Source organism: Streptomyces sp. XH2 (assembly GCF_049725035.1).
GTDB lineage: Bacteria > Actinomycetota > Actinomycetes > Streptomycetales > Streptomycetaceae > Streptomyces > Streptomyces roseoverticillatus.
Genome location: NZ_JBMMMZ010000001.1, coordinates 1 through 57671 on the forward strand (window position 1 = coordinate 1; position 57671 = coordinate 57671).

The 57671-nt window shown below is 68.5% G+C and carries 44 protein-coding genes, 1 tRNA gene and 3 pseudogenes (1 of these 48 running past the window's edge); 23 read left to right on the forward strand and 25 right to left on the reverse strand.

Annotation, left to right across the window (positions count from 1 at the left end; all coding sequences use genetic code 11):
* The first annotated feature begins 485 nt into the window (after positions 1-485).
* Positions 486-3011 (forward strand): Helicase associated domain protein, encoded by a 2526-nt coding sequence (locus ACOTKD_RS00005; RefSeq protein ID WP_424886699.1) that lies wholly within the window; start codon positions 486-488, stop codon positions 3009-3011.
* A gap of 390 nt (positions 3012-3401) precedes the next feature.
* Here the strand turns inward: ACOTKD_RS00005 and ACOTKD_RS00010 are convergent.
* From ACOTKD_RS00010 to ACOTKD_RS00020, 3 genes are all read right to left on the reverse strand, one after another.
* Positions 3402-3475: transfer RNA gene (locus ACOTKD_RS00010), tRNA-Met, on the reverse strand.
* A gap of 606 nt (positions 3476-4081) precedes the next feature.
* Positions 4082-5347, reverse strand: a complete 1266-nt coding sequence (locus tag ACOTKD_RS00015; protein WP_424886700.1) for a hypothetical protein — start codon at positions 5345-5347, stop codon at positions 4082-4084.
* Between the two features lie 220 nt (positions 5348-5567).
* Positions 5568-6476, reverse strand: coding sequence for a LysR family transcriptional regulator (locus ACOTKD_RS00020; protein ID WP_424886702.1), 909 nt, complete (start codon positions 6474-6476; stop codon positions 5568-5570).
* 683 nt (positions 6477-7159) lie between these two features.
* Here ACOTKD_RS00020 and ACOTKD_RS00025 point away from each other — a divergent pair.
* Positions 7160-8599: an amino acid permease gene (locus tag ACOTKD_RS00025; protein ID WP_424886703.1), complete on the forward strand. Its 1440-nt coding sequence runs from the start codon at positions 7160-7162 to the stop codon at positions 8597-8599.
* Between the two features lie 45 nt (positions 8600-8644).
* On the opposite strand, the gene ACOTKD_RS00030 is transcribed toward ACOTKD_RS00025, so the two are convergent.
* Together ACOTKD_RS00030 and ACOTKD_RS00035 are read right to left on the reverse strand one after the other, a co-directional pair.
* Positions 8645-9145, reverse strand: a complete 501-nt coding sequence (locus ACOTKD_RS00030; RefSeq protein ID WP_424886704.1) for a universal stress protein — start codon at positions 9143-9145, stop codon at positions 8645-8647.
* A 4-nt stretch (positions 9146-9149) separates the two neighbouring features.
* Entirely contained in the window at positions 9150-10406 is a 1257-nt protein-coding gene (locus tag ACOTKD_RS00035; protein ID WP_424887338.1) for an SLC13 family permease, read from the reverse strand.
* Positions 10407-10604: 198 nt separating this feature from the next.
* On the opposite strand from ACOTKD_RS00035, the gene ACOTKD_RS00040 reads away from it, so the two are divergent.
* A complete protein-coding gene (locus tag ACOTKD_RS00040; RefSeq protein ID WP_424886705.1) occupies positions 10605-10748 on the forward strand; it encodes a hypothetical protein in 144 nt (47 codons plus the stop codon).
* 746 nt (positions 10749-11494) lie between these two features.
* Positions 11495-12031: pseudogene (locus tag ACOTKD_RS00045) on the forward strand (IS5 family transposase); the annotation flags it as partial.
* A gap of 6 nt (positions 12032-12037) precedes the next feature.
* On the opposite strand, the gene ACOTKD_RS00050 reads toward ACOTKD_RS00045, so the two are convergent.
* The 3 genes from ACOTKD_RS00050 to ACOTKD_RS00060 form a co-directional block, all read right to left on the reverse strand.
* On the reverse strand, positions 12038-13096 hold the full coding sequence (locus ACOTKD_RS00050) for an alpha/beta hydrolase (protein ID WP_424886706.1): 1059 nt from the start codon (positions 13094-13096) through the stop codon (positions 12038-12040).
* Between the two features lie 474 nt (positions 13097-13570).
* Complete coding sequence (locus ACOTKD_RS00055) at positions 13571-13810, reverse strand: hypothetical protein (RefSeq protein WP_424887339.1); 240 nt, start codon at positions 13808-13810, stop codon at positions 13571-13573.
* Between the two features lie 95 nt (positions 13811-13905).
* Complete coding sequence (locus ACOTKD_RS00060) at positions 13906-14115, reverse strand: hypothetical protein (protein ID WP_424886707.1); 210 nt, start codon at positions 14113-14115, stop codon at positions 13906-13908.
* A 328-nt stretch (positions 14116-14443) separates the two neighbouring features.
* Here ACOTKD_RS00060 and ACOTKD_RS00065 point away from each other — a divergent pair, with 328 nt between their 5' ends.
* The gene (locus ACOTKD_RS00065; protein ID WP_424886708.1) at positions 14444-15064 is read left to right on the forward strand and encodes a TetR/AcrR family transcriptional regulator; all 621 of its coding nucleotides are present in this window, start codon (positions 14444-14446) and stop codon (positions 15062-15064) included.
* A gap of 41 nt (positions 15065-15105) precedes the next feature.
* Here the strand turns inward: ACOTKD_RS00065 and ACOTKD_RS00070 are convergent, their stop codons facing one another.
* From ACOTKD_RS00070 to ACOTKD_RS00080, 3 genes are all read right to left on the reverse strand, one after another.
* Complete coding sequence (locus tag ACOTKD_RS00070) at positions 15106-15906, reverse strand: SDR family NAD(P)-dependent oxidoreductase (RefSeq protein WP_424886709.1); 801 nt, start codon at positions 15904-15906, stop codon at positions 15106-15108.
* 486 nt (positions 15907-16392) lie between these two features.
* Positions 16393-16770: a hypothetical protein gene (locus tag ACOTKD_RS00075; RefSeq protein ID WP_424886710.1), complete on the reverse strand. Its 378-nt coding sequence runs from the start codon at positions 16768-16770 to the stop codon at positions 16393-16395.
* Positions 16771-17082: 312 nt separating this feature from the next.
* A complete protein-coding gene (locus ACOTKD_RS00080) occupies positions 17083-17502 on the reverse strand; it encodes a hypothetical protein (protein ID WP_424886711.1) in 420 nt (139 codons plus the stop codon).
* Positions 17503-18707: 1205 nt separating this feature from the next.
* On the opposite strand from ACOTKD_RS00080, the gene ACOTKD_RS00085 reads away from it, so the two are divergent.
* Positions 18708-18839: a hypothetical protein gene (locus ACOTKD_RS00085; RefSeq protein ID WP_424886712.1), complete on the forward strand. Its 132-nt coding sequence runs from the start codon at positions 18708-18710 to the stop codon at positions 18837-18839.
* Positions 18840-18843: 4 nt separating this feature from the next.
* Here the strand turns inward: ACOTKD_RS00085 and ACOTKD_RS00090 are convergent.
* Both ACOTKD_RS00090 and ACOTKD_RS00095 read right to left on the reverse strand, forming a co-directional pair.
* A pseudogene (locus ACOTKD_RS00090) lies at positions 18844-19484 on the reverse strand (IS5 family transposase); the annotation flags it as partial.
* 206 nt (positions 19485-19690) lie between these two features.
* Entirely contained in the window at positions 19691-20968 is a 1278-nt protein-coding gene (locus tag ACOTKD_RS00095; RefSeq protein WP_424886714.1) for a hypothetical protein, read from the reverse strand.
* Positions 20969-22134: 1166 nt separating this feature from the next.
* Here ACOTKD_RS00095 and ACOTKD_RS00100 point away from each other — a divergent pair.
* A complete protein-coding gene (locus ACOTKD_RS00100) occupies positions 22135-22998 on the forward strand; it encodes a DUF4158 domain-containing protein (protein ID WP_424886715.1) in 864 nt (287 codons plus the stop codon).
* Positions 22999-23560: 562 nt separating this feature from the next.
* Here ACOTKD_RS00100 and ACOTKD_RS00105 read toward each other — a convergent pair.
* Together ACOTKD_RS00105 and ACOTKD_RS00110 are read right to left on the reverse strand one after the other, a co-directional pair.
* Positions 23561-24442 carry an IS5 family transposase gene (locus tag ACOTKD_RS00105; RefSeq protein WP_424887340.1) on the reverse strand — a complete coding sequence of 294 codons (882 nt, stop codon included), beginning with the start codon at positions 24440-24442 and terminating at the stop codon, positions 23561-23563.
* Between the two features lie 95 nt (positions 24443-24537).
* Complete coding sequence (locus ACOTKD_RS00110; RefSeq protein WP_424886716.1) at positions 24538-25902, reverse strand: hypothetical protein; 1365 nt, start codon at positions 25900-25902, stop codon at positions 24538-24540.
* A 227-nt stretch (positions 25903-26129) separates the two neighbouring features.
* On the opposite strand from ACOTKD_RS00110, the gene ACOTKD_RS00115 reads away from it, so the two are divergent.
* Both ACOTKD_RS00115 and istB read left to right on the forward strand, forming a co-directional pair.
* On the forward strand, positions 26130-26897 hold the full coding sequence (locus ACOTKD_RS00115; RefSeq protein WP_424886717.1) for a Mu transposase domain-containing protein: 768 nt from the start codon (positions 26130-26132) through the stop codon (positions 26895-26897).
* On the forward strand, positions 26894-27706 hold the full coding sequence (gene istB, locus ACOTKD_RS00120; protein ID WP_424886718.1) for an IS21-like element helper ATPase IstB: 813 nt from the start codon (positions 26894-26896) through the stop codon (positions 27704-27706). The genes ACOTKD_RS00115 and istB overlap by 4 nt, the downstream gene beginning before the upstream one ends.
* Positions 27707-28195: 489 nt before the next feature.
* Here the strand turns inward: istB and ACOTKD_RS00125 are convergent, their stop codons facing one another.
* The 3 genes from ACOTKD_RS00125 to ACOTKD_RS00135 all read right to left on the reverse strand — a co-directional run bounded on the left by ACOTKD_RS00125 (position 28196) and on the right by ACOTKD_RS00135 (position 31759).
* Positions 28196-28444, reverse strand: a complete 249-nt coding sequence (locus ACOTKD_RS00125; RefSeq protein ID WP_424886719.1) for a hypothetical protein — start codon at positions 28442-28444, stop codon at positions 28196-28198.
* A gap of 195 nt (positions 28445-28639) precedes the next feature.
* Positions 28640-30475, reverse strand: a complete 1836-nt coding sequence (locus tag ACOTKD_RS00130) for a TniQ family protein (protein ID WP_424886720.1) — start codon at positions 30473-30475, stop codon at positions 28640-28642.
* A gap of 6 nt (positions 30476-30481) precedes the next feature.
* A complete protein-coding gene (locus tag ACOTKD_RS00135) occupies positions 30482-31759 on the reverse strand; it encodes an AAA family ATPase (protein ID WP_424886721.1) in 1278 nt (425 codons plus the stop codon).
* A gap of 496 nt (positions 31760-32255) precedes the next feature.
* Here ACOTKD_RS00135 and ACOTKD_RS00140 point away from each other — a divergent pair, with 496 nt between their 5' ends.
* Complete coding sequence (locus ACOTKD_RS00140; protein WP_424886722.1) at positions 32256-32774, forward strand: hypothetical protein; 519 nt, start codon at positions 32256-32258, stop codon at positions 32772-32774.
* A gap of 1226 nt (positions 32775-34000) precedes the next feature.
* Here ACOTKD_RS00140 and ACOTKD_RS00145 read toward each other — a convergent pair.
* Positions 34001-34705, reverse strand: a complete 705-nt coding sequence (locus ACOTKD_RS00145; protein ID WP_424886723.1) for a TnsA-like heteromeric transposase endonuclease subunit — start codon at positions 34703-34705, stop codon at positions 34001-34003.
* 333 nt (positions 34706-35038) lie between these two features.
* Between ACOTKD_RS00145 and ACOTKD_RS00150 the strand changes: the two genes are divergently transcribed.
* The gene (locus tag ACOTKD_RS00150) at positions 35039-35404 is read left to right on the forward strand and encodes a hypothetical protein (protein WP_424886724.1); all 366 of its coding nucleotides are present in this window, start codon (positions 35039-35041) and stop codon (positions 35402-35404) included.
* A 2221-nt stretch (positions 35405-37625) separates the two neighbouring features.
* Here the strand turns inward: ACOTKD_RS00150 and ACOTKD_RS00155 are convergent.
* Entirely contained in the window at positions 37626-38528 is a 903-nt protein-coding gene (locus ACOTKD_RS00155) for a hypothetical protein (protein ID WP_424886725.1), read from the reverse strand.
* Between the two features lie 1845 nt (positions 38529-40373).
* On the opposite strand from ACOTKD_RS00155, the pseudogene ACOTKD_RS00160 reads away from it, so the two are divergent.
* Positions 40374-41153: pseudogene (locus tag ACOTKD_RS00160) on the forward strand (transposase).
* A gap of 385 nt (positions 41154-41538) precedes the next feature.
* Here the strand turns inward: ACOTKD_RS00160 and ACOTKD_RS00165 are convergent.
* Together ACOTKD_RS00165 and ACOTKD_RS00170 are read right to left on the reverse strand one after the other, a co-directional pair.
* Positions 41539-42258 carry a toxin-antitoxin system YwqK family antitoxin gene (locus ACOTKD_RS00165; protein WP_424886726.1) on the reverse strand — a complete coding sequence of 240 codons (720 nt, stop codon included), beginning with the start codon at positions 42256-42258 and terminating at the stop codon, positions 41539-41541.
* A 401-nt stretch (positions 42259-42659) separates the two neighbouring features.
* Complete coding sequence (locus ACOTKD_RS00170; protein ID WP_424886727.1) at positions 42660-43154, reverse strand: hypothetical protein; 495 nt, start codon at positions 43152-43154, stop codon at positions 42660-42662.
* Positions 43155-43485: 331 nt separating this feature from the next.
* On the opposite strand from ACOTKD_RS00170, the gene ACOTKD_RS00175 reads away from it, so the two are divergent.
* The gene (locus ACOTKD_RS00175) at positions 43486-43689 is read left to right on the forward strand and encodes a hypothetical protein (RefSeq protein ID WP_424886728.1); all 204 of its coding nucleotides are present in this window, start codon (positions 43486-43488) and stop codon (positions 43687-43689) included.
* A 29-nt stretch (positions 43690-43718) separates the two neighbouring features.
* On the forward strand, positions 43719-43976 hold the full coding sequence (locus tag ACOTKD_RS00180) for a hypothetical protein (protein ID WP_424886729.1): 258 nt from the start codon (positions 43719-43721) through the stop codon (positions 43974-43976).
* Positions 43977-45167: 1191 nt separating this feature from the next.
* On the opposite strand, the gene ACOTKD_RS00185 is transcribed toward ACOTKD_RS00180, so the two are convergent.
* Positions 45168-45872, reverse strand: a complete 705-nt coding sequence (locus ACOTKD_RS00185; RefSeq protein WP_424887341.1) for a type I-E CRISPR-associated protein Cas6/Cse3/CasE — start codon at positions 45870-45872, stop codon at positions 45168-45170.
* 2 nt (positions 45873-45874) lie between these two features.
* On the opposite strand from ACOTKD_RS00185, the gene ACOTKD_RS00190 reads away from it, so the two are divergent.
* Together ACOTKD_RS00190 and ACOTKD_RS00195 are read left to right on the forward strand one after the other, a co-directional pair.
* Positions 45875-46129, forward strand: a complete 255-nt coding sequence (locus ACOTKD_RS00190; protein WP_424886730.1) for a type I-E CRISPR-associated protein Cas6/Cse3/CasE — start codon at positions 45875-45877, stop codon at positions 46127-46129.
* 70 nt (positions 46130-46199) lie between these two features.
* Positions 46200-46415 carry a type I-E CRISPR-associated protein Cas6/Cse3/CasE gene (locus ACOTKD_RS00195; protein ID WP_424887342.1) on the forward strand — a complete coding sequence of 72 codons (216 nt, stop codon included), beginning with the start codon at positions 46200-46202 and terminating at the stop codon, positions 46413-46415.
* Positions 46416-46853: 438 nt separating this feature from the next.
* On the opposite strand, the gene ACOTKD_RS00200 is transcribed toward ACOTKD_RS00195, so the two are convergent.
* Both ACOTKD_RS00200 and ACOTKD_RS00205 read right to left on the reverse strand, forming a co-directional pair.
* Positions 46854-47180, reverse strand: coding sequence for a hypothetical protein (locus ACOTKD_RS00200; RefSeq protein WP_424886731.1), 327 nt, complete (start codon positions 47178-47180; stop codon positions 46854-46856).
* Positions 47181-47245: 65 nt separating this feature from the next.
* Positions 47246-49369 (reverse strand): hypothetical protein, encoded by a 2124-nt coding sequence (locus ACOTKD_RS00205; RefSeq protein ID WP_424886732.1) that lies wholly within the window; start codon positions 49367-49369, stop codon positions 47246-47248.
* A gap of 1815 nt (positions 49370-51184) precedes the next feature.
* On the opposite strand from ACOTKD_RS00205, the gene ACOTKD_RS00210 reads away from it, so the two are divergent.
* The 7 genes from ACOTKD_RS00210 to cas2e all read left to right on the forward strand — a co-directional run.
* On the forward strand, positions 51185-51361 hold the full coding sequence (locus ACOTKD_RS00210) for a hypothetical protein (protein ID WP_424886733.1): 177 nt from the start codon (positions 51185-51187) through the stop codon (positions 51359-51361).
* A gap of 694 nt (positions 51362-52055) precedes the next feature.
* Entirely contained in the window at positions 52056-53654 is a 1599-nt protein-coding gene (locus ACOTKD_RS00215) for a type I-E CRISPR-associated protein Cse1/CasA (RefSeq protein WP_424886734.1), read from the forward strand.
* Positions 53647-54231: a type I-E CRISPR-associated protein Cse2/CasB gene (gene casB, locus ACOTKD_RS00220; protein ID WP_424886735.1), complete on the forward strand. Its 585-nt coding sequence runs from the start codon at positions 53647-53649 to the stop codon at positions 54229-54231. Before ACOTKD_RS00215 ends, casB begins: the two co-directional genes overlap by 8 nt.
* Complete coding sequence (locus tag ACOTKD_RS00225; protein ID WP_424886736.1) at positions 54228-55592, forward strand: type I-E CRISPR-associated protein Cas7/Cse4/CasC; 1365 nt, start codon at positions 54228-54230, stop codon at positions 55590-55592. Before casB ends, ACOTKD_RS00225 begins: the two co-directional genes overlap by 4 nt.
* Positions 55589-56464 carry a type I-E CRISPR-associated protein Cas5/CasD gene (gene cas5e, locus ACOTKD_RS00230; protein WP_424886737.1) on the forward strand — a complete coding sequence of 292 codons (876 nt, stop codon included), beginning with the start codon at positions 55589-55591 and terminating at the stop codon, positions 56462-56464. Before ACOTKD_RS00225 ends, cas5e begins: the two co-directional genes overlap by 4 nt.
* 2 nt (positions 56465-56466) lie before the next feature.
* Positions 56467-57210, forward strand: a complete 744-nt coding sequence (gene cas6e / locus ACOTKD_RS00235) for a type I-E CRISPR-associated protein Cas6/Cse3/CasE (RefSeq protein ID WP_424886738.1) — start codon at positions 56467-56469, stop codon at positions 57208-57210.
* A gap of 221 nt (positions 57211-57431) precedes the next feature.
* Positions 57432-57671 carry the 5' portion of a type I-E CRISPR-associated endoribonuclease Cas2e gene (cas2e, locus tag ACOTKD_RS00240; protein WP_424886739.1) on the forward strand. 132 nt of this gene lie beyond the right edge of the window, so only the first 240 of its 372 coding nucleotides appear in the window; the start codon lies at positions 57432-57434; its stop codon lies off the right edge, out of view.

A 57671-nucleotide genomic window follows, 5' to 3' on the forward strand; every position in this document is an offset into this window, starting at 1 on the left:
GAAACATCCCCGCACGCCGTGCGGGACTCGGGACTTCGTCCCGAGAATCCGGGCCACTCCGTGGCCCGGGAGGCCAACTCCGTTGGCCTCGGGCTCGGATCGCTCCGCGATCCGGCCTGGCGGAACACGCTCCGCGTGTTCCTTGGGCTGGCTAGGAGGAAGGGGGGTTGGCTCTGCCTTGGGTGACGGGGATTCAGTGGGCCACTGTCGGACTGTGATTGAGTCAAGCACAGACAGAAAGTGCCGGGTAATCTTCACCACGAGGACCCCAGGGTAGCGGAATCAAACGGACCGGAACACCTCAAACAAGCAGCATGCGTCATCCTGATAGTCCCGCTAATTTATGGAGAGACAAGCCACCCCCGCTACGGAACCCGGATCCCCAGACGGGATACCTAGCACGGCCCAAAAAACCGTTCACGAAGGGGACAGGAAGTCAATTATCCGGCCCTGGTTTCCGGAATAACCGGATTCCAGGGGACCCGATGAAGCGTCAGGCGCGAGCGAGGAAGGGAAACTTCATGCCGGGGAAAGGATTGTTTCCGCATCAGGTGGAGGCGGTCGATGCCGTTCTTTGCGCTCTACAGACACCCACTGGTGGACACATGCCGGCCGAGGGGTTGCGGACCCAACTCATCGCCGCGACCGGCTCGGGCAAAACGCTGATCGCCACCGAGACCGCCCAAAAACTGTCTGCGGGGCGGGTATTGGTCCTGGTGCCGACTCTGGATCTGCTGACACAGACCGCGGCCGCATGGCGGGAAGGCGGCCGCACCGGGACGATGATCGGGGTCTGCCGGCTTCGGGCCGAGGAATCCGACGGCATGCCCTGCACGACGGACCCGGCGGAGCTCGTGGCGTGGGCGCGGGGACTGGAGCGGGTGACGGTGTTTGCCACCTACGCCGCTGTGGGCCTCGGCATTCTCCAGCGCGCACACGCTCAGGGCCTGGGCGTGTGGGACCTGATGGTCGTGGACGAGGCGCACCGGACCAGCGGGGACGCGGGGAAGCCGTGGGCGGCCGTGCACGACCAGGCCAAGATCCCGGCGGCCCGGCGGCTCTACATGACCGCCACAGCGCGCGTCTGGGAAGCGGCCGGGGGTGGTCGTGACGGGGAGCCGCGACTAATCGCAAGCATGGACCCCGGCTCCCCCGTCTTCGGGCCTGTGGCGTTCAAGCTGACCTTGTCCGAGGCTGTCAGCCGCGGACTGGTCGCCCCGTACCAGGTGGTGTGCGTGGACATCACCGATCCCGAGCTCCACGACGCGCACCAGGTGGCCGGCCCCGGCTCGGACGTCGTGCGAGGGGCCCGGCTGGCGGCGTTGCAGGCCGGTGTGCTGACAGCGGCGGCGCAGGAGGGGTTGCGGAAGGTGCTGACGTTCCACAGCAAGGTCAGCGAGGCCGAGGCCATGGCCAACGGAGTCGTCGGCGGCGCGAGGCGGCTGTGGGAGGATGATCCGCAGCGGTTCCCGGTGCCGGAGCGGGTGTGGGCGGACTGGCTGTACGGTGAGCACTCCCCCGGCCACCGGCGAGCCGTGCTGGCCGAGTTCGCCTCCGACGTCCTCGAGAGCGAGGACGAGCTGCGGCCGGCCGCGCTGCGCGTGCTCAGCTCCGTGAAAGTTCTGGGCGAAGGGGTCGATACAGCGAATTGTGATTCCGTCGCCTTTTGTGATGCGCGGGGGTCGATGATCGATATCGTGCAAATGGTCGGCCGCGCACTGCGTATCAAGCCCGGTGAGGGGAAAGTCGCGTCACTGATCGTTCCGGTATTCCTCGCGCCAGGTGAAACCCCGGACGAAATGCTGACCTCTCCCGCCTACGGAACCCTGGCGAAGATCCTCGCAGCGCTCCGCGCACACGACACCGACACCATCGAAGCCCTCGCCGACCCACGGCGGCGCAGCGGCAGTTACCAGCCCGAGGGGGAGGCCGGGGTCGGCGAAGGAGGCGAGGAGCAGCTGGAGGGTGAGCGAGGGCCGAGTGCGCCCGCTCGGGAGCTGCTGAAGTTCAGCACGCCCAGAGACCCGGTGCAGCTGGCCCGGTTTGTGAAGCTGCGGGTGATCGAGCCGGAGAACGCCTTCTGGAGGCGCGGGGTCGAAGCGTGCGTGCGGTATGTGAAGGAGACCGGCGTCGTGCAGTTGCGGGTGCCGTACGACTTCGTCACCCCGGACGACTGGTCGCCTGCCGGGTTTCCGCTGGGAACGTGGCTGGCCGATCAGCGACGCTTCAACAAGGCCGGACGTCTGGCTCCGGCTCGCGTCACGGAGCTCGACGGGTTCGGGATGGTGTGGTCGCACCAGGACGTCGCGTTCGGGGAAGGGCTCACCGCTGCACGGGCCTGGGCTGAGGAGCATGGGCACTTCCTGCCGCCCGCCACCGCTGTCTGGAACGGCTACCCCATCGGGACCTGGGCCAAGAACATGCGCACCGCGGCCCGGCTCGCAGACATCATCGCCGCACGCCGCCAGGCCGGCCTGCTTGTTGGGTCCGGTACCAAAGCCCTGACCCAGGCGCGGCGGGAGGCGCTGGAGGAGATCGACCCTGGGTGGTGCCCGGTATGGGATACCGGATGGCAGCGCTGCTTCCGCCTCGCCCAGGCCCACGTCCAGGGCGGCGGGACGGTGCCGGCGGTTGCGGGTGAGGTGATCGTGCAGGGTGAGGACCTCGGACGCTGGGCCCAGGCATGCCGCCTCGGCTGGGACAGCCTCATGCCGGTCCAGCAGTGGATGCTCGAGAACGTTCTGGGCCTCACGCCGGCCGGGGAAGACGAGCGGCCCGTGAAACGCACGCAGGAAGACAAGTGGGCGCTCAATCTCCGCGCGGCACGGCAGTTCCACGCCCGTGAAGGCCACCTCAACGTCCCCAGAAAACACGTCGAACAGCTTGAGGACACAGCTAGCCAGGTAGTGGAAGTGAAGCTCGGCACCTGGACCGATAACGTACGAAAGCGAGCCGCGAAGCTGAGCGGACAACGCCGCAGCGACCTCGACGCTTTGGGGATGCGCTGGTAGGGCCGGGTCGGCGGACATGGTCTCGGCAGAAAGACAGCAGGGGCTGGGTCCGTATGGTTCCAGCCCTTCGGCCAGTTGCCAGGGACCGATAGGTGTCCGCAGCCCTGTGAGCGGCGCGGGCCCGGCTCGATATCTGGTCGACCGCGCCGATGCCCCTGCTCTCCCTCTTTTCCCGCCACCAGCGAAACACATACCAAGATCACCAAATTGCCTTTGAAACACAGACGCCGGGGCGCAGCGGTGCCTTCGAATCAGCCAGGCCTGTCTTCACTCCGGTCTCTTGGTGCAGACTGCCCAGGCTCCAGGACCAGGCCGGCGGCGTGGCCCCGACGGGGGCGGCCAGGAATGCGGGAGGGACCGGATCCTGTCGGGTCCGGTCCCTCTCAGTAGTAGCGGGGACAGGATTTGAACCTGTGGCCTCTGGGTTATGAGCCCAGCGAGCTACCGAGCTGCTCCACCCCGCGTCGGTGATCCCCACAGTACGCCACTACAGACGATGCCGGAGACCATTTCCCGGCCGAGCCCGGTGGCTGGGTGTGTCCGGCAGCAGGAAACCGTGGACAGGGGGCATGCCGTAGGCGTTCGAACCGTCGAGGACGGCGTCGTGAAGGCCGTCCGTCTCCTCTTGCGGTCCTGGCAGTGGCCGTCCAAGCAGCCGGTCGCGCCACCCGCGCCATGGTGTTCATGTTGTGCGGCAGCCGCGACGAGGCCAAGGTACGGGGCAGGTGCGTACTCAGCCCCGAGTCCGGTGCGCACCTGCTCGGACTGCGCGCCAGCCGGGGCGGCCAGTGCGCGACCCGCGTAAGGGTGGCCCTCGCCGTCGTAGGCCTCGTATGTGTCGTCCTGGAGTATCTGGTTGCCCGGTTGTCCGCGGGTCCTGCCGGGCGCGAGCGGCATGATGCTCCGGAACTGCCTCGTCGAGCAGGTGAGGCAGGTGATGCTCGCAGCCGCGGTGGTGGTGGGCGCGGCTGCGTACGGCGCTGGTACGTCTGGGGCCCCTGGGAGGGGCAGGTGGGCCGCCCTGGCAGGTGGGGTGTGGGGAGGCTGTGCCGTCTTGGCCGCCCGGTGGTTCAGGGTGCGGGTGTGGTGGTTATCTGTTCGTCGGTCAGGCGGGCCCGCCAGTTGCTGACGTGGGCGTCGGGCATGGATGCCAGGCGGGCGATTTCCCCGTCGCTGCGGCCGTCGGACCAGGCGAGGATCCGTGTCACGGTGCGGTTGCGTGCGGCGCGGGAGTCTTTGAGTATGTTCTCGAGGCGTTCGACTTCCTCGGCTTCGCAGACGAGTTGCTGGTCGACGGCCAAGCGTTCCTCGGCGCGCAGCCGGTGCATGTAGGCGTTCAGGCCCGTCAGGGCTAGGCCCTCCTCGTGTGCGGCGTTCTGGAATCTTTCGGCCAGAGCTGCCAGTACGCAGTCGGGGACGTCGGCGAGGGTGGCTCCGGGGGGCTTGGCCGCCTCCCAGGCGTGCCGGCCGGCCTCCGTTGTCTCCAGCCAGGTACGGGCGTTTGTCGGGGTGCGGTCGCCGCATGCCTGGGCTCGGTAGGTGTACAGGGCGGCGCGGTGGCCGTAGAAGGTGAAGCCGTCCTCGATCTGCTGGTCGGTGGCGCGGCACATCCGCCCCGGTACTCCTCCGTAGCCGCTCTCTGGAGAGTAGTCGGCGTAGGCGTCGAGTTCCGCGTCCGTGGCCAGGCCCCAGGAGGGGTCGCACAGGTCGGGGTTCATGGAGAGGAACGTGCCGACTTCGATGCGCCACTTCGGGGTCGGTGTCGTGCGTGGTGCGGGCCACAGGAGCTCGCCGGAGGGGGCCTGGGTGTGGGTTGCGGCCTGCTCGATGTCGTCCCAGGCGGTGGCGGCCTCGGCCGACCACTCCAGTTCGTCTTGTGGCCCGATCCGGTGGACGGAGTCCACGAGGCGCTGTACGGCGGGCAGGATGCGCAGCGCGAGGGTGTGCAGTTCTTCGGCGGTGAAGAATCGCCAGGAGCAGCCGCGTCGTTCGTCGTGGGTGAGGTGGCCGAGGAGGTGCACCATGACTGCGGGGGCGGGGATGGTGCCGTCGCCGAGTGCCCTGCGGGGTGGGCCGGGGAGCTGGCTGCTGAGGTCTTCGTGCGGGGTCCGCCAGTCGGTGTCGCCGAACCAGACGGCGCCGTTGCGTGCGTCTACTGCCAGCCACTGGTGGTAGCCGGCTCCGGGGCCGTAGCGCTGTTCCTGCTGTGCGGCGTGCTCGTCGTGCCATACGTATTCGGCCGGGGGCGGGTTCAGTTCTGCGGCCATGAAGCCGTCCTCGGGGCGGTAGCCGGTGAGGATGCGGGCGGTTCTCGGTGTGCTGTTGGCTGCGGTCATGAGGGGTTTCCTCTCGGTGGAACGTCGACCGCCGCAAACGTAGTGGGCCCGGCACTCGATAGTTTAACTTTCAGCCATTGTGGCTGATAGTCGGAGGTGCCGGAAACGCTGGCGCCACGGTGCGGTCTACGCGCGTGCAGCCGCCGTCAAGTTGGCTGCTTTCACACGGTCTCCACAATCCGTTCGCATCCGGCTGCCGCCCCCGGCCGCACGGTGGACCTCAGGAGAGCGCGGACAGTGCCTGCGCGGCGAGCATCCGCTCCAGGTCCAGGACGGCGCGCGGGGCGTGCCGGGTGTCGATGCGGACGGCGTAGATGAAGCGCGTCAACTGCGGCTCGGCCAGGGGACGGGCCACGACCCGGGCGTTGCCGCGGCCCAGTGCCAGTCGCGGCATGACGGCAACGCACAGGCCCGCGGCCACGAAACCCAGGACCGTGTTGAAGTCGTCCCCCTCGTATTGCAGGCGGGCCTGGAAACCCGGCGTCTGGGCCATCTGGGACAGCAGTTCCAGGCGCAGAGCGGCCTCCGGAGCCGCAATCCACGTTTCGGCCGCGAGGCTGGCCAGGTCGATGACCTCCCTGCCGGCCAGGCGGTGGTGTTCCGGGACCACGGCCACCACCGGATCCCGTGCGACCAGCGTCCGGCGCAGCATCCGGGGCGGCGGGTCGGGGATGAAGTCGTAGTCGTAGCTGAGGGCCAGGTCCATGTCCCCCCGCTTGAGCCGGTGGTAGCCGGCCTCGGGTTCCAGTTGGCAGAGGCTGACCTGCACGTGGGGGTAGGCCGTGTGGAGTTGGGCCAGCGCTTGCGGAACGATGCTGGTGGCGGCGGAGGCGAAGGCGCCGAGCCGGATCCGGCCGGCCGTGCCCGCGCGCATGGCGTCGAGTTCCGCCAATGCCGTCGCCAGCGCGTTGCGGACGCTCTGTTCGGCGCCGAGAAGGACTTCGCCGGCCGGGGTGGCGCGCACGGGGCGGCGCTCGAGCACCCTGAGGCCCGCGCGGCGTTCGAGTTCGGCGATCTGCTGGGAGACGGCGGGCGCGCTGTAGCCGAGTTCGCGTGCGGCGGCGCTGAAAGAGCCGTGCCGCACGACGGCTTCGAGGGTGGCGAGCAGGCGGGGGTCGAGTCCGTGCACGGAGTTAAGGCTCACTTATCTGTTGCGAAGATGTGTTTTCTTGTGATTGCGGTGGAACGCCAGCAGGATTCTTGCTCGCGGCAAGAAAAACGCAAGTCCGTGCTTCTGGGGCGTGGTTGCCGTTCCTCTGCCGGTGGGGGTGCCCTCCGCCGGTTGCCCCGTCCGCCTCCTGCCGCAGCCTGCCGTGGCCGGGGACGTCCGGCGGGCGGGTGTGGATCCGGCCGTCGGCGATCACCTCTCATGCCCCGGAAGGAAGTGGTATGCCCCTACGCCGGTTGTCCTCAGGCGGCGGTTGGCCGCGCCGTTCCGCTGCCGCCGGCCTCCCTCGCGGCACACCCGTTCCCGGAGTGTGCCGGGGTGTGCGGCCGGTGAGCGCGCACGCGGGCGGCACCCTCCTGAAGCGCCTGCCCGGCGGGGTGGGCCATCACGGCCACAGCCCCCCGCGCCTTCGGCGGCCAGGCCGCCCATGGCCTGCCGGAGTGCGCCGGCACGCCGGGATCCCGCCTCGCCGGGGGTGCCGCGCCGCACCCCGGTGGACCTGGACCATCCGGGCCATCCGGGCCGTCTGCTCGGCAGGACGGAGCAGGAGACCGGCACGCCACGCACCGGCATGCCGGCCGGCCCTCACCGACATCGTGCGCCCTTAAGTGCACGGCCACCACCATGGAAGGCAGATCCGAGGCGTGAGCGAGCAGTTCCTCCAAGACGACAAGCGCCCCACGGCCCGTCACGTCGACGCCGGGGACACCGGCTACAGCAAGACCTTGAAACCCCGGCACATCAAGATGATCGCCATCGGAGGGGCGATCGGCACCGGGCTCTTCCTCGGCGCGGGCGGTCGCCTCGCCGAGGCGGGGCCCTCACTGTTCGTCGCCTACGCCGTCTGCGGCGTCTTCGCCTTCCTCGTCGTGCGTGCGCTCGGCGAGCTCGTCCTGTACCGGCCGTCCTCCGGTGCCTTCGTCTCGTACGCCCGGGAGTTCCTCGGGGAGAAGGGCGCCTACACCGCCGGCTGGATGTACTTCCTCAACTGGGCGACCACCGGCATCGCCGACATCACCGCCGTCGCCACGTACACCCACTACTGGCGCCTGTTCTCCGATGTCCCGCAGTGGGTGATCGCGCTCGTGGCCCTGGCCGTGGTCCTCACCGTCAACCTCATCTCCGTGCGGATCTTCGGCGAACTGGAGTTCTGGTTCGCGATCGTCAAGGTCGGCGCGCTGGTGGTCTTCATGGGGATCGGGATCTTCCTCCTGGCCACTGGGCACCCCGTCGACGGCGCCGTCCCCGGCCCGGCCCTGATCAGCGGCAACGGCGGGATCTTCCCCAACGGCCTGCTGCCCGTGCTGCTGATCATCCAGGGCGTCGTCTTCGCCTACGCCTCCGTCGAACTGGTCGGAGTCACAGCCGGTGAGACCGACAAGCCCGAGGAGATCATGCCGAAGGCGATCAACTCGATCATGTGGCGCGTCGGCCTCTTCTACGTCGGCTCGGTCGTCCTGCTGTCGATGCTGATGCCGTGGAGCAGCTACAGCGCCGGCCAGAGCCCGTTCGTGACCGTGCTCTCGCGCATCGGCGTCCCGGCGGCCGGCGACGTGATGAACCTGGTCGTGCTCACCGCGGCCATGTCCTCGCTCAACTCCGGCCTCTACTCCACCGGCCGTATCCTGCGCTCCATGGCCGTGGGCGGCTCCGCACCGCGCTTCACCGCCCGGCTGAGCCGCACCCACGTGCCCTACGGCGGCATCCTGCTCACCAGCGGCATGTGCGTCCTGGGCGTCGGGCTCAACTTCGTCGTTCCGGCGGATGCGTTCGAGATCGTGCTCAACCTCGCCGCCCTCGGCATCCTCGCCACCTGGGGCATGATCATGGTCTGCCACCTCCTCTTCTGGCGGAAGACCCGAGGCGGCGCACTGACCCGCCCCTCCTACCGCCTGCCCGGCTCCCCGTGGACCGAACTCGTCACGCTGGCCTTCCTCGTCTGCGTCCTGGTCCTCATGTACGCCGACGGAGGGGCCGCGCGCGCCACCGTGCTGTGCGTGCCGCTGATCGCCGCGGCGCTGGTCGCCGGCTGGTACGCGGTTCGCGGTCGCGTGGCGGGCGCCGCCGGCGAGAGCGAGGGGTGAGCCGGCCACCGGCCTACCGGCCCGCGACGTGCGCGGGTCGCGGCATCAGCGGTGGTGCGGAGGGTGCGGTGGCGGTGGCGGGATGGTGGCCGTGCCTGGTGGCGTCTGCGGCCAGACCAGCAGGACCGGGCAGGGGGCGTGGTCGACGATGAAGCGGCTGGTGGGGCCGAGGCTGCGGGGGCCGAGGTGGGTGCGGTCGCCGTCGCGGGCGAGGATGAGCAGGCCGGCACGCTCGGCGGCGGCCACGACCTCGCGTTCGACGCGACCGGAGCGTTCCCGCCGGGTGCACGGGCGCCCCAGCCGCGCGGCCGCGTCGGCCAGGAGCCGTTCGCCCGCATCGTGGGCCAGGTGCTCCACCCGTGTGCCGGGGTCGCGGTCGGGGCGTGCCCGTCCCAGCAGACCGGCGTAGGCGCCGTGCGCCACGCCGGGCGCTCCGGGGCCGCTGACGTGGAGCAGCACTGTCTCGGCGTCCGCGGGTGTGTGGGCGCGCGCTGCGTCGATGCAGGCGGGCCAGGTGCCCTCGACGATCCAGACGATGACACTCACGCGTTCAGCCTCCGATCGTGTGGAGTGACACCCACAGTGCCACCACCGCCGGCAGCAGGGCGGCAGGCGTGGCGAGCAGGCCGAGCCGGGTGAACTCGCCCAGTTCCACGTCGGTGTCGTGTTCGCGCACGATACGCCGCCACAGCAGCGTGGCCAGGGACCCGGCGTAGGTGAGGTTCGGGCCGATGTTCACCCCGAGGAGCACGGCCAGGACGGCGCCCGGTCCGGTGGGGGCGGCCAGCGGCAGCAGCACCAGGACGGCGGGCAGGTTGTTGATGACGTTCGCCAGGACGGCCGCCAGCGCCGCGATGACCAGGAGGGACACCAGGCCGGTGCCCCCCGGGACCACGCGGCCCAGGGCGCCTGCCAGGCCGTTGTCGACCACCGCCCGGACCACGATGCCCAGTGCCAGCACGAAGACGCAGAACGGCAGGGCTGCAGCCCGCACGAGCGCGCGGGGGCCGGTGCGCCGCCGGGCCAGGGCGCGGGCCGCCAGGACGGCCGCGCCCGCGGCCGCCGCCCAGGCCGGGTCGATACCGAGCGTCGAGGCCAGCACGAAACCCGCCAGCGTGCCCGCCACCGTGAACAGGGCGAAAAGCGGAAACTCAGGGGGCTCGACGGCGGGCGGGGCGTCGGCGCCCGCGTCCAGGTCGGTGGCGAAGAAGCGGCGGATCACCACGTACTCCGCCCCGATGGCGACCAGCCACGGCAGCGCCATCAGCGCGGCGAACCGGGTGAAGGACAGGCCGCTGGCGGCGAACGCCAGCAGGTTGGTCAGGTTGGACACCGGCAGCAGCAGCGAGGCGGTGTTCGACAGGTGGGTGCAGGCGTAGACGTGCGGCTTGGCACGGGCGCCCAGCCGGGCGGCGGTGGCGAAGACCACCGGGGTCAGCAGGACCACCGTGGCGTCCAGGCTGAGGACCGCAGTGATGAGGGAGGCCATCACAAAGACGATGCCCAGCAGGCGGCGGGGGCGGCCGGCCGCACGGCGCGCCGTCCAGGCGCCGCAGGCGTGGAAGAGGCCCTCGTCGTCGCACAGCTGGGCCAGGACCAGGACGGCCGCGAGAAAGCCGATCACCGGGCCCAGCCGGGCGGCCTCGGCCACGGCATGGTCGAGGGAGATCGCTCCGGTGGCGATGACCACTGCGGCGGCGGGGACCGCCACGACCGCCTCCGGCCAGCCCCAGGGCCTGATCACCGCGCAGGCCAGCACGGCGAGGAGCAGGACGACGGACAGTGCTTCTGCGAGAGAGGCGTTCAGGGTCGGAACCTTTCAGGTGCGGCCCCCGGGCACGAGGGGGAGGAGTTCGGTGTACAGCTTCACCCACTTCCCTGCGTGCCCGGTCGCTCCGCTCAGGGCCGACGCCGCGGGGTGTCCCCGGCCCTTTCCGCCGCAGTGGGCGGCGAAGAAGCCTCTGACCGGCGGGAAACCGAAAGGCGCCTTCGATCACAGCTCGGCATGGTGCCCGGCAACATCAGGAAACGGGCCGACAAGCTCACCAAGCAGCAACAGGCCGACAAGCTCACCGAGCAGCGCCGGGCGGACCTGGACACGCTCGGCATGCGCTGGTCGGCCACCACAGCGGCCAGAAGCAAGAAGTGACACCGCTGGTGATCGCGATACGCAGAATCACCGAAGAGCCCGTCCGGCGTACACGGATCCGGTGTGCTGGGGGGGCAGCACACCGGTACTTCTTCCGGGGAGCGATGATGACCGGCATCCGAATGAGCCCTGACGTACGGGCCGCGCTGAGGCCGGACGAGGTCGCCAAAGCCGGTGCCGTCACCCTCAACAACACGATCTGCCCTGGCTGTGAGAAGAAGGCCCACCCCACCGGGCCGGCCAACATCGTCGTACGGATCGCGGGGCTCGGGCGGTCCACGGGGCCGGGTCGCACATGTACGGTACGCGCACGCCCGCTGCCATGCCTCGGCCGTCGTGGAGATCCCCGGGGATGGCGATGCGGATGACCGCCGCCACCGCCGCCGAACACGGCCGCTCCGTGCTGCCCACCCTCACAGTCAGGCAGGGACCATCCCCCGCACGCGCGGGAAACAGCAGGACGTCGCCGACGGTGAGGTCGAGATCGTAGATCCATCCCCGCGCGCGGGGAGCAGAGGTCCCTCAGCGTCTTGCGCACTCCGGGATTGGGATCATCCCCGTGTGCGCGGGGAGCACTGCATGGCTCACCGTCGGGCAGCGTTCTCCTCGGGACCATCCCCGCAGGCACGGGAAGCGCTGGTCCTGCCCGTGGGTTTGCTTGATCAATGTCGATGAGAAGTGGGTTCTGGCACAGGTCTTAGGGAGCTGGCGCGGAGAGTCATCGTGGTGTTCGTAATCCTGGCGGACTGAACGCGGCAGCGAAACTGGACTGGTCCCGCTGCGTGATCGACTCCAGCCAGGTCAGAGCCCTAAAAGAGGGGATCGCGACGGGCCCGTCGCCGGTCGGCCGCGGCCGGGCCGGCTCCAAGCACCACCTGATCACCGACGGCCACGGCACCCCGCTCGCCGTCATCCTCACCGGCGCCAACCGCAACGATGTCACCCAGCTGCTGCCCCTGCTCAAGGCGATCCCGCCCGTACGCGGACGCGTCGGCCGTCCCCGCCGGAAGCCGGACCCGCTCTTCGCCGACCGGGGATACGACCACGACATCTACCGCAACCAGGTACCCAAACGAGGGATCGTGCCCGCCATCGCCCGACGCGACACACGCCACGGCACACCACTGGGCACCTACCAGTGGGTCGTCGAGCGCAGTTTCGCCTGGCTGCACGACTTCAAACGCCTCCGCATCCGCTGGGAACGACGAGCCGGCATCCACGAAGCCTTCCTCCGCCTCGCCTGCTGCCTCAACCCCCTCAGACAGATCAACTCATTCCGTTAGGCGTTGTTAGCCACAGGCCTTGGCGGGCGGCGTGACCGGTTCGGGCCCCGCTCCGACGAACGTGTCGGCCCAGTCCCGTACCGCCCGCTGGTACGGGACGGTATTGGTAGCCAGATTCAGGTCGTGGCCCGCCCCAGGCTGGACGTACGTGTGCAGGCAGGCCGCAGATCCGAAGTACGGGCCCTCCTGGGCCTTGAGTGCCACCGCGCTGGCACAGTTGCCGCCCAGGGAGTCGCAGAAGAATCGGTCCTGGTCGCCGACGGCGAGCAGGACCGGGTGCTGGATCTGACGGGAGTACGGCAGGAGTCCGGCCACGCCGAGACCGTCGGCCGCCTCGACCGGGCTGAACACGTCCTTGGTGGCCTCATCCGTGGCGAGCACCGCCGGGTCGGTGGTCGCGGGGGCGTAGAAGTCGGTGCCCCGGGTGCCGGGCCTTGTGGTCAGGTACCCCGGGTCATAGGTTTTTCCGGCGAATGCCGGGTCCAGGGCCGCAGGGTAGAAGGACGAGGTGAAGATGTCCACGACCTTCTGGGCGACGATCCGGTGGGTGATGCCTGTGAGCACCACCGCGTCCGCGTCGTTGTAGGTGCCTGCTTCGATGACGCTGATCAGCGAGCCGAGCGAATGGCCGCCGAGGGTGACCTTGCGGAAGGCTGTGCCGCCGATCCGGCCACCGCGCAGGGCCTGGATCACCTGGTGCACGGCCCCGGCCTGGACGGACGCGGTGACCAGGGCGCTGGGCGGGCGTGAGCTCGCGCCGGTTCCGAGCCGGTCCACGACGAAGGTGGCGTAGCCGGCACCATTCATGGCCTGGCGGAAGTTGTATCTCTCGGGTTGGTACGGGAAGTCCCAGTAGGTGTGGTTGTACGTCGCGCCGGGCACCAGCACCATCACCGTGTCGGACGTACCACCCTCGGGCACGCACAGGGTGCCGTGCATCGTCGCCGACACGACACCGGTGACGGGGATGTCAGCGCCCTGGCACGAGGCCGACGCTGCCCGCGCTGCCCCGCCGCTGGGCACACACACCGCCAGCAGCGCGGCCAGCCCGAGAACACACCACACTCGCACATAGTTTCTCAATCTGGTCACATGCGCCTCCGCATTCCGTAGTACGGCGGTCAAGGTCTGCCGACCTGAGCCGAAGACAGAAACATGCAGGCCACAGCCCTGCCCCCTACCATCCCGAGGGCCCCAGCAGCCATCGGGAGGAGCGCTCCCGCGCGTGCGGGCCCGCCGGGCGATAAGCAACACTGCGCCCGTAGTACGCGGTTGAACAGAGCAGGCGAGGGGTTGTGCAGAGGGGCGCGCCCGGCGCGCACGGTGAGTGCGTAGCGCGTTCGGGGAACCGGAACAGGAAGTGTTTTTAACGGTTGTGTCACGCGCCCCAATTGAGCCGCGTGACACAACCGTTAAAGACACGCGCAGGGTCGACTGCGAATGGATGCGGCGACTCGGACGGATCACGCTCGTCTCCTACGGGCGAGTTCCATTCGGCACGTCCAAGGCGGCGGCGGTCCGATCGCGGCCGCGCCGATCTCACGTCGCGTTGCAGACCGTGCTGCCCTTGCGGTCCTCGGCCTGTTGGGGCGATGCCGTGTCGGCCAGTTGGTCCCGGCGCCCGTGGCCGTTCGGCGAGGTCAGCGGGTAGAACTGGCGGGTCCAGTGTCGTAGCGGTCCGATCCGGCCGTCGTACTTGGTCAGGCGCGGCGGGTCCTGGTACCTCATGTGGTTCCACACGGGACAGTCGAAGCTGAGATCGCGCCATGCGGCCCGCAGGAAGAGTTATGCCGCCAGCCGGGCCAGGGGCGCGGTCAGGGCCGTCCACAGTCGGGCGGGCAGCCAGCGCGGGTGGGGCATCGCGCAGCTGAACGTCACCGTGACCCGGCAGCGCCACGGTGCCATGAGGGTGGTGAAGGCCCATCCGCGGCGCGGATGCCGGTCTTGGGGATCTCCGCCTTGAACCACACCATGCCGACGCCGACGAGGTCGGCGCCGCTCTCGGCTCCGAGTTTCCCCGCGACGGGCAGGTCGACCAGTTCGACACGGAGGTGGGCGTGGGCGAACGGCCCCTGGAATTCCATCTGGGCCAGCGGGGTGGAAGTGGACTCCTACGGCAAGTTTCCGGCGTGCTCCGGTTGGCCTCCCTGGACGGCGACCCTCTGAGCTGGGAGTCCGGGGCCGGGCTGACATGAGTGGCCCCTTTTCCCGTATCCGACTCCTGCTGGGCTGGTTGAGTCAACGCGAGTGTGAGCATTGCGCCGGAATCATCCAGGTCAATCCGGAATCACTCTGATCAGCTGCGCGGGACGGAGGTTGAGGCGGACGAGGTGAAAGTGGGGATTTCAGCGCGCTGATCGCGGCTCCACCGTCCCGTCATCCGTGCATCGGCGTCCCCGTATGCTCCTGACCATGAGCACTGCACATCCTGCCCGTAGGCGCGACGCCGCCGCGACGCGCGAGGCGATCCTGGCCGCCGCGGTCGTGGAGTTCACCGAGCACGGGTACGCCGGGGCCGGGGTGCGCCAGATCGCCGAGCGGGCGGGTGTGACGGCGATGATGATCAACCGCTACTTCGGCTCGAAGGAGGGCCTGTTCACACAGGCCGTCGCTCGTTCCTTCGCACCGCCGGCCATCGTCGGCGACGAACGTACCGGCTTGGCGGGTGCCATCGCCCACACGCTCACCGAGCGCACCGCGTCCGGCGCCGAGCGGCTCGACCCGTTTCTGCTGTTGTTGCGTTCGGCGCCGGATCCGGAGGCGGCGGGCATCGTCCGGCAGGGCGTGGAAACCAACGTAGGCGCACGTTTGGCGGGGTTGCTCGACGGATCGGACGCCGAGGTGCGCGCGCAGCTCGCCCTCGCGCTGGTGGCCGGAACGTGGCTGCTGCGCGGCGTCGTCGGTACCACCGCGCTCGTCACGGCCGATGACGCCCGCCTCACCGCCCTCCTCACCGACATGCTCGAACCGGTCATCCGCGAGGCGGGCGGCACGTCTGTGCCCGGAACCGGTCTCGACGGCGCCGACGGGTAGCCCCCCCCCCGTCGGCACGCGGGATAGCGGAGTCTGTGCGCTCAGAAGGCGGAGCGGATGAGTCCGCCGTCGACGCGGATGGTGGCTCCGCTGATGTACTGGGCGTAGTCACTGCAGAGGTAGGCGACGGCTGCGGCGATCTCCTCCGGTTCGCCGAAGCGTTCCTGGTCGTTGGGGAGGAGAGCCTGGACGGCGTGGGGCTGGATCTCGTCCCAGGTCCGGCCCCAGCCACGGGCGGGCGCGATGCTGGTGACGAGGTCCTTGGTGGCCTCGACGAGGATCACCCCGGGGGAAACGACGTTGGAGGTGACGCCGGTGCCCTTGAGTTCGCGGGCGAGGGAGACAGCGAGGTTATGCCGGGCGGCCAAGGTGGCGTTGTACTGGGGGTGGGTGTTCATCGGCTGGGAGGCGAGCCCGCCGCCGATGGTGACGACACGACCCCAGCCGCGTTCGCGCATGGCAGGGACCAGATGCTGGATCATGCGGACGCCTGAGACGACGTTGACGTTGTAGGTATCGCGCCACTCGTCGGGAGTGGCTTCGGCCCAGGACAGGTCCCGGTAGAAACCGGCGTTGTTGACGAGGATGTCGACGGGGCCGTCCGCAGTGGCGGCGCGGGCGACGTCGGCGGCGGCGCGGTCATCAGCGAGGTCACCGACGACCGCGCCGGCCGTCCCGCCGGCCTCCCGGATCTCCTGCGCGACCTTCTCCGTACGGTCCTTGTCCCGGCCGTGGACCACGACCGCGGCACCTTCGGCTGCCAGCAGCTTCGCCGTGTCCTTGCCCAGCCCCGCGCTCGAACCTGTGACGAGCGCGCGCTTACCGGTCAGGTTGAGGTTCATCTCGTGTTCCCTCTCAGGGCCGCATCGCGGCCCGCACTCTGTGGTGATGCGAGGTATCCGACACGTAAGTATACGACTGTAGACTTACTGGTGTGTCTGGACCCGCCCGCCGAGCGCGCCAAAGTGAGCGCGAACGAAAACGGCTACCGAACTTCCTGGTCGGGGGTAACGTCACGATGAGGCGGGGATCAGTCCGGTCTGCGCGATCGGCCCATCGCGCCGGGGCCGGAGGAAGGCTCAGCCGACGTGAGCGCGGCGCGGCTGGAGGCCTTGCCCACGGCCGTGCTCAAGGCCGCGGCCGTCCACCAGCTTGATCGTGTGATGACCTTCCATCACCGCGTCGCGGACGTCCGCGCATTCGCCCAGACGGTGACGATGTCGAAGGCGCCGTCGGTGAAGGACATGTTGTTGGCGCCGAAGCGTGCAGGGCGGTCACGCGACTGGCGGCGGTCTGACAGATCGCCTCCAGGCTGGTGTCGATGCCAGTCAGCCGGCCGGTGTGCCCATGGTGGTCGAGGTCGTGAAGCGAGTTCCCAGTGCCGCGTCGGATGTCGAGGAGGTCGGCGTCCGAGAGCACGTGGAGGTGGTCTCGGACAGCGGCTTCTTGCCCGCGTCCGGGATCCGGTCACGCAGCACGATCTCCACCGCGATCAGGGAGTGCATGACCGCCACGGTGGAGAACTCGTAGCAGTAGTACGACTGACGCAGCAGCTCGCAGGCCGTACGCAGGACCCTCGCCGTTGCCTCGGGAACGCCGGCGGACGCGACCAGGTCCTCAACGAGGTCGTGCATGCCGGCGTAGCTGTCGACGAAGAGGCGGGCGCGTTCATCCGGGACCGGGAACGGAAGCCGCTGCGTGCTCATCCCCGCAGTCTCCCAGCGGCACGCCCCGACAGCGGCTTTTCCCCGGCCGTCGCACGGCGTACCGGGGCGGAGACTCCCCCCCCTTCCGGAATAGGCGGTATGTCGCAGGTAGCGAGCCCGGTCCAGGAGTTTCGGGGCGCGGTGTGACCGTGCGCCGCAGTTGGCCCCGCTGGACACCTCCGATGCACAACCGCAGCCCGGTTGCTCAGAACAGGGAGTCCCAGAAGACCGTTTCCGGGTTGGGTTCCTCCGGGTGGAGCATGCAGCGCTTGCAGCGCAGGAGTCCAGGTTCATTGGTTCCAGAGGCGACGCTCATCCACGGTAGGTCCTCCATGGCGTGTGCGCGTTCGTCGTCGGCGAAGGCGTCGACGGCCTGGCGGAGTTCCTCGGGGGCTGGGTCGTCGGTGAGGCAGAGCCATCCGATCGCCGCCGCCGTGCGAGATAGCGGTTCTCGGGCTGTGAGATGACCTGGCGGACAGCCTGGCGGTCGGTCAGCTGGGAGACCTCGGCCTGTCCCACATTCTGCGCGAGCTCCTTCTCGATCGACAGACTCGGGAACCGGAAGTCGATCTGGCCCAGCACGTATGCGTAGGAGGAAATAGCAGGCTTGCATCCGCCGTCCTCATGCACCGAATCCGTTTCGGCGGCCCGTACTTCTCCTCGGTCGCAGCCGCAGCCGCAATCCGCTGGGGTGTGCGACGGATACGGGGCGGACCCGGCTACCGGTTCCATGTGATCGGGCTCCTCAGACGGAGGGTCCGCCACCAGTTCGGGGTTTTTCCTCTTCCATCAATGACTCCTTGAACGAGAAAACATGAGAAAGGCGAATGCGCGAAAGCGTGGGAGCGCTGAGCTGAGCGGAAAACCGCCGGCACTTCATGCGCACACATCAGGGCGTCAGCGCCTTCGTCGCGTCGTCAGCACCACCCGACGGTTGAGTGCGGCCGCGCGCCGGTTGCAACCTCCGCAGGGCTTGATTCCCATCGCGTACGTCACGCGCTTGACGGCGTCCCCGAGTCCGATCTCCTCGTCCGGGACGAACCCGGGGATTCGCACCCGGCGCTGCCGGACCCCAGTACCCCGGGCGGGACCGTCCCGCGCATCGCCATCTTCCTCACTCCCGCTCCCGCTCCCGCTCCCGGGACGGAACCTGGCTATCAGCGCACGGCTGGCTGCCCGGGGGACTTCACCCGGGAGCCGCGGCCGTCCGCTTACCTTCCATCTTGCGTCGACTCGGCGCCGACGGCACCTCGGGACGATCAGAGACCGACCGGGCGGTCGGGTTTTGATCGTCCCGAGGTGCCGGTCCGGCAGACGAGGGCCGGGAGTCCGGACGGACCCGGCGAGCGTACGGTGGAAGGAGAGCACCGAATACACTCCGGCGCACCGAACCACTAGGGCGGCGCTCGGGGACGCGGGCGCGAGGCGCCTGCGGTCGATGGTCAGGGCGCCTGTACCGCTTCCGAACCCAGACCACGCAGAGGGGAGATCCACCATGGCCATCCCTGGATTCCACGCTGAGGTGTCCCTCCACCAGCGCTTCGACCCGTACGCTCAGGGCCCGCGAGTCGGCGACCGCGGTCACCGGATCGTGCCTGCCTGGACCGAAGAGGAGCGGCAACATCTGATCTATTGCGACCAGCGGTATAAAACCTGCGAGGACGGATGTGCGCCGATAATGGACTATTCGTACGATCAGTGGCGGTCCTGCCACGATGACTGCAACCAGGAGCTGGACAACTGCCTAGGTCCGTAGGCCGACTGACAGCGAGTGAAGCGGTGAGAATGGGACCACTTCCGGATCGGGGTTCAAAGCGGTCAACAAGCTGCTGGCGGCTCCAGCGTTGTCAAGTACGTTGTCTCCGGCGGGGCCCAGTGTGACGCTCGCTTGCCACAGACTCCGCGTCTGAGTCCTATGGGTCGGTACAGTCGCGTGCATGCTGAAGCCAGTGCTGCGTGTAGCTGAAGCGGGCGGTCGTACCGTGGACGATCCGACCAAACAGGTTCTGCACGACCTGCTGTCTGAGATGCGGGAGGCGTTGCCGTGGACCCCGATGCCTTTTCAGTGAAGGATTACAGCCACTCGTTGATCGCCGCGACCAGGACTGTCGCCTCGTAGCGGACAGCGAGCTTGTCGTACCGCGTGGCGACAGCGCGGTTCCTCTTGAGGCGGTTGATCCCACACTCGACCGCGTGGCGCTCGCGGTAGTCGGCCGGGTCGAAGCGCGGCGGCCGGCCGCCGCGGGAACCGAGCCTTCGGCGGTTGCGGCCTGGTCGGCCTTGTCCGGGATGGTGCAGCGAATCCCGCGGCGGCGCAGGTAGCCGCGGTTCCTGCGGGAGGCGTACGCCTTGTCGGCCCGCACTCGGTTGGGGCGGACGCGTGGCCGTCCCGGACCGATGCGGGGCACGCGGATCTTGTCCAACACGGGTTCGAACTGCGGCGAGTCACCGCGCTGCCCGGCCGTGATCACGATCGACATGGGTTTCTGACCCTGCTCGACGGCCAGGTGCAACTTGGTGGTGAACCCGCCGCGTGAGCGACCCAGTCCGTGATCCTCGGGTTCGGTGAACACACCGCCTGGCGGTTCCTTCTGCAGGTCACCCTGCCTGCGGGGCCCAGCCGCATGCTGATGAGCACGACAGACCGTGGAGTCGACGCTCAGGTCCCACGTGATCCTCCCCTTCGCGTCGGCCAAGGATTGCAGCCAGGTGAGGACCTGAGAAGCTGTGTCTGAGGCCTGCATGACAACGCCTGTGCAGGGTTGCTGAACCCCAGTCGGGTTTCGAGGAGGAGGGGCAACCCGTCCCCACGGTCATGTGCCGACCGTGGTGAGCACGTGCAGGCGTGCGCCATTCATGGCTGAGGGGCTCCTCGTCGCGAGGAGCCCCTCAGCGGAGCGGGTCGGCCGCCCGGGGTGGGTCAGCTGAGGTAGCGGGCGGCGGCGAAGTTCAGCTGGGCCGGGGTGCCGGTGGTCGCACCGCCGACCACGACGATGTTTCCGCTGCTTTGCAGGCCCACAGCGCGCCCTCCGTCACCGCCGTTGGCGAAGGTGGTGCGGACCCACCCGCCGCCTGCGGCTCCGAAGCTGGTGTCGGGTGCTCCGCTGGAGGTGAGGCGGTAGACGCCGAAGCTGCCCGCGACGGGGTCGAGGAAGCTGGAGATGGCGCTGGCTTCGCCGATGAAACCGGCAGTGACGATCCTGTCGCTGCTGTCGATGACGATGCCCCGTACGCCGTCGGCAAGGGAGGTGGGGTTGATCTGGGTCTTGCCGCTGGTGCCAAAAGTGGTGTCGAGGGCACCGCTGGTGGTGTAGCGGGCCCATCCCGCCTTGACATCGCCACCGAGCCCGAAGGCGTCGGTGGAGTCGGTGTCGCCGCCGATGACGATCTTTCCGGTGCTCTGCAGGCCGATGGCGAAGGCGAGGTCGTTGAGGCTGTTGAAGTCGGTGTCGGTGAAGCCGCCGCCGCTGCCGGTGCCGAAGGTGGTGTCCAGGGAGCCGGTGGAGGTGAACTGGGCGAGCAGGAAGTCGTCTTGGGTGGTGGTACCGGTGGCGTCGAATCCGGCCACGAGGAACTTGCCCGAGGACAGCAGGGCGAGCGCGAAGAGGTGGCCCGAGGCGCCGATGGCCACGGCTTCCTTGCCTGCGCCCCCGGCGAACGTGGTGTCGAGACTGCCGTTGCTGTTGAGGCGGATCAGGCCCGGGTTGGCGCCCCCGATCCCCGCACCGAGGATCTTGCCTGAGGAATCGATGACCAGAGCGCGTACCGCGTTGCCGAGGGTGGGGTCGATGCGGTAGGTGACGGTGCCAGGGACGCTGCCGGTGGGATTGAACGTGGTGTCGAGTGCGCCGCTGGAGGTGAGGCGGGCGAACGCGATGGCGCCGGCCGGTTCGGATCCGACGAATCCGCCGACGACGATGTTTCCGCTGGAGTCGATGGCCACCGCGCGGGCGACGTCTTCCTGGGCGGTGAAGGGGATGGTGACCAGACCGCTGCTGCCGAAGCTCGGGTCGAGGGCGCCGTCTTTCTTCAGTCGGGCGATTCCCCAGTCGCCGGTGCTGGCGTCGCCGACGCGGCCGGCGAGAACGAGTTTGTCGTTGGACTGGATGGCGAGTGCGTTGGCGATGGAGGTCCGGCCGAAATTCACCGTGGTTGTTCCGGATGTGCCGAATGTGGTGTCGAGATCACCGGCGGTCATGGTTCACCTCGCGGAGGAGTGTTCCGAGTCGCTGATGAGCTTCCTTGTCGTGACCGTGGTCTGAGAGTGCGCCCGCTGGCGAAAGACCGCACCCCAGGGTGCGACGGCGCGCGTATGTGTCCGAGTGCGCTCGGGTGCGTGCGACGGCTCGCGGGATGTGTTCGCGCACGACGCGAGTGACGGGTGAAGCGGAGGGGCGAGGCGGTGGTTTTGGAGTCGCGCACGGCAATGCCGCTGGCGGGGAGGGCCGCCCTGTGTCTGCGGCTTGCAGGACAAGGTGAAGGCATCGGGTGAGTTCCGATTTCTGAAACCTGTGCTGGCCAGGGGCTCGTCGTATCGGGCGGGTCCGCCCGATGTGAGGGGTGGGCGGAAGCCGGTGCCGTTCGTACGGTGCTCGTATGGGCAGGGACAAAGTGCCCCGGCTGCGGCTGGCCGTGGTCAGGGATGATGACGCCGGGCCGCGGTTGTGCCGTGGGTGCGGGGGTCCGCTGATGCCGGCGGCAAAGACGGCGGCGGTGTTCTGCTCATCCGTGTGCCGGTCACGGCACTGGCGCCGGATGCGGCGGGCACGGGCGAGGACCGAGGCGGTCCAGGCCGGTGTGACGTCCAGTTGCCCGGAGTGCGGGACGTCCTGGACGGTTGGTGTCGAGCGTCCCGTCTCGGCAACATACTGCTCTCCCGCCTGCCGCAAACGGGCCTGGCACAGGCGACACACGCAACAGCGTGACGGGATGTGAGACCGCGCATCCGCGCCATGGGCCCGCTCCACGCGCCGGGCACACACGCCCTTTCCGACCGGCGGAAGCCGCCGGATGGTGCGAAGTGACGGGCTGCCAGGGCAAGTTGGTGGCATCGAGGGTGCCGCACCCGGGCCCGCCGGGGGTGGTGTCCGGATGCCCGAGATGATCGGGAGCGTGTCCCGGGAACGCTACGACGAGCTGGTCAGTCTGGGGCGGGACTGGGTCGCCGCGATGAGCGGTGCCCAGTGGCGTCTGGGGGAGGCGGCCCTGGAGATCTTTACCGACCGCAGATAGTGCTGCCCGTGATGTCCGTCTGGGCCTGTGACGTGGGCGTCACGGGCTCGTTTACCGACCGGGTCCAGGACGTCAGCCATGTCCTGGAGTCGGTGCGGAGGACGAGTGGTACGGCACGTGGTCATCGGGGACTTGAGAGTCCAGCAGATCGACCGGAAGGACGGGCGACGGTCGTGGACGATCGTGTGGCCCGAAGGCACTGTTCATAAGGAGGCGGACCGGTTCCTTCGCGAGTACGAGGGCTCGGGCACCCAGCGGACGTACGCGTATCTGCTGGTGGACCATCTGCGCTGGCTGGAGCGTGAGTGCTTCGCCTTCGACGCGGTGGTGCTGCGGGATTTGGAGCGGTACATGGGCCTCGTCGGCGCGGAGGTCCGGCTGCCGCTCGGCGAGCCGTGGCGTCTGGGCAAGCGCCCGTACGGGCAGGCGGCGTTGTCAACGGCGGCGGCCTGCCTGAAGGGCTTCTACCTTCAGCTGGCGTCGCTGGGCGTCAACGCGGACCTGGGCTCGGCCCTGAACATCTCCCGGCTGCCAACCCGGGCCGACCGCGACCGCGCTCTGCTCGGGCACGTCACCCGCTCTCTGCCTGCGAACCCGCTCGCCGTGCCATGGAAGGTCGTGGAGTACCTCGCGGCTCAGCTCGGCATCGAGGACACGTCGTGCGTGAAGCGGTATCCGGAGCGCCGCAGGACTCCGTACGAGCACGCGGAGGAGATCCAGGAGCGGTTCAAGTACCGCGACTTCACCGATCCGACGTGGGGCCGGGCCTTCCGCGGCTTCCTGTACGGACGGGCGTGGACGCATGCGGAGGGGCCGGTGGCCCTGTTCAACCACGCGGTCACCTGGCTGCGGAAGAACCGCCACCGGATATGCGGGCCGGAGGCGTCAATTCGGAGCAGCCCACGCTTGGCGGGCTACTCAGCCTCTCGCCGCAGACGGGGAAACGGGGCCCGTCCAGCCACCCGCGACCTACCTTACGGCTGGTGTCTGAGCTAGGCCGTGTCCGATGGGTCTGCTGCCTGGTTCCAGGTCGTGATCTGATCAGTGAGCCCCTTTCATCCTCTGTTCCTTGCAAGTCAGAGGCTTGACTCCTGACTGGGTATCAGGGCTCTGACGTGGGGTGATGCCGAGGCCCCTTCAGGAACTCCGGCAACGTCATCACCCTCCCGGGACAGGATGAAAGAGGTTCAGTGATCCCGGTGGACGGCTGGCTGAGTATTGGGCCGCCGTAACTGAGTGATCGTTTCTGTGCCCCCCGTAGGGGTGACAGTGCTGGCATCGCCCGTGTCTTGGGGGATGGTCAGATCGTATGCAGTTCCCAACGCACTTCACAGGAAGGAAAGTCCATGCGTCGACTCTCTGTAGTTGCCGTCAGCGTGGCTGCGCTGTTCACCCTGGGGATGCCTTCTGCCAACGCCGCCCCCTCGGCCCTCACTCGGTGGGCGATATCCTTGGGTTTGCGGGCACAACAGTCTTTCACTACGGCTACATCGTCAAAGACATTCTCGACATTGCCTCGGGAAAGGATTTGATGAGTCATTAGAGGCCGTCTGGCGGGTCAGGAACGGAGCCAGAGATGTAGGGCGGCAACGGTCACGGTGCCGTGAAAGACGTACGCCCTCTTGTCAAAGCGCGTGGCCACGGCCCGAAAGACCTTCAACCGGTTGATCAGCCGCTCGACCTCGTTCCTGCGGGCATAGCGTGCCGCGTCGAAACTGGCGGGTCTGCCGCCTCTGCTGCCACGGTTCTGACGGTGGGCCCGCTGGTCGCGGCGCTCGGGGATGGTGTGCTTGATCTGCCGACGCCGCAGGTATCGGCGGTTGCGGCGGGAGCTGTATGCTTTGTCGCCGCTCAAATGGTCCGGCCGGGTGCGCGGGTGTCCGCCGGCGGGGCGGGGAACGCGGATCCGGTCCAGGACTGGAATTATCTGTGGTGCATCGCCCCACTGGCCGGGGGTGATCAACAGGGCCAGTGGCCGTAGTCCGCCTTCACCGGCCAGGTGGATTTTCGTGCTCAGCCCGCCGCGGGAGCGGCCGAGGGCTTCATCGGGGCAATGCAGGGCGGGTCTGGTGCGTTTGCCGGGTTTCCGTGGCGCCTGCTTACGGGCACCTGCGGCATGCTGGTGAGCGCGGCACACCGTAGAGTCCACGCTCACCATGGACCAGTCGATGAGCCCCTCTGCGTCGGCGTCGGCCTGGACTGCCCGCAGGATCCTGTCCCACGTGCCGTCCGCTGACCAGCGGCGATGCCTGTCGTGCACCGTCTTCCACTTTCCGAACCGCGTCGGGAGATCCCGCCACGGGATGCCGGTTCGCTGCCGGAACAGAATCCCGTTGATTACCTGACGGTGGTTCCTCCAACGCCCACCTCGGCCGACGTTTTTCGGCAAGTGAGACCTCAGTCGGGCCCATTCCTCATTTGATAAGTCACCCCGCCCCATGCAGACCAGAACGATCACACCGCACGGCAGTCACGCGACCCGTCGGACAGGCTCTAGGACTCCTGGGCCCTTTTCGGCGAGTACTACTGGGACCCCTACTGATGCAGGCCGGTGTTGCCGGGTGTTTGGTGGAGTCCCGGGCCGACGAGAGCGTGCCGACCGAAGTTGATCACCCCGTTGTTCTGACCGGGTAGTCCGCGGATGTTCATGCCTGCGAAGCCTCTCTCGGTCAGGTAGACCCCCCAGACCAGGCTGATGTGGTGCATCTGGCCGTCTCCGGCCGGAAATGGTTCTGTGGCGGGGATGACGCGTTGCTGCAGTACGCCGGCGCCTGAGCAGGCCGCCGCTGTCACGGCCTCTGACCAGTCTTGGTCGGTCATGGTCCAGCCGCAGTACACCCCGGTGCCGCGGTGCTGGTGGGCGGCCTTGAGCACCAGATCATGACGGTGGTGCCGGGCGTAGTCGATGAGGTCGGGCAAGCGGCCCTGCGCTTGGGCTGGTGTGGCCCCCAGCAGCCACGTCGGGGGCAGCAGCCGGTCCACGGCGCGTTGCTCGCCGGGTGTCAGAGCGGCGCGGGCGGCGCGCTGTGACAACAGTGCGAGTGTGTTCTTACCGTCCAGCACCGCGTCGTGCAGTCCCGTGTAGATCTGCACCTTTCCGTCGCGGCAGGCCTGCACCAGCGGCTCGGCCAGTTCCGGTTTCGACAACACATCGCCGACGGTGAACATCCGCACGACGATGTCCACCCGGCGCCGCCCCAGATACACCCCGTCCCGGTGTACTCGCAGCTGGCCGATGTGGCATATCTGGGTGTCCAGGCCGCCCCGGGCCAGTGCGCGGGCCCACAGCCGCAGGTCCGGCTCGGCATGAGGCATCGATGTCGGCCATTCCGCCAGCGCCACGACCGGCTGCTCGGCTCCCGGACGCCCGGCGTCGGCCAGAGACAGCAGACCGGGCACGATCTGCTGCAACGGTTCGGCGAAGGCAAGGCTGTGCTCGGTCATGAAGCGCGCCAGGAAGGCATCGCCGAGCATGATGTGCCCCAGTTCCCCTGCGGCGGCCCCTGCGGTGGCGCCGCCGAAGTTGAACTCGAGCAGCCGAAACCGGTCACCGTCGTGGTACAGGTCCGCCCGGGCCCGGAAAACAGCGGATGGTGCAGGGCCGGGGGCTGCCAGGTGCCGCAGGGCCGCAGGGATCTGGAGCTCCCGACAATAAGCCCTCCAGTCACCACCGCTCAGCCTCTGCGGCAGCGATACCAGCGCCCCGTGGAGGGCCTGGAGGTCAAGGAGCAGATCGGCCAGCTGCGCCGCATCAAGGAACACCGGCCGGGACAAGGCCCCGCTATCACCCAGCGCGCTCGACAGCAGCCGGCCTGCCTCGCCCGCCGCGGCCACCCGCGCCGACCCTGGCACACCAGCCGCCAGGCGGGCCAAGTACTCGCGGGTCAGATGGTTGGTCACGGGGACGATGATGCCCGAGAGCATAGGCGCCCCACCAGATGGGCGATCCCGGCCCAGCGCATGCTGCAGCGAGTACGAGAACCGCGTCAGCGCCCTCGGCCAGTGACCACACCGCCAGCCCCGCTGCGGCTACCCTGATTCACCCTCTGACCTGGACCGCAGCCGCTTAGCGTTGCTTTTTCGGCGAGTACTACTGGGGCCCCTACTCGCGATGGATCAGCGCCCGCATGCTCCCGTCGCGGAACGCGGCCGACCTGATCGCCGGGCACTGGCGGCTGCTGACCGAGCTCGGAGCCGTCCCGAAGGCCCTGGTCTGGGACAACGAGGGCGCCGTCGGGTCCTGGAGGTCGGGCGGCCCGCAGCTGACCGAGGACTTCGCCGCGTTCGCCAGCCTGCTGGGAATCAGGATGATTTTGTGCAAGCCCCGTGACCCCGAGGCCAAGGGACTGGTTGAAAGGGCGAACGGGTACTTGGAGACCTCGTTCCTTCCCGGCCGGGTCTTCACCTCGCCGGCGGACTTCAACGTCCAGCTCGCCGACTGGCTCACCAAGGCCAACCGGCGCCTCCACCGGACCTTGCAGGCCAGGCCCGCAGACCGGCTCGACGCCGACAAGTCCCGGATGCTCGGCATCCCGCCGATCTCACCGCCCGGCTGGTGGAAGACCAGCCTCAGGCTGCCGCGTGACCACTACGTCCGCCTCGACACCTGCGACTACTCCGTCCACCCGCTCGCCGTCGGCCGGCGGGTTGAGGTGACCGCCGACCTCGACCAGGTCCTCGTCACCTGTGACGGCACCGAAGTCGCCCGTCACACCCGCTGCTGGGCCAAACACCAGACCATCACCGACCCCACCCACGCGGCCGCAGCCGTCGCTGCCCGCACCACCATCAAGCCCGAGCCCGCCGAGAAGCTCGAAGTCGAGATGCGCTCGCTGGACACCTACGACCGCATCTTCGGCGTCATCGACGGCGGCCTCGGACAAGGAGTCGCATGACCACGACAAGCTCGAAGAAGAGTGCCGGCACTGGCCGGGACGTCACCTCCGAGATTTTCTTCCTCACCCGCGCATTGAAGGCCCCCTCCCTACGGGAGGCGGCCGGCCGGCTCGCCGAGCGGGCCCGCGCGGAGGAGTGGAGCCACGAGGAATACCTCGCCGCCTGCCTCCAGCGCGAGGTCGCCGCCCGCGACGCTCACGGCGCCGAAGGCCGCATCCGCGCGGCCCGCTTTCCCGCCAGGAAGTCTTTGGAGGACTTCGACTTCGACCACCAGCGGTCCCTGAAGCGAGAAACGATTGCTCACCTGGGAACCCTCGACTTCATCGCCGGGAAGGAAAACGTGATCTTCCTCGGCCTGCCCGGCACCGGCAAGACCCACCTCGCCACCGGCCTCGCGATCCGGGCCTGCCAGGCCGGCCACCGCGTCGCCTTCGCCACCGCCGCCCAATGGGTCGCCCGCCTTCTCGACGCCCACAACGCCGGCAAACTCGCCGACGAGCTCACCCGCCTCGGCCGCTATCCGCTGATCGTGGTCGACGAGGTCGGATACATCCCCTTCGAACCCGAAGCGGCCAACCTCTTCTTCCAGTTCATCTCCGGCCGCTACGAACGCGCGTCCGTGATCGTGACCAGCAACAAGCCCTTCGGCCGCTGGGGAGAGGTCTTCGGCGACGACACCGTCGCCGCCGCGATGATCGACCGCCTCGTCCACCACGCGGAGGTCATCAGCCTCCGCGGCGACAGCTTCCGCATGCGCGGACGCGACGTCGGACGCGTCCCGCCCGCCGAGGCCAACGGCAACGATTAGGGCAAATAGTTCATAAAGTCGTCGTAGACGGTGAAAGCCATGACCACGGGTCCGCTGACGGAGAGCTCGGCAAGAGGGTCAGCGGCTGCTGGCGGAGCTCCGGCCAGCATGATTACCACGGTCGTAGCTACGGCAGCACAGACTGCGCGGATGCGTCGCACAAGGTCCCCCCCTCGAAACGGCTACTTTGCATCCTTTCCTACCATTCCTGGAGGAAACGCAAGGCGAGAAAGTAGTACCGGACACATGAGGCTGAGGACCATCGACAGACCGGCGACGTGACACGCAGCCATCAATTGATGGAACTCGCAAAGGAACGAGGGGGTCACTTTTCGCCCGTCGACAGTGGGTCACACTTCAGGCGCCGTCGACACCCGGCACGGTACCGGTCCGCCGCCTGGACGGCGGACCAGTACGGACAGCACATGCACCCTGGGCACTTGGCAGCCACCGGCACCCGCTTCTGCCAGGCTCGCTGTGACCTTCCGATCAGTCAACGATCGGGGACGATGAGTTGTCGCACTCGCGGGCCTGGTCGTTTTGCACCGTGACGGGCACTGGCACTGCGAGGTTGTTGCCGCACACGGCAATGGGAACGTTGATGGGCACGTTAATGGGTGTAATGGTCCCCTGGTTCCCCAGGCCGATTTCCGTGTCCGCACTGGCGGATGCGGCACCTCCCAGCACCAGCGTGGCTGTCGTGCATCCCACGGCCAGCTTCTTGATTGCCCACCGCATGAGCCACCCCTTCCCGGTCACCGGCAACCGCGGCACGACCGCCCGTCCCCGAGATTCCTGGCACCGGCGCTCGCACGGGAATCCAGCCGTGCTGCAATGCGCCCGCTTACAGCGCCCTGCCCGGCGCACGGGATCCGGCTCACCAGCCTGCGGTTGACGATTCCGGTCGCCACCTGAGCCCTTGCCAACCGCCTTTCAACCGTGGTGGTGGTCGGTTTCCGCAGCGAGCTGGTGGGCGTAGTCGTTCAGGAGTTGTCGTAGGGCGTTGTAGAAGCGGTGTGGTCGCTGGTCGGGGAGGGTCTGGGTGAGGGGGATCCACAGGTGGCGTGTGGTGCGGGAGCCGGCGGTGTGGCCGGGGAGGCTGGGGGCGATGCTGTGTTCGCTTCCTGTGACGAGGGTCCACACGAATTCGGAGGCGATCTGATGCGTGCGCTGGAGGGATGCCGGGAGTCGGGAGCGGCTGGTGTGTGCGGCTTCGTTCCACAGGGTGTGCCAGTGGTCGGTCGGCAGGGTCCAGTGGGCCAGGTGCTGGCGACGGAGGTGGTGGTCGGTGGGCCGGCTGCGGGTGTCGAGGGTGGTGGCCAGGTGGGTGATCTGGTTGGTGTCGGGGCCGGGGTGGCTGGGCAGGCGTTGGTGGGCAGGTAGGCCGTGCCGCCAGCTGTCGGGGATGCCGAGGTAGCGGGCGGCGTCTTGCCAGGGCATGCCGGAGGCGATCTGGACGAGGCGGACGGCAGCGGCCCGGCGACGCAGGACCGCTTGCCGGGGGGTGAGACGGCAGACCTGTGGCGGGTGGGTCAGCCATGGGTCGGGGAGCCATTGGGGGATGTGCTGGATCCGGTAGCGCGGATTACGCAGGAAGACGGTCGGCGGGCGCTGCGGGGAGGAGGTCGTCCGGCCTCCCGGGGCGGCTGGGGTCTGCCGTTTGAGGGTGGGTGAGCCGTGTTGGTGCAGGTGGCGCCAGGCCTGGCCCCACTGGCCGCCGGGATGGGGCGGGGCTGTGGCGAGCATGGTGTGCAGTCGCTGGCGGAATTCGGGGCCGGGGAGGGTGAGGAGCTGGTCGGCGGCGTGCAGGAGCGTGGCGGTGGCCAGGGCGGAGCGGGGTGGGTGGTCGAAGGTGGTGAAGGGGATGCGCCCGCGGCCGCGGGGGCGGGTGCGGGCCTGGTGCTGTTGCTCGGACAGGTACTCATCGACGGTTTCGGGGACGGCGTCGCGGGCGAGGTCGCGGGCCTGGGGCCAGGTGGCTGTCACGATCGTGGTCAGTACGCGCAGGTCGGTGAAGTAGCGACGGGCCTCGCTCGCCTGGGCCGTTGCCTCCAGCCGTAGGAGGATCTGCTCCTGCAGGCGCGTCAAGGCGGGGCTGACCGGTGGGAGGCTCGCGGCCCGGTTGGGGTCGTCCAGGCGGTGGCCGCAGAGGCTGAGGCGGTTGGGGAGGGCCTCGTTGAGGGGGTTGCGGCACTGGGCGGGGTGGAGGCCAGCCAGGCGGATGAGGGGCAGCACTTTGCTGCCGCCGATGTGGAAGGCGTGCGCCGGGCAGGCGCAGGCGGGGCACAGGTGGTGCAGGAAGGTGCGGTGCCGGGAGCACATGAAGATCACCGGTAGGCGCCACTCGGTTTTCCAAGGTCCGCCGTGCCGCTGCTGGATAAGGGTGCCGTCGCCAGCCAGGCAGCGGGGGCAGTAGCGGGTGTAGTGGGTCAGGACCCAGGCGTCGACCGTGGTCTGGGTCGCTTTCAGGCCGGGTCGTGGGGTGAGGGATCCGGCGACGGGCGGGAAGTGGGTGGCGTAGGTGCTCAGAGTGAGCCGGGAGGCTTCTGCTCGGGTGAGGCGGGTGGCGTGGGCGAAGGCCTCGAGGTGGTCGTCGAAGGTGAGCAGGAGCCGGCCGGGGACGTAGGTGTCGCTGGTGCCGATGCCCGTGCGCTGGATGAGCTGGAAGGGGGCGACGTCCAGCCGGTGGCCGAGCCGCAGCAGCAGGCCCGCCAGTCCTTCTCCCGGCAGCGGGGCCAGGGCCCGGGGCAGCGGGTCGGGCAGGGGCACGGCAGGTCACCCGTGGGCCTGGCCGCGCGGGCCGTGGTCGTCGAAGACGGTGTTCCGGCCCCGCCCACGGGCGCAGGCAGGCCGTGGGGCAGCGGTGGTGCGGGTGCGGGAGGAGCCGGGGATGGCCGGGACTTCACCGGCCAGCGCGTCCCGCTCGGGATCATCCAGACTGAGCACCACGTCGTCCAGGAGGTCTTCGTCGAGGGTCTCCTTGCCGCTGTCCATGGCCTCCTGGCAGCCGTCCTCGATGAGACGCTCCAGGAGGCCGACGACGCCATCGGTGCGGCGCATCAGGTACTCGGGCATCCGCCCGCCGGTGAGCATGCCGGGTGGGGCCTTCAGAAGGCGGAGGTTGGCCTCCAGACCGGCGAGGTGGTCGTGGAAGGCGGTGATCTGGCCGGGGGTGGTGTAGCGGAAGCGGTCGAGTTCGACCAGGTCGAAGCGGCGTTCGGTCTGGGTGGCTTCCAGGCCGTGGACGCGGGCGTGCTGGGAGGGCGGCAGCACCCACTGCCGGGTGTGCTCGTCGAAGTGGCCCTGGCGCAGCAGGCCGGAGCCGAGGATGTCGACGCCGACGAGGATGAGGGTGACGTTCATGCTCATGAACGCCCGGATGAGGTCGAGGGTGTCCTGGTCGTCGGCGCGGTGCATGCGCAGGCGGGTGATGTCGTCGAGGATCAGGGCCTTGGTGCCGTGGTCGTCCAGGGAGGCGGCGAGCTGACGGATCAGTTCGGGCAGCGTCAGGCGTTTGGTCTCCGCGCCGAAGAACCCCAAGATTGCCTGGCAGGTGCTCTTCGGCTTCGCCGTGACCGGGGTCTGGGCGTAGGCGACGGGGGCGTGCACGTCTCGTGTGCCCGGGGTGGGCTGGGGGTGGAGGTGGTGGTGCATGGCCAGCCAGGCGTCCTCGAAGGCTGCGGCGACCTCGCACACGGTTTCGGTCTTGCCCTGGTAGCCCCAGCCGGTGACCATCACCCCGGCCCGGGTCGAGGGGCGGGTCTTGAGCGCGTTGTTGCGGATGCGCCGGTTCACCAGCCGCGAGACCTTCAGCGACATCGGCGTCTCCTGCAACGGCAGGTTCACGTGAGTGGCCGTGCGGTGCAGGTCGTACAGCGACCGCTCCCGCGGGCTCAAGGCCCGCCACTGGCCGAGCGTGAGCCGGGGAGCGGGAGCGAAATGGCCCCGGCCGGCACGCCAGCGCTGCCAGCCCGCGTAGGTGTCGCGCCGCGGGGGCGGCTCGAGGAACCCGGCGGCAAGATCGAGGTCCTGGAGTGGGGAATCGTGGCTCACGCGTGCTCCTTCGCCGGTCCGGGGGCTCCTCTTCGTCGGGCGGGAGCAGGAACAGCGCCCGGCGGCGCACGGCCTCGCCCAGCCGGGGCGGCGGCACGGGCCCGCCGCGTTCCCGCACGGCCGCTTCGCGGCGCCGCCGCCGGTCGGCGTCCCTGGCCTCGGTGAGGGTGCGGCCCTGCGCGGGCCAGCCCGCCGCCTCGTCCAGGGCCCGGGCCTGGAGCCGCGGTGCCCGGTCGGCCGCGGCGGCCTGGGCCTGGGCGGCCTGACGTGAACGGGCACGGCGTTCGCGTTTGGGCATCGTCGGCCACTGGGCGACCGGGATGGCCGAGCCCAGCAACTCCAGCAGCACCGGAAGGAGCTCGGCATCGGTGCGGGGCCGGGGTCCGAGCCGTCGCCGACGGACCTCGCCGAGCAGAGCCTCGGCCGTGGTGTCGGAGAACGCGGGGACCTCGCCCTCGGGCGGCATCCCGGTCCAGCGCAGGACGTGCCACCTGGCGTGATCGTCCGGATCCTGGAAGAAGACGGTGCGGCGATCGCGCCGGTCGGAGCGCATGACCCACTTGCCCTTGTGCCGTCCGCCCCGTGCGGACGGCTGGCGGAAGCGGTGCTCGTCCAGCACGCGGTCATGATACCAGAGCCCGCCGATCTTCACCCCCCGGCCGGGATGGATCTGCACATGGTGGGCCTTGAGCAGCCGGTAGTACAGCTCCGGCTTGGGGATCTGCAGGGCGAAGCCGCTCTGCTGCATCGCCGCGGCGAACAGGGAGTTGGGGCTGTGGTCCTCGCCCGGGCCCCAGGCCGGCGCATACTCGCCCAGGATCCGATTCTGCCAGATGCGGACCACCCAGGCGGCGATCAGGTTCTCCATCTGGGCCATCGACAGCACCGCGTCGCCCTCCGGGTCGGCGCCGCGGTCGGCGACATCGGCTCCGGTGAAGCCCAGCAGGTGTTCCAGCAGCAGCGAGTTGATAGCCGCGAAACACCGCTCGACGGCGAACTTGTCGGTCGGCCGTAAGGCACGGGCGGGCAGGATGTTGCAGCCCAGCGCCTGCTCGGCCTCCACGACATGGTGGTTCTTGTAGGGGCCGCCGTGGTCGGTGGTGACCGTCTCCGGCGCGAAGAACGGCAGGGCCGCGACCTTGTGGCCGGCGAACTGGGCGACCACCTTCGCCGGCACGCCGGGGTAGGGCCATTCCATCTCCTCGCCCCAGCCCTCGCGCATCGGCAGCGGCATCATCACGTCCCGCAGCAGCATCGCGACGTCCACCGACGTGTCCGACACCAGCGTCAGCCGGAACGCGACGATCGAGTGCGTGTAGAGGTCCAGCGCGAGCGTGAGCATCACCGAGACCGGATCCCCGAACACCGACTCACGGACCTTCACCGGCAGCGGCGTCGAATCCAGCGCGACGACCTGGCCCGGCCGGTGCACCACCACCCTCCGGCCGGCGTCCTTGGCCTCCTCCGCCGAACGCACATAACGCTGCCGAGCCCCGCCCGGGCCGAACCACTCCCGCCACACCACGGTCAGCGTCGTGCGGCCGGGAATCTCCTCCGGCGGGAAGCCGGGGAACATCTCCCGCATGTACTGGTGCAACAGGCGGTGCTTGGCCCGCATGCTGATCCGCGAGCGCCGCAGGCACTCCCGCCGGACGGCGAAGACCGCCTCCCGGATCTCCTCGGTGACGCTCGGATGACCCCCGCCGCGGCGCGTCCAGCGGCCGTCCGCGCAGGCCACCACCAGATCCTCGACGCTCGCGGCCGCCAGCCGCTCCAGCGTCCGCGTACTCATATGCTGCAGGCCCAGTCTCGCCGCCTCGTCCCGGTCCAGAGCCTTCAGCTCGGCGGCCTTCGCCCGCCGCCGCTCGGTAACCGTCGTGGAGGCCGGGTCGTAGGCCGGCCTCGGCTCCCCGGGCAGGGCTCGCGACGGATGCCCCATCCGGTAGCCGGTCTCCGCCTCCCTGACATGTTCCGCCCGCAGCCGGGCCCGCTCCAGGTGATCGCCGGACAGATCCGCTCTGCCCGTGGGCTGCCGGGAGGCCCCCGGCGCCGTCCTTGCGGTCGTCCTGAGCGGGCGGGCGTCCGGGTGGTGCATCAGCCAGCGGATCGAGCGGCGCACGCACTCGCCGTCCGCATCCCGCAGCACGACCTGGCCGGCCTGCGCCACGACCTCCTCAACCGTCCAGCAGACACCGTTGAGACCGATCCCGCAGCCCGGGGCCAGCTCGAGCAGCCCTCCTCTCACCACGGGCGCCCACCGCCGCCAGGCCAGACCACGGATGTGTCCTGCAAGGGCTCGCCCAAGTCGATGCCGAGCCTGCGGTGCCAGAGCAGGTGCAGGGCATGAGCACGGGCCACGACCGGCAAAGCCGTCGACTCCACCAGATCTTTGAAGCTCACGGCCCGGTCCTCCGCCGACCGCAACAGCTGGCCTTGCAGGGCGAGGGGATCGTCCAGGTCGCGGCGCTGGGCCGAGAGGGCGTCCAGCACGCCCATCACGTGGGGCTGCCAGCCGGCCACCACGGTGTAGCGCCAGCGGCAAGCTGCCGCCATCTCCTGTGTGGCCGCGAACTTCAACGCGTCGCTCTCCTCGATGAGGCGGCGCGGCCGGACATCGAACAACCACCGCTGGCCGCCCGGCGCGATCGCAAGGAAGTCCGGCGTGTGCTCAGCCCGGCCGTCCGCGTGCTCGAAGTCCAAGCGGAACGGCTGCGGCAACACCTCCCGCACCCGCAGAAAATCCAGCGCGAGCAGCAGCCGCTGCTCCTCCGGCGACTCGAACCCGTGATGCCGCCCTGTTGAGACCATGAACTGCTTCCCCGGCCGGTGCCGCTGCCGCGCCCGCCACGAAAAGGCGCGTACGGGCTCCGAGGCCAGCACCGGCACAGCCGTCAGATCCCGGACCGGCCAGACCACCTCATCCCCCGCGAACCGCCACGTCGTCACCCACCGCCGAGGCCACGATTCCCCCAGCGCCAGCCGATCCTGTACGGCCCCGTCCGCGCTGTACGGGGCCACGAGATCATCCAGCCCGCATCCATCCGAACGAAGACCAGCTCCCGCCTGCGCACCCATACCCAAAGTGGATCACCGCGCCGTCCCGACACGGCGCCGATTACCGCAGATGACCAGAACAGACGCCGGGTGATCATGTACGCAGCGTTACATGCCAACTATCGGTGGCCATTCTCCAACTATCGCCGACCGTCACAGTCGGCCTACCAGCCACCCACCACTAAATAGAACATGCATACGACACAAGGGTAAGATTGAGCTGCAATGGCTGATACCTATGACTTCCCCGCTTCGCTCCGCCAGGCGCAGCTCGAACTGCACCAGGTGACCGCCGACCTCGCCGCGCTCGGGCGCACGCTGCCCTGGTCGGCCGTCCCGCTGCCCGGGTGGAGCAGGCCCGACGGGCACTGGTACCCCAGCAGCCGGCCCGACAGCCCCGGCTGGACCGAGGAACAGCAGCAACAGGTCGCCGCGCTGCGGGCCCGCGCGCTGGAACTGTCGATCACCGTCGCCACCCACCCCTTCTGGGACACAGTGGAGAAGGGGAAGATGGTCGAGGCACGGATGGCCCTCAAGCGCGTGCACGAGCACGCGGGCGGCGACGAGGCCGCGGCCGACGGCACGGCGTAGGCCCAGGCCATGGACGGGCAGTTCCAGACCCTCGCCCTTAGGAAGCAGCGGGGCTTGGGACCGCAGGCTTGAGCAGGTTCCGGTCCATCCCCGCGCGTGCGGGGAGCAGCCATTCCTCGACCGTCTCGTAGAAGCGTTCGGGGGTCCATCCCCGCACGTACGGGGAGCAGTTTCCATGTCCCTTCTGCAATCTTTTTCAGTGAGGTCCATCCCCGCACATGCGGGAAGCAGTCCCACGTCGCCATGTCGCCGGACGAAGCGCAGGGTCCACCCCCGCACGCACGGAGAGCAGTTCACGGCTTGGGTGAGGGCGTCGACGGCACGGGGTCCATCCCCGCATGTACGGGGAGCAGGGGACGTCCGGGTACTGGGGCATCTCGTCGACGGGTCCATCCCCGCAGGCACGGGGAACACGACTCCTGGTACGCCATGTTCACGTGGTACGTGGGACCACCCCCGCAGGCCCGAGGAGCACCGACCGGCGCGGAAAAGGTCACCGAAGGCTGAGAGGCCACCCCCAAGCACAGGCAGCACAAGCACCACTAACCGCCGACCAGCTCAGTGCAGCAACCACACCCACACACGCAGGAAGCAGAACGCCTGCCCCGCACGGCAACCATCACCCCCTGGGTCCATCCCCGCACGCGGGAAGCAGCCGCGCTTGGGCAAGGTGGCCAGCACGTCGCCGGGTCCATCCCCGCGTGCGCGGGGAAGACTACTCCGATCGGCACATCGATCAAGCTTGCGCCGGGACCATCCCCCGCGCGTGCGGGGAGCAGTCAGGGAGATCGGCGATGAAGGCCGTGAATTCGGGTCCATCCCCGCGAGGCAGGGAGCAGAACCGCATGGCGCCGCAGGCGGATGATGAGGGGGCATCCCCCGCGAGCACAGTGAGCACCAGGAGGACGAGCAGGGAAACCCGATCGAGCCGGGACCATCCCAGCAGGCGCAGGGAGTCGCTTGAGTTCTTCCTGGTCATCGCGCAGGGACCATCCCCGCACGCGCGGGAAGCAGGACGTGCAGGACGACGCTGCCACCGGTAGACCGCGAGGCCCACCCCCACACTCACGCGAAACAGCCGGCCTTCTCGCTCAAGTAGTCGAGCAGCTCGGATCCATCCCCGCCGGCGCGGGGAACACTTCGGGCACCACGTCGTGGACACCCCGTTTAGGGAACCATCCCCCGCGGGCGCGGGGAATACACAATCTCGTGCTCATCATTATTGAAACGCAAGGGACCATCCCCGCGAACGCGGGGAACACAGGAGGGCGGCGACCTTCGGGCCGACGCGCTCGGGACCATCCCCGCGGGCGCGGGAAGCAGGTAGAGGGGTGGCAGAGTGACGGTTCTTCCCTGGGCCCATCCCCGCACGCGCCGGGAGCAGGACGTGATCTCCTGCGGCTTCTACGCGGGCAAGGGCCCATCATCCCCGCGCGTACGGGGAGCAGTCGATCACAGGGGCGGCCGGCGCGTCGCCCTCGGGGCCATCCCCGCAGGCGCAGGGAGCACCCCGACACCACGCCGCTCTGTGCGGTCTGGGTCCACCCCCGCGCGTTACGGGAAGCAGAACGTATTCGAGCCGCTCACCGACCCGTCCCTGGGCCCATCCCCGCGTACGTTGGAGAGCAGAGCTCTTCCAAACCCGGGCGAACGATGCGTCGGGGTCCATCCATACATCCCCGCACGCGCGGGGGAATCCATCCATCCATCCCCGCACGCGCGGGGAACAGGAGCAGCCGCCCTTGCAGCCGCAGACGGAGGCGGGTCCATCCCCGCGTGCGCGGGGAGCGGCTCGCCCGGTAGCCGAGACCGAAAACCACCAGGGGTCCATCCCCGCGCGGGCGGGGAGCAGAGGAAACGACCTGCATGTTTCCCCAACCACATCCCGGAAACCAACCAACTCCAAAGAAACCGATATCACCCCACTAAACACCCCAAAAACCGCAAGAAACCCGGAACGCCCTTTTCTTGTCACCCCCCCCACCGAACACGAAACACACCACATCAACCAAGCCACGCCAGAGCCATCTCGCACGCGCGAGAAGCAACGCATGGCGTCGAAGCCATTGGCTAAGCCGAGCATCTACTGCTTCAGCATCTTGGCCCCGTTGACGTGCTCCTCGGCGACGCCCGCGCCCCAAGGCAGGGGTCAGGCCCGCCACGACGATGTTGCGGTCGCATTCCAGTCTTGCGGCGAGGGTACGGCGACTGGGCAGGTATCTCACTGCTTCCAGGTGCGGATTCTCTTTGACGCTTCATCGAGCAACACCTCGATCAGCCCGGTCGGGGGCTTGTAGCCACCGGAGCGAGCTTTAAGGAATGCCACCACTCGGACCTTACGTACCTTGGCGCTAGACTCCCGGAACTCCGGGTTATCTACCAGCTCTCCCGCAAGATCACTAACCTTCAATTCAAGCTCGGCAAATATCTTGGCTGAAGCCGCATCCACAGTGTCACCAGCGCGCTCGACGACGGCCCAGTAGTTGGCCACGTGCGACCCTACAAGGCGTCGGACAATCCGCTGACGCTGAGCCTGACTCGGAGCCTCCCGGAATTCAGGAGACTCTTGCAACTGCGCTGCGAGCCGGACGATTTCCTCCTCACTCAGCCGAAGCGGTCCGTCGACAACAGGTCGACTTCCCCCGGAATCGACGCCCTCCTCAAGACCCGACAGTACTCCGTCAATCCCTTCAGTGATTTCCGTATACCAGGCCGCCTGAGCTGCACTCCAATAGTGAAGAACTCCGTCTGCGGCAAAGGCCAAACGCACATCGTGGTAGCGGCCCTCATACTCGGCAGCCTGATGGAGCAGCACGGCCACTCGAGTTCGACCACGAGAGTCCAGGCGCTGCTTCTCGTCCTCATCCAGTTCCACAACAGAGAGTTCGAAGGTCTCTCCGGAGCTGTATAGCAGACGAGCTCCGGCCGTCGCCGCAAGGTCGACGAAGGCCTCCGGTGTCATGTGCTCCACCGTCATGTGCACAGCCGGCAGGAAGTCATCATGGTTCTCCGGGACTGCTGGAACCACAGCCAGTCCTCGCACGGAGGCCCAGGTGGGGATGAGGTGAGCGATCGCGTCAAGGTCGCTCACACTGGGTGCTTTCGATTCGGGGGTTGCGGTCATAGTCGGCTCCTTATCAGCTCCGTGTTCGTGCTGCGCACGATAGAGGTGCGGTGTGACAGGCATGGCTGGAGAGGATGGCCACGGCGGGACCAGCAGATACCGCTGCACTCCTCGTCGAGTGTCGAGCCCGCCGGGGCCGGCTCCCTGGATACGGTCTGTACATACGAGCCTGGAACGACGCAGTCGCGCCTTTCAAGTGATCGTCGCGCTGGACCAATCGCCGACCCGGCACGCGTGCAAGCGACAGCATGGCAGGGCACGCGCACGGCAAGGAGGAATCACGTAGATGGTTCCCCTGCCAGCAGCGGAAAGCGCCACCCTGCAGACCGCTCACAGCGGACTTCGCCGACGCCGGTACAGACCACGCCTGCTCACAGGCCCGCAGCTGCTGGCCCACGGAGCCGTCGCGCCGCCCGGCAGCGCTACCGGGCGCGGCAACGATGTCCGTGCTAACGCCCAGAACTACCCCGGCCCCGAGTCCAACCGTCACCCCGCACGCGCGGGGAGCAGTCCCCAACCCTGAGCTCGCCTTCGACGCCCTGGGGTCCATCCCCATACACGCGGGAAGGAGTTCTGGAAGGCAGGCGCCAGCCTCGGCAAGGAGCAGTACAAGTAGATCCTGTCCGCCAGCCATCCGCCCGGGCCCACCCGCACACAGGGGACAGCAGGTCCCGCCCTGCGCCTTCTTCGCCATCAGGCTCCATCCCCCGCACGCGCAGAGAACACAAGAACCGTCAGTCTCCCACCTCCTTTACCTCAGCCCCCCACACGCGCGGGAAGCAACCGCGCTTGGGCAAGTTGGCCAACACGTCGCCGGGTCTATCCCCGCGCGAGCGGGGAGCACCTGGTCGCGCGCGGATCCCCCCAGCAGCCCCCATGTGGACGATTGCCCGATGCCACCGGGGCCGATACGGAGGACATCGGCCACGCTGACCGCCATATGGACCGCCTCCAGCAGCGGGATAAGCAACATCACTCCACGCGCCACCAGCACGGCCGGGTCCCGGGGGAGAGACACCGCTACGAGTATCACCAGCCCCAGAAAGAGCCCTGACACCGCAACGGCAGCGACCATGCCACTGGCGAGAATCATGACTGCCGCCCGAAGCTGATCGCCGCGCACCGCTGAGGCCACCCCGTAAAGGAACGCTGCGGCCACCAGAGCAACCAGTCACGTGAGCAGCATGACGATGCCGGCGTAGGGCCGGTCGCTGGGGTGGGGGCGGCCCGTTTCGATCCGAGTAGGAAATGATGACGGCGACATCGAATCCAGCCAGGACTCCCATGACGCTGGCGTGCGATCCGGAGGCAACAGGAAGGTCGAGGCAAGACGGGACCGGACAGGGCACTGGGCTTCCTCCCTCAGGCCGGGAGCCTGCAGGGGTGACCATCCTGCCTCACACTGCACGAGTCCTGGGCGGATGCCGGGCCCGTCCTCGCCCGGACGGCGGCGCATGCCCGCCGCCGGAGAATCGACCGCACCTGAGTGAGCGCGGCCGTCTGCGATCATACGGCGGATCTCGCAGCTTCCCACCCGACGACGGTCGCGGCCCGAGAACATCGCCTCCTTGGGCAAACACTCCCGGCCAGGCCACCGAACCAGCCCGCCCGCGCCGTCCCTCACCGCAACGCCGGCGACCAACTCGCGGCACACAACAAACGACACCGCTCACCGCTGGACAGCTACCGCCGCCACCGGCCACTGCACGGCGCGGCCACCTCCACCTTGACGAACCTCGGCACCTGAATCAGTGGGACGGCTCCGCCTTCCCCCACGCCGGAACCAACCCCGATCTCCTAAAGCCTGTCTCGTAACTCGTGGGCGGGGGCTGCGTTGAGCTGGTCGTGCAGGTCGTCACCGCTCAACGCCATGAGCTCATAGAGGTGTTCACCGGGCTCCGCCCACGTCAGTTCCAGCGTCTGGTGCGGGCTGTCCACCGCAACGGAGGCCGGGCTCTGGACCCGGACCGGCCGGGCCGCCCGTGGGCACTGCCCCTGGAGGACCGGGTTCTGCTCGTGGCGATGTACTGCCGCACGAACCTCACCGTGCGCCAGCTCGCCCCGCTCTTCGGGATCTCCCCGGCAGCCGTCGGCCGGATCATCAGCCGGCACGGGCCGCTGCTGGCCCTGGCCCCGGGCAAGCGCTAGCCCGGACGACACCAGGTCCTCATCGTGGACGGCACGCTGGTGCCCACGAGAGACCGGACGGTGTCAGCCTCGTCGAAGAACTACCGCTACTCGGCGAACCTCCAGGTCCTGATCAAAGCGGACACCCGGGTGGTACTGGCCGTCGGCCGACCGCTGCCCGGCAACCGCAACGGCTGCACCGCCTTCGCCGAGTCCGGCATCAAGGACGCATGCGGTACCGCGACCGTCCTCGCCGACGGCGGCTACCAGGGCACCGGCCTCCCGATGCCCCACCGCCGTCAGGCCGGGCAGGACCGGCTGCCCGACTGGAAGGAACAGCACAACACCTCCCACCAGCGGGTACGCGCCCGCGTCGAGCACGCCTTCGCTCGCATGAAGAACTGGAAGATCCTGCGCGACTGCCGCCTGAAAGGCGACGGCGTCTGGTGGGCCACCAGTGGCGTCGCCCACATGCACAACCTCGCCCTCAGCCACTGATCACAGCGTCACGAGACAAGCTTTAACCTCCCGCCGGGTGAATCCTGGCCGCGACTCCATACACCACACCTGTTGCACCCGCTATGGTCGTTCCGACCGCTTCTGAGCTGCATGAACTCGAACCGCACGCTCGCCGCGCCCTGGAGAATGCGCCATGTCCTCCTCGGTCAGGACCGCCTGCTTCCCGTCCTGCTCAATCCCCCGGGCCACGTGCTCGTAGGGCACGTCTTCTCCGCACACACTGCACTCGTTATCTGGGGTTACTTGAAGGCGTCAGGCATGCTGGCCACATTGGCCCCAGCGCACGTGCCTCGCGGATATCCAGGGGTTGTTCTGGCACATTCGGCAAATGAGCCGGGGCCACTGATAGAAGTTGACCAGACGCTCAGCGCGTCACCTCGTCCAGCGTCAGTTCTCCTGCGGTGCTCCAGCGCCTTCTGGTCATCTCCCGGCCGTTGTCGTCGAACACGACCAGTTCGGCCAGCTGACCGTTGGCGTGCCAGTACCGCCACTCACCCACCGGGCCGCCCAGCCTCGTGACCCCATCGGCCCGCTTGGTTCCATCTGGCCACCACTCCTGCTGCCGTCCGTGTTCGACGCCCTCGAAGTAGGTAGAGAGCAGCTCGATCTGCCCGGTGTCCGTGCGTTCCTCGACTTCGCCGGTCAAGAGCCCACCCTCGTAGCAGGTGCGCCCGTACTCGTCCAGGAAGGTCCGGTCACCGGTGACGCGCAGCGTCCGCGCCGTCGTGGCGGCCGCAGCCGGTTCCTCAGACGGCTCGGTATCAGGGGGCCCAGCGGGCCCGGAGCCCCGCGCGCTCGCGCGGCGGCCTTCCTGCCGGTCCTTGAACTTGCGCTGGATCTCTGCATGCCAGCGCGCGGCGTTGCTTCCGTCCAGTTGTCCGGCGAACGCCGCGCGAGCGGCGTCGACGAGGTCGAGACTGACCTCCGGATAGTGTGCTGCGATCTCCCACAAAGCGTCGTCCGTGTCCATGTCGAGCCCGGTGCAGCTCCGGATTCCCTGCCCGGTCAGCACCTCTCCCAGTACAGCGACGAAGGTCTTCTTCAACTGATCGTCGGTCGGCCGACCACCGAGCATCGCTTTCATCCCCACGTAGCGAACGGTCCATCCCGGCTTCAAGTCTCCCCGGCCGTCTGGCTCGGAGCCGACGTAACGTTTCCCCGGCTGCGTGCCTAACGTGCCTTAACGATGCCCAAGGCGCTGAACTGCGTCAATGGCCGACTATCCCAGATATCTACGGCGCCGGCGGTGTACCCGCCCGCCGTCCGCATCGTATACCTCGTGCAGTTCCAGGCCGTGCTCGCTGATCGAGGGCACCAGCTGCACCGGTACGGACACCAGCCCGAACCCGATCGCACCCGACCACAACGCACGCCTCTCGGCATGCCACCAGCCTGCGCAAGAACCCGCCAGCCCGCAGCCCGGCAAACTCCCCTCCACGGCACGAGCGGGCCCGCATCCGGGGCTCCCCCGCGGGGGTGCCGAGGTCAGCGGCCGGCGCGGTGTCCGTAGACCGTAAGGGTCAGGTCCTTCGCCGCGGCCTGGGCGTGCTCGGCGTCCAGACCGTGGTCGATGGCTTCCACGGCCCCGGCCGCCGCAACCCGTACTCGCAGAGGCAGGCTGTCATAGGCACAGACCCGGTAGGCCAGAGTGCGGCGGGCGTCCCGCTCTTCCTCGCTCACCCCGTCAGGGACCAGAGGGAAGACGGCCGCGTGGTACGTCGCGATGCTCATCAAGGCCGCGTCGGCAATGCCCTCCGCGTACCCGCCGGCCACAGCGGCTTCGAGCCGGAAGAAGGAAACCACCCGGCGGCGAGCCAGAAACGACCCGATCCCCGCACCCAGGCCGGCCGCACCCGCAGCAACCACCGCCCCCAGGCGCCCGCCTGCGACAAGACCGAAGCAGGCTCCACCCACCACCGCGCCCATCACCAGCACAAAGGCGACCAGCAGATGTATCCGGGTGGCGAGGGAAGACTCCACGCCCAGCAGTATGCACACGGCCACCACGCCCCCGGCCAACACAATGGCGCTACCAGCTTGCGCTCGCGAGCGTGAACACACCACGAGGGCGTGACAGTGCCCAGGGCGGCGTCGTTGAACCAGACAGCGGCGACCGCCTCCACACGAACCGGGTGCACACGCACAGAACCCGGCCACCGCACCACCAGGCCCCGGCCGGCCCCACGCCTCCCGACCGGCCAGCCACGAACGGATCGAGGCGACCTGGCGCGAGCGGGCGCTGAACGCCGAGGCCGAGCTCACCCGCACCCAGAAAGAGGTCTTCACTCAGCGGCAGCGGATCGGAGAGCTCATGGGGCAGATCCGCGACTTCGACCAGATGGTCCCCGGCGAGTCGGTCCAGGCCCTGACCACCGAGAACACCACCCTCAAACGCCGCGTCCAACAGCTCGCCCAGGAACACCGCACTCTCCAGGAACGACTCGAAGGCGCCCGCTCGAACCTCCGCTTTGCCGACAAACGCATCGCCGACCTCGAAGCCCAACTACTGGAATAGCCCGTCTCGGACATAGACAGGAAGAGGCCATGCCTGACCTCGAGATCACAGACTTCCGTCCAGACGACACCACGGTCCCCGAAGACGGCACCACCAGGCTGAGCTGGCGAATCGGCCCGGAAGACACCCAGGTCAGCTACACCCTCACCTACTCCGGCCCGGGCACCGAACCCGTCGTTATTGCTCCGAAGTACCGCAGGGATATTGACCGGTCCACCCGTGCAGAAGATGCCAACAGCGTACGGCTTGGGATCAGACAGGAGGCTTCGGAGGAAACATCTCCCTGACGCCACTCTGGATGACAGCCCGCTCGTCGGCCGCTCGCGCCCCAGCCTGAGGATGCCAGAGAACCGGAATCAAACACCGCCAGACGGGACGAAACACTCAGTGAGAAGCCGTACGACTGCTGACCTGGCAGTTATCGCTGCCGGAGGGTCTTGATCAGCCGCTGTCGGAGACGGCGAAGCGGGCAGGGATCAAGAAGACCGGGTTCATCCGTGCCAAGCGCCAGCTCGCGGCGGAGGGCTATTTTCACGAGTGGCGGCGCCAGGGCGAGGGCGGCCGGTGGTCGACCACGCAGCTGATCTCCAACATGCCGCTCTCCGCGCAGGCCGCGATCGCTGTGCGGGACGGCTGCCCGGCGGACCACATCCCGACCGTCGGTCAGCCGGAGCATCGGCCTGTCGGCCGTTCCCAAAAGAACACTGAGCAGAACATCAATAGCCCTCCCTCCCCTCCCCCTGCGCCGGCTGACCCGGGGGATGCTCACACCCAGATCGAGAGGCAGGAAGAGCTCCCTGCTGCCCAGACCCCGGAGCCCATGCCGGATGTTCCTGCCGTTCCTGGATCGCTGGCCGAGCGGGGTGCGTTAGCCCTCGCCGTTGTCTCACACAGCGAACGACGACTCCGGCTCTCCGGGCGTGAGCTGGCAGGCCTGGCACCGCTGGTGGCGAGTGGTTTCACCGCGGCGCCGCAATGGGAGACCTCCGTCAAGACCTGACGGAGAGGCTTCCCATGACGGTTCATTCTCCGGCCGGGCTGATCCGTCACCGGCTTCTCCGCGAATGCCTCCGGTGCCGACCTTTGCGGAGCAACGTGCCGCCGAGCTGCGCGCGAACGGCAGGCGATCGCGGCTCTCCGGCACACGGGAATGCCAGGGCGAACATGTACAGGTGCGGTTGTTCCGCCCCGTGGCCGACGAGGTCTTGTGCCCGCAGTGCCGCAATGAGGTAGCCGGGGATAGTCAGAACACGAAGTCCAGGTCGGCGGCCCGGCGGGGCGCGAGCACGGTAAGGAGAGCCGTGAACGGCGTTACGGAAGTGATCGCATGACCGTGCATCGGCGGGCACCCTGATTACATGTGAGTGGTGCTTCTCAGACTCACCGTGAGCGTCCCGAGTTCGATCTGCCGTGGCCAGCCCGGGTAGCCGAAGGTGATGGCGCTCCTTGAATCTCCCCAGCCGCTGCTCGCCTCTTCCTCAGACCTGCTCACCGCGGTTCCCCACCCCGAGGCGCGCGACCTGCCGACGGACGCCACGGCGGAGGGGCCGCCCGATAGCCCGCCGACACCAGGGCCGGGGCGGCCGGTCAAGGGTGAGCAGCTCATCGCGGAGCGACGCCGAAGGCGCCCTTGACGGGGCGACACGGCCCGCACACTCCACGACTGGGCGGCCCCGAACGGCTCGTTCAGATCCGAACCAAGTGGGGAACGCGAGCGCCCCTGGGGATTTCTGGCGATCCTCATCACCCGGAGCATCGGGGGCATCGGTGGCCGCCGGGCCGAGGGTGCCACTTGAACGCGACACGGCAGGACACGCACACGTCATGCAGCTTGTAGGGCTTCTCGGCATAGCAACACACGAGGTGAACGTACCCGGCATGGTGGGGTCCTGGGCGCGTCGGATGTGGTGCACCGGATTGGCGGTGAGGCGGAAAGCCCAGATGCCGCCTTCGGTGAGGGTGTCCAGGAACTGTCCGTAGGCGAAGGTCTTCCAGCCCTCGCCTACGACCTCGCTCGGGCGTTCACCGGCTTGGTCCGTCAGGACCTCGGCGCGGTGACCGCCGGCCTGTCCCTGTCCTGGAGCTGCGGGGTCGAGGGGCGTGTGAATCGGATAAGGACGTTCAAGCGGGCTATGTATGGCCGAGTTTTGTTCGGACTCCTGGGAACCCGCGTCCTTACCCAGCCATGAGCTGCGCTACGGAAGCCTCCTCGCCAGTCACCACCGGCGCACCCACCAGACGAGCCGCCCACATCACCGTACGCCACCAGGCCGGCTGGCTCCTCAAACAACAAGAACGCTGCGGCTTCGCCGTGCTGCGCACCCCGCTCTCCCTCCATTGCCGCAGCAGAGAACGTCACGTTCTTCGCCGACAAGAACGCAGCCGTGCGGGAACAACGCCGCCCGGGTGCCGAGGGCGGGAGGCCGGGCCCGCTCAATAGCGCGGGAGCAGCAGCCGAGTCGTCGACGGCAACCTCAACCGAGCCGTAGGAAACCGACGCGCGGGACTATCTGCTCGTCGTCCACAACCGCGCCCCGGTCCGATTCGGCAAGCCGACAGGAATTCCGTCCCGCAACCCCCGGCAGGAGATCCAGCTCACCCAGGCCACGTTCGACGGCCTGCTGCGGATCACAGACATCACTTCATTCCGCCGCACACTCACCCAAGGCCTGGGCAAAGCAAAAGCCTACGGATGCGGACTCATGACCCCCGCTCCCCCACGGTGAGACAACCCATGACCACCGTCAGCAAACGCAGCCTCTCCTCACCCCGCAAACACACCCGTGCCGGTGACCGCCTCTCATCCCTCTACCCGGAACACCACACCATTCACCGCGCATACGGGTATGGTCCCAAACGCTGCCTGGCAACCTCGTCGCGCACGCGGGAGTGGTCCCTGCTCACCGGTCTTGCTCACGAACCAGTCGGCGTGGTCCCGCGCATGCGGGGGTGGTCCCAGCTCGTCCTCGGTGGCCTGGGCGAGGTCGCCGTGGTCCCCGCGCGTGCGGGGGTGGTCCCCGGTTGGGTACCGCAGTGACCCTTGCGAACCAGTGGTCCCCATGCATGCGAAGGGGGTGACCCCCAGCCCTCGTCGCAGCCCTTCGGGCAGGGGCTGTGGTCCCCGCGCATGCGAGGGTGGTCCCCTTCGGCCTCCAGCACCCAGTTCAGCTGCGGGTCGCCCAGCCGTCGACGGCCGGGACCGCGGTGATGCAGAACGGCCCGACGTCGCGAGTGGGCCAGGCGTCCACGACCTCGACAGCCAGCTGGTGCTGGGCCGGTTCGCTCTCGGCCAGCAGTGTCGTCATGTTGTCCATATCGCCGCCGTGGCCGGGCGCCGATCGCAGCACCGGCGCCCCCGGCGTCAGCACGTCCGCGAGCGCGGACGCGTCGGTGAGCGCGGACGCGTCGGTGAGCAGCTCGCAGCCGTTGTCGTCCTCCTGGGCGTAAGGACTCGTCCCCGTGTGCGCGGGAAGCAGGAGTCCGTGCTGCAAGATGAACCCCATTCCCAGGGCCATCCCCGTGCAAGCCCATCCCCACACGCGCCGGGGAGCAGGTCCTACATCCCTGCGATCGCTTTCAGGTGTGCCAGCGCTCCAGGAGCAAGTTGAGGGAGCAGCGGGATCGTGCGAGCCCATGCGTCGGTTCCCAGCAGTCTCCGCACGAGACGCCGGGCCGTCGCCTCAGCAGGAGGGCTGCCGTCGCCTGATGTCCGAGCAAGCGCCAGACAGGTCCGGGCCACCCTGTCGTCGGCCCAGCTGTCTGTGGCCAGGGCTATCGGAGCACCTGCAAGGTGTGCGGCGGCCGCGCAGAGCACCGCCGCTCGCCCGTCTGGTGTCCGTGCCGCCTCGACATGCCGCCAAAGAGCATCAGTGTCGCCCTCCGCAGCAAAGAGAAGGGCGATCTCTGCACAAGGCACTTCGCCTGGTTGAAGCGAGCGCTGCCATCTGTCCGTGAGACTTGCGACGACGTGTGTGTTCTCCTCCGGGAGACAGTCAAGCCGCTCCAGCAGGGTGAGGACGGCCATCGACGGTGCATGCCACGGCTGAGAGGCGTCAGCCATGCGAAACGACGCAAGGCGGAGCGCTTTGTGCAGTCCCGGGCCGGGGTGCCGGATGTCCGGGTAGGCGAGCAGGAGGGCTGCCAGTTCGGGGATGACCCGGAATGGGCTTCCCGTGTCGATCCGCCGCATCAGGGCCTCTGCGAGGGGTTCGGCGATACGTGCCGCCTCCTCGGGGCAGTGACGTGCAAGCCCGGCCGCGACGGCTGTCAGCACCTGACGCCTCTCCGCAGCAGTACGCCCCATTGCCGTGGCCAAAGCCGCCGGCCCGTCCCCGGCACAGGCAAGGGCTTGGGCTACAACATTCGCCAGGCCGGGATCAGCGCAGTCGGGCATTTGGCGTGCTGCTTCGCGGGCATAGTGGCCTCCCACGTCCCCCTGCTCGCCCAGAGAGCACCCGAGGGAGAGGGCTGCCAGGTGGCGCACGCGGTCCGGCATGCAGGGCAGGCGTTCGGCGAGTGCTTCGGCCGCGCTGAACTCACCAGCCGTACCGAGGGCTTGCGACAAGCCCACCGTCCAGTCCTCCGGGGCGGACGACTGCGAGGATGAGGCGGGCGAGCATCGCAGGGCGGCCTCCAGTAGTTCCCTGCTCCACAGGCGATTGCCTGCGCCCAGTTGCTCGTCCGCCTCTTGGAGTAGACGGGCATGATCGGGTGGTGGGTCATCGCCGGCGGGAAGCAGGCCCGCAGACGTACGGTGCGCGTGCGCGCGCCGGGTTGCCGGTGTGCGCCGGACCTGTCCCGGCTTCTTTCCTTGCTTCGGCCGCGCCTCCCGGTATTGGGCTCTGCGGGCCGCGTTCTTCTCTTCCTTGGCGTCGGCCGAGGCTTTCCTGGCTTTCTCTGCCCTGCGCGCTTGACCGGCTTCGGCGAGTGTCTGTGCGCGTTCCGAGATGACATCACCGAGTACACCGACCCGCAGCCCCTCGGGTAGGGACTTCAGCAGGCGGACGATGTCGTCGAGGGCCTTCCTCGTGGCACCTGTGTCGGCCACCGCCTGAGTCAGACGTGCCAGCGTCCCGGCAAGTTCGCGACCGAGGTGGGCCTGATCACCATCGGACAGCGCATCCGGGTCGGCCAGAGCTTCGATGAGCCAGGCCAGTGCCTCCTGTGTCCGTTTGCGAGCTGCGGAAGGACGTGGCAACTGGACAAGTTCTGACGCGGCGGCTGACAGTACGTCGACCGCGCCCAGTCCGTCCGAGGGGGCGAGCTCATCGCAGATAGCGGTGATGGCATCACCGGCGTCACCGCTGAGGGAAGGCACCGCCCGCGCCAGTGTTCCCCAGAGGTCCACCGCCGCTGTACGGTCGCGGGTGCCGCCCTCGCCTAGGTCCTCTGCCCGTTTACGCAACGCCGCCACGACCTCCGCGTCCTCCGCTCCGGCCAGCATCCCAGCTGCCTCGGTGAGCGCTTCAGTCCTGGCCGCCCTGTCGCGGACCACGGCACGAAGCAACGTTCGGGCGGCGTCGAGGCTGTTCAGCGCCACCAGTGTGCGGGCGGCGCCGAGGAGCCGCGTGTACGTCGTGGGGTCCTGGTAGCCCTGGATGGCGGGGGCGAGCCACCCCACTGCCTCCTGCGCGTCAGCATCCACTCCGTCCTGTCCCGCGTATGCCATCTCGACCGCCACGTCCGCCAGGTGCGTAGCCCTCGAGACGGCAGTTGGTGCGGAACGAGCCAGGCCGCGAGCGCGCTCGGCCTCGCCCAATCGGACCAGTAGGGCAGGGGCGCCGGGGGCACCTCGCGCGTCTCCCCACGCAGCAGGGCTCTCGCAACAGTGAGCGGAGCGAGCACTGTCAGGCTGCCGGGGTTCGTGGCTGTGGCCTTGACCTCCTCCTCAAATGCGTCCAGCTGTGCGAGAGCCGCGTCCGAGCCGGCCGTCACTGCGAGCCGGCGCAGCCGGGACATGTCGAGAACGTACGCAGCGCGGTCCGCGGAGTCGGTCAGCAGCCGGAGCTGATGGGCCAAGGGGTACGGGGGCGTTCCCTCGGGCCAGCCTGCCGTGCGCCATCTCTGCGACCAGGCGAGCAGCGCACGGGTGTGCCGTGCGGTCTCCTCGTCTCCCAAGCCCTCCCGCACCGCTTGGGCGAGACCGGGATCGGCCAAGGCGTACGTCTGGAACACCGGATCCTCTAGTACAAGCGAGCGTCCCTCCGGTCCCTGCACCAGGCGGTCGAGCCGGTCGGCAGGGAGCCCGGCCAGCTCCGCCAGGTCCGCCGTGCGCAGGCCGCCGCCCGCCGCGGCGAGCAGTCCCACCACGGTGCCGCCCAGAGCATTGGCAGCCGGCGGTGTCTGCCGGACCTGCGGTACTCCTCCAATAGGTGCAAGAGCGCGCAGGTGCTCGCGCAGGCGCAGCGGATGCCCGGTAGGGAGATCATCGGGGAAGCGCACGCAGCGCCTGAAGGAGACGATGACCCGCATACCGGGAGGTGGAGACATAGGCAGGAGCGCGGCGATGCTCTGCCTGGCCGTGCCCCCCGTTGCTGGTGGCTCGCCGTCGGCAGCGATACCCGGCCAGGCCACATCGTCGTCGAGACCGTCAACCACCAGCAGGAGCTTCCGCCCGTGCCGCACGCTCTCCTCAGCAGCTTCGGCGAAGAGGCGCCTCCACTGCCGAACACCCCTGGGGGCAGGGCGCGGGGGTGAACCGAGGAACGTCTCGATCTGCTCTGTCATATGTTCTTCGAACTCGGCCCGAGTGTTGGTGCGGTGCGCCGCGGAGACGAAGAAGTTCAGGACGTCGGGGCCGCGCGGCGGCCGCATGACGTAGTCGGCAAGCAGAACGGTCTTGCCCACGGGAGCCTCGGCATGCCAGCACAGGTACGACGGCGCCGTGGAACTGGAGTCCCTGACGAACGCGTTCATGGCCGTACGCTCGCCTTCTCTTCCCCTGATATCCCCCATGGCGGCTTCGATAGCCAGCCTGTGCGGGCGGGCGAAGCGAATGCGCGAGTGTTCCCGCCGGACCGGGACGGCCGGCCGGTACTTGTTTCGGGTCCCTTCGCCCTGGGCCGCACGCAGGGCGGTCTCCCACTCGGCATCCGTGTAGAGCTGGCCACCGACGGCCTCCTGCAGCTGCCGTACGAGGGACCAGAACTCGCCCGTCTTCTCTGCTGACGGGGCCGTCTTCCCCTCACGCCAGCCTCTGTGGGTGGAGGGAGAGATCCCGAGCTCCAGGGTTTGTCTGTGTGACGGTCCCGCGGTCTCCCACAGTCGCGTCAGCATGGTGCCCAGCTTCTGGCGCGCGGTTCTCTCCGTACCGGTCACCGTTCCCCTCTCGGCTCGCAACGGCGGAAAATCGGGTCGGCGTCGTCCTGGAATCCGTGGGCTTAGCTGCGGAAACCGTGATGCGGGAAAGGACGCAACTTCCCGGTGTCTCACGGTCTCGCGATTCTGGAGTCATCACCTCGCCAGCCGAGACCGGCCCCCGACGGAAGGGTCCATCGTGCCCCAGATCCCCCAGTTGCTCTATTACATCACCGCTGTGAGCGGGAGTGCCGGCCTGCTGTACACGGGCGTCCTGTTCGTCGTGGCCCTCGTCTCCGTTCTTGCGCACACGCCGGACCGCCGCAAGGACGCGCGCACCACTCTCGCCATCCTCATGCGTCGTCGGTCGCGGTGATGAGTGCGGCTGGGTCCACACCTGGGGCGGAACCCCAGCGCTACGCCGGGTTCAACTCAACTCGACGGCCTCAAGCGCAACTGGGTTATTTTTCAAGGTTCCTTTGGCGTGAAGTCGCCTACGACGAAGGCGAGTTGCGATACAAAGGTACCCGTGTCGGCTTCTGTCATCGGCCGCATCGGCGCCCCCGTTCTGCAACTGCAGGGCTGGAGGCCTCGATACGGGGGGCGTTCATGGGCAGGACTGCACGCGAGTGGCTGGGGCGCCATGGGTGGGAGCTGGTTCTCATCGTGGCTGCCGCGGTGGTCGGCAAGATGGTGGATCACCTCTGGTAAACGGCCGTTCTTGGCGTGAACACGGCGCCAAGAACGGCCTGCCCCGGCGATGAGCGGTTCCCGTTCCGCGCCCACGGGACGGGAACCGCTCTACAGCCTCGCCGGTCTGCCGGTGCGGCCCTGCCGGGACTGCCGATCTTTCGGCAATTCCCCACTATAAGTCCCCGACGCGTTCGGCTTCAGGCCGACAGCCCAGTCGTCGTCTTGAGAAGGGAGAGCTGAACACAAACTGAGGAAGTGCCTTCCCGCAGCAGCGGGAGTGACCCGTCGACGGCCTCAAGTGCTCTGTACAGGATCCTTCCCCGCGTGTGCGGGGGTACCAGTCCCTTGTTCACGACCAAGAGAGCGGTAGCCAGGACTTGTCCGAATTCTCCCCGCCCGGACCCGCCGGGCGGCGTCTCAGCTGGGACCCACGTAGCGAGCCCTGCATACCCACCGTTGCCATCGACGGAGCGACAGCCCATCACTCCCTGCGCGCGCTCCTCGCCAGGGCCGATGAGCTGGCTGCACTCGACTGCGCGTCACCGGGTGAGAACATCGCCGTCATCGAGCATCTGCTGGCCATCTGCTTCGCCTCCGGCACCTGTCCCTCCTCCGATGAGGAGTGGCGGGACTGGATCGTCGGCAAGCAGGACCTTGGGCCGGCGGCCGCCTGGCTGGCCAGTCAACCGGCCGGTTCCTGGGATCTGTGCCACCCCACGGTGCCCTTGTTGCAGAACTCCTGTCTGGCGGCAGACCTTGCCGAGAGCGGCACGGGAACAGCCCAGCTGATCATCGAACACGCCGGTGACTACAACCAGCACTTCGACCACCACCACCTTGAGCTCGACAACCCACTTCCGGCGGCAGTCGCGTTCCGTGCCACGCTCACTCAACATGTCTATGGCCTCTACGGACGTGCCCGCATGTCCGGGGCCCGGCTCGGCGCCAAGGTGACCAATCTCGCCGCGGGCCGGCTCACGGGCAGAATCCGCGTCGTCGCCCTCGGGCGGACGCTCGGCGAGACACTGCGCCTGAACCTCTACCCGCCCGACGGGCCGGGGGGTGCGCTCAACACTTCCTGGACCAGCGGCATCGAGCGCCGCACGTTCACAGAGAAGGCGAAGCCCAGAGTGCCACGGAGTTCCGCGGACCTTCACAGCGCGCTCGGACGGTCGGTACTCCTACGCACCGGCCACGGACCGTACGGGCAGATCGTCGTGGACAAGGTCCTGATCGGTGCCGGCGAGGTCTTGGAGCTCGACCCGGACCGGCACTTTCAGGACGCGGTGTTCAGCACGACGACGAACGGCGTGAGAAAGCCGCTGTGGCCGTCCCCCAGCAGGGCGCTCTGGCAGGAGGCACACGCTCTCTACGGCGCCGTCCGGGACGATCGGACCGGTCTGTACGCGCGGCTCCGCTCCCTGCCCTACGAGCGGAAAGGCACGGGGGCTCCGTACCAGCTGTGGGCAGTGGGGCTGCTGGCCAACAAGACGTTGCCGGTCACGTGGACGCATGGCGCCTACCCCTACGCCCCGGGCATGGCCGCCCACCTCTACCGAGCTTCCCGCCGGGGCTCCGACATCACCGAATACATCGCCCGGGCCCTGAAGAATGCGGCCATCGTGGCCGCCGACACGGCCTTCCCTGCTGTGCGGGCCGCGGACGAGGCCGGTCAGGTCGCGCGGCTCGACGCCCGGTGGGCCTTCTGGCCCACGGCGGAGAACCCGTTCCACGAGCTGCTGGACGAGGTGGTCGACAGAGGGCCGGAGGACGACGACCCGGTATCGGAGCCTCTCGTCGGCTACGCGCTCGGTTTAAGAACGACAGCCCGCACCCAGATGCTGCAACGCCTCGACGTCCTGCCCCCGAACGACCGCAATCATCGTGCGAAAGCCCGGGCCGTGCGGCGGTTCGATGACGACACGTCTGGTGACTGGGCCCCGGCCGAGCTGAGAGGGGAGATCGCGCATGACTGAGCGCAACCTGGACGCCGGAGCGGAATGGGAGCGCCCTCGGCCCCCGCACGACAGTGCGGCGTTCACCGCCTGGCTCACCACTCTCGTCCGCAACCGCGAGTACGGGACCCTCGCCGAACTACGCCGGGCCAGGGGTGGCACCAACGCTCACATCCGCGCGGGCTGGTACGGCGGCGATGACCACCGTGACCTGTTCGAGCGAATGGCTTTCTTGTTCGCGATCTACCACCAAGGGCGTTCCAAGCCCTCATACGGCCACGGCAGCCTCGGCGCCGCGGCCCGCCGAATCGGGGACGGGACCGGATACGGGCCCGACAATCCCGGAGCCCAGCGTCTCCTGAACCGGATCGTCGCCAGTCGGCGCATCCCCTGGCGCCACCTCCAGCATGCGGTCACCCGACTGCGGTCCTGCGAACAGCCGCCACCGTCCTGGACCGGACTGGCCGATGACCTTGCCAACTGGAACGACCGCAAGGCGCGCGTCGCCTACTGGTGGTCGGTCGAATTCCACACCCCACCGGTGCGAGGCCGGGGAGCACAGAACGAACCAACGACGCGGAAGGACACCACCTCGTGACCGAGGCACTTCGGAGCCAGTTCCTCTCCCTGCACCTCATCGAAACCTTGGCGGCCGTCCTCCCGGTGCGCGATGAAAACGCGCAGCCCAAAACCCTTGTTTTCGGAGGGGTGGAACGCCACATGATCACCAGCCAGGCCCGTCGTCGGGCCGAGCGAGTCCACGCCCGCAACCGTGCCAACGCGGGCCGTGGCGCGCTCAAGGGACGGAGCATGGGCGTCCGCACACGGGAGTGGGCGATCCTGGCCGGCCGTGAGCTCGAAACCGCGCACGGCTGGGAGAAGGAGAAGGCCCTGGTCACAGCCCGTGCGGTGATGGAGGCAAGCGGACTCAAATTCGGCGATCCGAAAAAGAAGACGGTGGCCAACCTGACGAAGGTGCTCATTTTCGCGCCGTCCGACGCGGCAACGAGGATCGCGCGCCACATCGCGGGGCAGGCGACGGATGTCGAAGAGTGGTGCGACGGGTATCTCGAAGCCCAGGCCCGTGCGGAGGCGGCGAAGAAGGCCCGCCGTGGAGCCAAGAAGAAGTCCGCATCGCCCTCGGAGGCAGAAGAGACGGAGGAGACGTCCACGGTGGAAACGGCCGCGTCCGTCCCCTTGCCGCCTCTGCCCAAGACCACGCGCGACGCCGTTCTACTCGCCCTCGCCCCCCGCGACGCCGTGGACATCGCTCTCTACGGCCGTTTTCTGGCCGAGATCCCCGACTCCCCGAACGTCGACGGTGCCGTCCAGAGCGGCCATGCCTTCACGGTGCACGAAGCCGAGCAGATCGAGGACTTCTATGCGGCGGCGGACGACGCGAAGCTCGATCGCAAGCGCAACGCCCTCAGCTTCCTCGACACCGCGGATGACGCGGGCGCCGGCATGACCGGGTACCAGTCCCTGATCTCCGGCACCTTCTACCGCCACGCCGTCCTCGACCGCACGCAGCTGCGAACCAATCTGCGGGCGGCCGGCATGGACGAGCAGGAGGCCCGGACCGCCGCAGCCGAGGCCGAGGAAGAGTTCGTGAACTCCTTCGTGGAAGCGTTTCCGGAGGCGAAGAAGAACTCCACCGCATCTACCGGCTCGCTTCCCGCGTTCGTCCTCGCGTTCGAGGGGGAACGTCCCTACAACTACGCGTCAGCCTTTCAGCGGCCAGTGGACGAAGGCCCCGTCTCGGCCGGCGGGGAGGGACCGGCAGGCCCCGCGGCCGTTCGCAGGCTGCTGCGCCACCACACCTTCGTCAGCCGCCGCCGTGAAGATCTGCGCACCGCACGCGCGCTCACGTACGACCCCGAGATCGACATGCTCCTCGGGGAACTGGGACTGCCCGAGTCGCTGACCGTGGTGGAGCGAGCTGAGGACCTCACCCCGTGAACGACCCATACGTCCTGCTCGTCCGACTCGCCGGACCTCTGCAGTCCTGGGGGCTCACCGGCCGGTTCGCACGCCGTGACACACACACTCGTCCCACGAAGTCGGGCGTGATCGGCTTGTGTGCCGCGGCCCTCGGCCTCGCCCGGGAAGAGCCCCTCGGGGAACTGGCCGAGGTCCTCTTCGGAGTCCGGGCCGACCGGCCCGGCACGCCGCTTCGCGACTACCACACGGTCGGCGGAGGAACATATCCTCTGCGCCCCCGGGACCTCCTCACCGACCACCAGCGTGCGGCGAAGGCCACCACGACCTCAGCGCCGGACGGTTCCGAGCCCGGCCCGTTCGGCCAGAGGGAGCTGGAAGCCTGGTACGGCTCACCGAAGTACGTCACCGCAGACCCGGCCTCCGGAACCCTGGTTTCGGGCCAGGTCCGTCGCCACGCTCTGATCACCGAGCGCTGGTATCTCGCGGACGCCGCTTTTCTCGTCGGCCTGGAGCACCCGGATGCGGCACTTCTGGAGCGGATCGCTCATGCCTTGGAACACCCCAAGCGGCTGCTTTGGCTCGGCCGCAAGGCATGCCCACCCTCGGGCGACCTCGCCCTCGGAGTCGTTCCAGGCACCCTCAAGGAGGTGTTCGAGACGCACGCCCTGCTCCCCGAGGAACCTTGCTACGAAGGTGAGCCGTCGGCTCCGGTGACGGGCGTGCGCCCGTGGGCCTGGATCGAGAGCCCGGTCCCTCTTCCCGGCGTCGGCTCCCTGTCGGACCAGCCAATACGGTTCGACGCGGACGGAGGCGTCCACAGCCTCCGCTGGGAGACCCGTCACCGCATCACCATCGCTTCGCCCGCTCGCGGATGGGACATCATCCTGTGAACATGAAAGCCGCCACGTCACACGCGCCGTCCGGCCCGGGTGGTGCCGCCAGGTTCGTCGCCACACAGTCCCTGCTCACCCTGGACGCCCGGCACCCTTACGCCGCCAAGTCGCTCATCGACGCGCAGGACATGCACCGGACCGTCATGAGCGGCTTCCCCGGCTGGGTGGACGACGGCAGCCCTGACGCCCGCTCCCAGATGGGCATCCTGTCGACCTGGACCGTCGATCTCCGGCAGGCCCGGCTCAACCTGGTGGTCCAGTCGTCAGTACCTGCCGACTGGACTGGCGTGCCCCAGAAAGCCCTGGCCGAAGCACCGGAGACCCTCACCATCGACCGCACTTTCCGGACCGGTGACCGTGTCGACTTCCGTACCGTTGTCAATCCGGTCCGCAGCATTCCGCCCGCGCCGGGCTCACCACCGAAGACTCGCGGCACCCGCGTCGCTCACACCCGCCCCGAACACGTGAGGACCTGGTTCTCACACCGTTTGCAATCATCCGGCGAACCCGCTGTCGCCCCCAACGGTGTCACCCGTATCGGGGCCGACACAGACACCGAACGGCTCGCTCTGCGCATGCTTCCGCGGGTCTCCAGCCCGGCACCGCACAAGAGCCTGCGCATCGCACGCGCGGAGATCAAGGGCACCCTCACGGTGACCGACCCGAAGACGTTCGTCACCGCCCTCACCCAGGGCGTCGGCCACGCGCGTGCCTACAGTTGCGGGTTGATCCTCGTACGCTGAGCCGGAGAGACCCATTTCCCCGCGAAGCAGCCATCGCATCACCGGCCAACGGGGCACGGGGCGGGTTCATCCCCGCCCCGTGCCCATGGACTCCACTACGAGGAACCCCCAACACGTCGCACAACGTTCAACGCCGACGAGGAAGCGGACCGCGTAGGCCTGCAAACCGACAGCGGGCAGCTGCTCGCCGGGGGACGCAACTACGGTGATGAGCCGATCTGGTGACCGTCATCGTCCTCACCAACTGCCCCTCAGGACTACGCGGCTTCCTCACCTGCTGGCTCCTGGAAATCTCACCCGGCGTCTTTCTCGGCTCCCCATCCGCCCGCGTACGCGACATCCTCTGGGACGAGATCCGAACCTACTCCGCCCAAGGCCGGGCTCTACTCGCCTACAGCACCGACAACGAGCAGGGCTGCACTTTCCGCACCCACGACCACGCCTGGCAACCCACGGACCAC

What these genes read in the sequence shown, in the direction of transcription:
- ACOTKD_RS00005 (WP_424886699.1), top strand. Translation starts at nt 486, where the DNA reads ATGAAGCGTCAGGCGCGAGCGAGGAAGGGAAACTTCATGCCGGGGAAA.
- ACOTKD_RS00015 (WP_424886700.1), bottom strand. Translation starts at nt 5,347, where the DNA reads ATGACCGCAGCCAACAGCACACCGAGAACCGCCCGCATCCTCACCGGC.
- ACOTKD_RS00040 (WP_424886705.1), top strand. Translation starts at nt 10,605, where the DNA reads ATGGTGCCCGGCAACATCAGGAAACGGGCCGACAAGCTCACCAAGCAG.
- ACOTKD_RS00060 (WP_424886707.1), bottom strand. Translation starts at nt 14,115, where the DNA reads ATGGAATTCCAGGGGCCGTTCGCCCACGCCCACCTCCGTGTCGAACTG.
- ACOTKD_RS00065 (WP_424886708.1), top strand. Translation starts at nt 14,444, where the DNA reads ATGAGCACTGCACATCCTGCCCGTAGGCGCGACGCCGCCGCGACGCGC.
- ACOTKD_RS00070 (WP_424886709.1), bottom strand. Translation starts at nt 15,906, where the DNA reads ATGAACCTCAACCTGACCGGTAAGCGCGCGCTCGTCACAGGTTCGAGC.
- ACOTKD_RS00075 (WP_424886710.1), bottom strand. Translation starts at nt 16,770, where the DNA reads ATGAGCACGCAGCGGCTTCCGTTCCCGGTCCCGGATGAACGCGCCCGC.
- ACOTKD_RS00080 (WP_424886711.1), bottom strand. Translation starts at nt 17,502, where the DNA reads ATGGAACCGGTAGCCGGGTCCGCCCCGTATCCGTCGCACACCCCAGCG.
- ACOTKD_RS00085 (WP_424886712.1), top strand. Translation starts at nt 18,708, where the DNA reads ATGCTGAAGCCAGTGCTGCGTGTAGCTGAAGCGGGCGGTCGTACCGTG.
- ACOTKD_RS00095 (WP_424886714.1), bottom strand. Translation starts at nt 20,968, where the DNA reads ATGACCGCCGGTGATCTCGACACCACATTCGGCACATCCGGAACAACC.
- ACOTKD_RS00105 (WP_424887340.1), bottom strand. Translation starts at nt 24,442, where the DNA reads ATGGGGCGGGGTGACTTATCAAATGAGGAATGGGCCCGACTGAGGTCT.
- ACOTKD_RS00115 (WP_424886717.1), top strand. Translation starts at nt 26,130, where the DNA reads ATGCTCCCGTCGCGGAACGCGGCCGACCTGATCGCCGGGCACTGGCGG.
- istB (WP_424886718.1), top strand. Translation starts at nt 26,894, where the DNA reads ATGACCACGACAAGCTCGAAGAAGAGTGCCGGCACTGGCCGGGACGTC.
- ACOTKD_RS00125 (WP_424886719.1), bottom strand. Translation starts at nt 28,444, where the DNA reads ATGCGGTGGGCAATCAAGAAGCTGGCCGTGGGATGCACGACAGCCACG.
- ACOTKD_RS00150 (WP_424886724.1), top strand. Translation starts at nt 35,039, where the DNA reads ATGGCTGATACCTATGACTTCCCCGCTTCGCTCCGCCAGGCGCAGCTC.
- ACOTKD_RS00155 (WP_424886725.1), bottom strand. Translation starts at nt 38,528, where the DNA reads ATGACCGCAACCCCCGAATCGAAAGCACCCAGTGTGAGCGACCTTGAC.
- ACOTKD_RS00165 (WP_424886726.1), bottom strand. Translation starts at nt 42,258, where the DNA reads ATGAAAGCGATGCTCGGTGGTCGGCCGACCGACGATCAGTTGAAGAAG.
- ACOTKD_RS00175 (WP_424886728.1), top strand. Translation starts at nt 43,486, where the DNA reads ATGGGGCAGATCCGCGACTTCGACCAGATGGTCCCCGGCGAGTCGGTC.
- ACOTKD_RS00180 (WP_424886729.1), top strand. Translation starts at nt 43,719, where the DNA reads ATGCCTGACCTCGAGATCACAGACTTCCGTCCAGACGACACCACGGTC.
- ACOTKD_RS00190 (WP_424886730.1), top strand. Translation starts at nt 45,875, where the DNA reads ATGAGCTGCGCTACGGAAGCCTCCTCGCCAGTCACCACCGGCGCACCC.
- casB (WP_424886735.1), top strand. Translation starts at nt 53,647, where the DNA reads ATGACTGAGCGCAACCTGGACGCCGGAGCGGAATGGGAGCGCCCTCGG.
- cas6e (WP_424886738.1), top strand. Translation starts at nt 56,467, where the DNA reads ATGAAAGCCGCCACGTCACACGCGCCGTCCGGCCCGGGTGGTGCCGCC.